Raw genomic sequence first — 56,094 nt, forward strand, 5'->3', positions numbered from 1 at the left:
AAAGGAACACAGGCAAAATTAATTACAAAAAAATTTAATATTTTTCATATCTCTCCAGGAGATATCCTAAGAAAAGAAATTTCAAAAAAAACAACATTAGGGAAAATAATTCAACACAATATGAATCATGGTAAATTAATTGATGACAATATAATATTAGATTTAGTACAAAAAAAAATAAATCAAAAAAAATTTACCAACGGATTTATTCTCGATGGCGTACCAAGAACAATAATTCAAGCAAAGGAAATAGAAAAAAAAAATATATATATTAACTATATTATAGAATTTATATTACCATTAGAAAAAATATACGAAAGAATTTTAGGAAGAAGAATACATAAAGAATCAGGAAGAACATATCATATTAAATATCATCCTCCAAAAATAAAAAACAGAGATGATATTACAAACGATGAATTGACAATTCGAAAAGATGATAATATTCATATAATCAATACAAGGTTATTTGAATACCAAAAAATGAAAACAGAAATAATAAAATTTTATGATAATAAAATAAAAAAAAAAAAAATACGGTACTATAAAATTAATGCAGCACAAAAAATAGAAAAAATATACAAAGAAATAAAAGAAAATCTTCAAAAAATATAATATTTTACATTAATATTGAATAATAAATTTATAAAATCATAACAATTTTATATGCGCTCTATAGGATTCGAACCTATGACCTACGGCTTAGAAGGCCGTTGCTCTATCCAACTGAGCTAAGAGCGCAAATAGATCTTCAAAAGAATAAATTTTAAAAGTAATAAAAATATTCTATATTATAGATACCACAATTACATTATAAACAATAATATCTATTAATTCAATAAAAATTAAAAAATATGAACATAAAAAATAAAATCATGTATAGTAAAAATTTAACAAACACAATCATCAAAAATATAAAAAAAACAGTACAAAATGAGACTCGATATGGAAAAAGACCGCCAGGATTAGCAGTAATCTGGATGAAAAATAATACATCTACTGAAGTATATATCAAAAATAAAAAATACGCTTGTAAAAAAGTAGGATTTTATTTAGAAGAATGGATATTAAAAAATTCTACTTCAGAAAAAGATATAATTAATTTAATAAAAAAATTAAATAAAAATGATAAAATTGACGGAATTTTAATACAATTACCATTACAAAATCAAATCAACACAAGAAGAATTATTGAACACATTCATCCAAAAAAAGACATTGATGGTTTCCATCCATATAATATTGGATGCTTATGCCAAAAAAATCCAAAATTAAGACCTTGTACTCCCAAAGGAATTATTTCTTTATTAAAAGAATATAAAATAGAAATTAAAGGATTAAATGCATTAGTTATTGGAGCATCGAATATTGTAGGAAGACCAATGAGTTTAGAATTATTACTAGCAGGATGCACCACAACTATTACACACAGATTCACTATTAACTTAAATAAATATATTAAAAATGCAGATTTAATTATTGTAGCAGTTGGAAAACCAAATTTTTTAGATCAACAAAAATTTAAAAAAAATGCAATTATTATTGATGTTGGAATAAACAAAATTTCTTCTAAAGATAAAATTGTGGGAGATGTTAATTTTGATTCTGTACTACCGAAAGTATCTTACATTACTCCGGTTCCTGGAGGGGTAGGACCAATGACTGTTGTTACATTATTACAAAACACGCTTGATGCTTATCAAAATAAGCATTACTATCATTCATTTCAATAATATTTTCCATTTTAACGTTTTAAAATTTCATTCAAAGAATTTAAAAACAATTGAGGATGTTGATTTAATAAACCAATAATATTTGCTAAAAATTTCAATTGATATATTAATTGGATATATAAATTTTTATTTTTTTTTCTAATATGTATATTAATTTGCTTTACTAAAGCAAACAAAACAGAAATTGCATGAGGAGTATTAAAATCATTATTCATAGCATCAAAAAATTTTGCACAAAAATGCTGATACTGTAAAGAAAAAGTCTTATTAAACACGGTATCTCGATCTTTAATGAAATTTAGTACAGTATATAATTTTTTTAAATCAAAAATTGCTTTATATAATTTTTTTTCATCAAATGATATTGGTTTTCGATAATGAGTAGATAAGAAAAAATAACGTATAATTTCTGAATTATAATTTTTTAATATATCATATAAAAAAACAGTATTATTTAAAGATTTTGACATTTTATTATTATTAACTAATATTGAACCAATATGAATCCAATATTTTCCATATGTATTTTTATTATATAATGCAGAAGATTGTGCTCTTTCATTTTCATGATGAGGAAATAATAAATCTGATCCTCCGCCATGAATATCAAGATTTTTTCCAAAAAATATATGATTAAAAGTAGAACATTCTATATGCCATCCAGGACGACCGAATCCCCATGGAGAATCCCAGTTTGGAGTATCTATTTTAGATACTCTTTTCCATAAAACAAAGTCTTGTGTACATTTTTTTTGAAATATATTAGAATCTTGACTAAATTTTAATTTATTAATATTTTGTTTAGAAAGTTCTCCATAATTCTGATAATGATTAACAGAAAAAATTACATCTCCATTATTTGCTATATACCCAAATTTTTTTCCTATTAAAATATTAATACAATGAATGATATCAGAAATATGATCTGTTACTCTTGGCTCAAAATTAGGATCTAATAAACCTAATTTTTTAAAATCTCTTTTCATAAAAAAGATCATTCGATTTGTTAAATTATAATAATCTTCTTTATTTTTCTTAGCAGTATAAATAATTTTATCATCAATATCAGTAATATTTCGAACATAGTTAGTATTATACTTTAGATATTGTAAATATCTAATGATCATATCAAATGCTGTAAATGTTCTTGCATGTCCAATATGACAATAATCATAAACTGTAATTCCACATACATAAATGTTAACTATTTTTATATCAATCGGATTAAAAAGTTCTTTTTGTTTTGTTAATGTATTAAAAATTCTTAACATTATCAACTCTTATATAGAAATAAAATAAAATATAATTATAATAATAGTATATCATAATATGATATAATGTTAGTATTATACTATATAAAATTTCACCACAGAAAAAATAAAAGTTTACACTGTGGTGATTATATTTCATGAGTAAAATCATTAAACTAATTTAATTAGTTTCTACCATGTATAGAATTATAAGCTAACCACATTAGCTGCTGAAGGACCTTTTGCTCCTTCAGTAATTTCAAATTCCACACTTTGACCTTCAGATAAAGTTTTAAAACCATTACTTTGAATGGCTGAAAAATGAACAAAAACATCCTTACTGCCATCTTCAGGGGTAATAAAACCAAAACCTTTTGATTCATTAAACCACTTTACGTTACCCTTAATCTTGGACATCTAACTTACCTTGTACTCAAACACAAAAAAAAAAAAAAAAAAAACTAAAGCAAATATATAATAATATTAAAAAAATAATAAAAATTAAAAATAATAATCTCAATCGATACAAGAAAATATAATATTATTAAAAAAGTAAAAAAACAATATTATCAAAAAAAAAAAAAAAAAAAAAAAGAAAAAACGATAAAAAACATTAATAATTTAAATCTATAAAATAATATTTTTGTTTTCAAATCAAAATATCAAATAAAAGAAAAAAATTACTTAAAAATAAATATAATAAAAAATAATATCCTGGCAGTGACCTACTCTTACACGAGGAGACCTCGTACTACCATCGGCGTTATAATGTTTCACTTCTGAGTTCGGAATGGAATCAGGTGGTACCATTACACTATTTTTACCAGGATATAATAATTTATATGTTATTTTAAAATATAAAATCAAAAAAACAACTATAATATTGTAAGATCAAGCCTCTTGGGTAATTAGTACTGGTTAGCTCAACATATCACTATGCTTACACACCCAGCCTATCTACGTTGTAGTCTCCAACAACCCTTCAGTAGACTTTCGTCTCAGGGAAGACTAATCTTGAGGCAAGTTTCGTGCTTAGATGCTTTCAGCGCTTATCTTTTCCGCATATAGCTACCGGGCAATGCCATTGGCATGACAACCCGAACACCAGTGATGCGTCCACTTCGGTCCTCTCGTACTAGAAGTAGACCCTCTCAATCTTCCTACGCCCACGGCAGATAGGGACCGAACTGTCTCACGACGTTCTAAACCCAGCTCGCGTACCACTTTAAATGGCGAACAGCCATACCCTTGGGACCTGCTTCAGCCCCAGGATGTGATGAGCCGACATCGAGGTGCCAAACACCGCCGTCGATATGAACTCTTGGGCGGTATTAGCCTGTTATCCCCGGAGTACCTTTTATTTGTTGAGCGATGGCCCTTCCATACAGAACCACCGGATCACTAAGACCTGCTTTCGCATCTGCTCGCGTTATCACGCTCGCAGTTAAATTGGCTTATGCCTTTACACTAACCTCACGATTTCCGACCGTGATTAGCCAATCTTTGTGCTCCTCCGTTACTCTTTAGGAGGAGACCGCCCCAGTCAAACTACCCACCAGACACTGTCTCTATATCGGATAACGATATTAGGTTAGAATACTAAATGTCAAAGGGTGGTATTTCAAGGTTAACTCCATTAAACCTGGCGATTTAACTTCTTAGTTTCCCACCTATCCTACACATTAAAATTCAATATTCAATGTCAAGCTATAGTAAAGGTTCACGGGGTCTTTCCGTCTTGCCGCGGGTACACTGCATCTTCACAGCAATTTCAATTTCACTGAGTCCCAGGTGGAGACAGCCTAGCCATCATTACGCCATTCGTGCAGGTCGGAACTTACCCGACAAGGAATTTCGCTACCTTAGGACCGTTATAGTTACGGCCGCCGTTTACCGGGGCTTCTATCAAAAGCTTCAAGTGTTACCTTTAACTTCATTAATTAACCTTCCGGCACCGGGCAGGCGTCACACCGTATACTTCCACTTACGTGTTTGCACAGTGCTGTGTTTTTAATAAACAGTTGCAGCCAGCTGGTATCTTCGACTGATTTCAGCTCAAAAAGTAAATTTCATCACTTACATATCAGCGTGCCTTCTCCCGAAGTTACGGCACCATTTTGCCTAGTTCCTTCACCTGGGTTCTCTCAAGCGCCTTGGTATACTCTACCTAACCACCTGTGTCGGTTTTGGGTACGATTTAATTTTACCTATAGCTTAGAGGATTTTCCTGGAAGTGTGGTATCAATTACTTCATTACCGTAGTAACTCGTCATCGCGCCTCAACTTAAAAATAACCGGATTTTCCTAGTTATTATATCTACACGCTTAAACTGGGATATCCGTTACCCAGATAATCTAACCTACTTCGTCCCCCCTTCGCAGTAAAATCAAGCACAGGAATATTAACCTGTTTCCCATCGATTACGCCCTTCGGCCTCACCTTAGGGGTCGGCTTACCCTGCCCCGATTAACGTTGGACAGGAAACCTTGGTTTTTCGGCGAGCAGGTTTTTCACCTGCTTTATCGTTACTCATGTCAGCATTCGCACTTCTGATACCTCCAAAATATTTTACAATATTCCTTCGCAGGCTTACAGAACGCTCCTCTACCCAATAAAAAAAAATATTTTATTGCCACAGCTTCGGTACATAATTTAGCCCCGTTAAATCTTCCGCGCAGGCTGACTTGACCAGTGAGCTATTACGCTTTCTTTAAATGATGGCTGCTTCTAAGCCAACATCCTGGTTGTCTATGACTTCCCACATCGTTTCCCACTTAATTATGATTTTGGGACCTTAGCTGGTGATCTGGGTTGTTTCCCTTTCCACAACGGACGTTAGCACCCGCTGTGTGTCTCCCGTAATAACATTCTTTGGTATTCGGAGTTTGCATCGGATTGGTAAGCCGGTATGGCCCCCTAACCGAAACAGTGCTCTACCCCCAAAGATGAATTTACGAGGCGCTACCTAAATAGCTTTCGAGGAGAACCAGCTATCTCCCGGTTTGATTGGTCTTTCACCCCTAGCCATAGGTCATCCGCTGATTTTTCAACATCAGTCGGTTCGGTCCTCCAGTTGGTTTTAACCAACCTTCAACCTGCCCGTGGCTAGATCACCGGGTTTCGGGTCTGTATCTTGCAACTTATCGCCCATTTAAGACTCGGTTTCCCTACGGCTCCCTTATATAGAAGTTAACCTTGCTACAAAATACAAGTCGCTGACCCATTATACAAAAGGTACGCAGTCACCTGATAAATTAGGCTTCTACTGCTTGTACGTATACGGTTTCAGGATCTATTTCACTCCCCTAACCGGGGTTCTTTTCACCTTTCCCTTACGGTACTAGTTCACTATCGGTCAATCAGGAGTATTTAGCCTTGGAGGATGGTCCCCCCATCTTCAAACAAGATTTCTCGTGTCCCGTTCTACTTTTTGAGTTTACTAAATATATTCTTTCATATACTGGGCTATCACCATGTTTCGCTATTTTTTCCAAAATATTCTATTAGAATTTATTTAGCGTATAACTCTAGGCTTCTCCCTTTTCGCTCGCCACTACTAAGGGAATCTCAATTGATTTCTTTTCCTCAAGATACTTAGATGTTTCAGTTCTCTTGGTTCGCTTTATCAACTTATGAATTCAGTTGATAATGACATTAAAATTCATGTCGGGTTTCCCCATTCGGATACTACCGGTTATAACGCTTCTTATCAGCTTACCGATAATTTTCGCAGATTAGCACGTCCTTCATCGCTTCTGATTGCCAAAGGCATCCACCATATACGCTTAATCGCTTGATCTAACAACTTATAGTTGTTTTTTTTATTAATTTTATATTTTAAAAGAACATATCGAATTTCATATTTTATTTTATAAAAATAAAATATAAAACTCAAATTATTTTTATATATTAACACAAAACAGATTTTTTAGATACATATTTTTTAATTTTTATGTCCCCTAGGGGATTTGAACCCCTGTTGCCGCCGTGAAAGGGCGATGTCCTAGACCTCTAGACGAAGGGGACAAAACAATATAACAATAAAGTTATTAATCATAATTTCATACAATTACAGAATCAGATTATTACAAAACATCAAAAAATAGTCAAGAATATTTTCTAAAAATATAATTTTAATAAAATATATATTTTTTATTTTTATTTAAAATAAAAATTACCGTTTCAACAGAAGGAAAGATACCACTCCATAAATAAAAAGAATATGCTGCTTGACTTACTAACATTCCAATACCATCAGAAAAATAAACAGCACCATGATTTTTACACCAAGATAAAAAAGGAGTTAATTCATCACTATAACATATATCATAAAATATATTACGTTCAGGATATAAAATCACATCAGAAGAAAAAAAATGAAATTTTTGATTATTACTTAAAGTTGTAGCATTAATAATCAAATCATAATCAAAAGATTTAATACAAGAAACATGAATAGCACGAATTAAACCATATTTTACAAAATATTTTTCTAAAGATTGCGCTCTAGAAAAAGTACGATTAACGATATCAACAGAACATTTTAAAAACAACAAATGTGGAATAATTCCACGAGCAGCACCGCCTGCACCTAATAATAATACTTTATATTTCTTATCAATAAAATTTAATCTTTTCAAATCATATATACAACCAATTCCATCAGTATTATCTCCTAAAATTCTATCATTTTCAATTTTTTTTAAAACATTAACAGAACCAGAAAGTCTTGCTATATCAGTTAAAACATGAGGAATATGTAATGCTTGTTCTTTATATGGAACAGTAATATTTGCACCTAATCCATGTGTAGAAAAAAAATTTAAAACAAACGAAAAAAAATTTTTTTTTTCTAAACACTTCACATCGTAATGAAAAAAAAATTTAGTATTTTTAGAAAATATTTTATAAATTTCTGGAGATTTAGAATTTTTAATAGGATTACCAAATAACATATAATTTACATTATTATCACTTAACATCACGAATACATTCTCCGGTCATAATATTAATAATTTTAGAAGGATAATTAAATTTTCCAATATCACCAAACAATACCGGAAAAGATAATCCAAAATATTTTAATACATCTTCCTTAGATCGAGCAGCACTCATTCCAGAAATATTTGCACTAGTTGAAATTATTGGTTTTTTAAAAAAATAACATAATTTTTTTAAGATAGAATAATGAACAATACGTATTGCAACTAAATCAGAATACCCAGTAATCAACTGAGAAATAGTATTTTTTGCTGGTACTAAAAAAGTCACAAAATCATGTTTACTAGAAATTAAATCACATTTCTTTGCATAAGATAATCGATCTTCATCAATATATGGAATGAATTTATTATAATTATCAGAAATTAGAATAAAACCTTTATTTTTTTTTCTTTTTTTTAATTTTATTAATTTCATCACCGTCTTTTCATTATCAGGATTACATCCTAGACCAAAAACAGACTCTGTCGGATAAGCAATAATTTTATTTTTCTTTAATAAATGTATATAATATAAAAAATTATTATCTTTTTTAAAATCAATTAACATAATATTATAATTATTTAAATAATATATCAATTATATATATATATATATATATAAAATAAAAAAAATTAAAAAAATATTAAAATTATACAGAAAATAAAAAATGACTTTATTAAAAATACTTAAATATCCAAATAAAAAATTAACAAGAAATACAAAAAAAGTAAAACAAATTAATAAAAAAATACATAAAATTATACATAATATGTTTGAAACAATGTATCATCACAACGGAATTGGCCTAGCGGCTCCGCAAGTAGATATTCATTTAAAAATTATTGTTATTGATATAATGCAACAACCATCTCAACCAATAGCATTATTAAATCCAAAAATTATATACCGATATGAAAATATTACTACCGAAGAAGAATGTCTTTCATTGCCAGGTATAAAAAAAAAAATTACTCGATTCAATAAAATAAAAATCAATGCTTTAAATTATTATGGAAAACCTATCGTTATCACAGCAGAAAATCTATTGTCAATTTGTATACAACATGAAATGGATCATTTAAATGGAAAACTACTAATTGATTATTAAAATCAATTATGAAAAATAAAAAATGAAATGAAAAAAAAAAAACCATTAAAAATAATTTTCGCAGGAACGCCATATTTCGCAGCATGTCACTTAGAAAAAATATTAAAATATCATCACGTAATAGCAGTACTAACACAACCTGATAGATGTAACAAAAGAGGAAAAAAAATTAAATTTTCTCCAGTCAAAGAAATTGCATATAAAAATAATATTCCAATTATACAATTAAAAAAGATAAAAAAAAAATCAGATTGTATAGAATTGTTAAAAATAAAAGCAGATATCATGATAGTTATTGCATATGGATTGATACTACCAAAATTTTTAATAAAACAATTCCCATTGGGATGTATTAATGTACATCCATCTTTATTGCCAAAATGGAGAGGTTGTTCACCAATTCAACATGCTATACTACATGGAGATAAACGAACTGGAGTCACCATCATTCAAATGAATGAAAAAATTGACTCAGGGAAAATTATCAATATACAATCTTGTATAATAAAAAAACAAGAAACAACAAATAGTTTAATAAAAAAATTATGTATTATTGGAAAAAAAATTACATTAAAAACATTAGATGAAATAACAAAAAAAAAATATCAACTGAAAACACAAAATGAAAAACAAGCAACATATTCTCAAAAATTAAACAAGTCAATGGGGAAAATAAGTTTTTTTCTACATGCAAAAAATATAGAACGAATGATTAGAGCATTCAATCCATGGCCTGGAACATATATTCAAATAAATGATATGCAAATTAAAATACATAAAGCAAATATAATAACCAATAATACAAAAAACAAAATTGGAAAAATTATAAAAATTAATAAAAATGGAATACAAATACAAACAAAAAAAAATATTTTAAATATCCAAAAAATACAAATACCAGGAAAAAAAATTATTACAGTTGAACAATTGATACAAACAAATCAAAAAATATTCCAAAAAAATCAAATAATAAAATAAAAAATATAAACGGCAATAAAATGCCGTTATATCAATTAAAAAAATAAAATTAAAAATTCTATGCTAAACGACCTACAAACTTAATATATGCAAGAGACGCTTTATCTCCAATTCTAAACCCATATTTTAAAATTTGCGTATATCCTCCAGAACGATTTAAAAAATATGGTCCAATTTCATTAAATAATTTTAATACACTATAATTATCTCTAATTTTCGAAAAAACTAATCTCCTATTCGCAATATTATCGATTTTTGCAACTGTAATAAGTGGTTCAATAATAGTACGTAATTCTTTTGCTTTTGGTAGTGTTGTTTTAATAATTTCATATTTTAATAATGAACAGACCATATTATTAAACATAGCTGTTAAATGGCTAGATTTACGATTTAAACAACGACCACTTTTTCTATGTCTCATATAAATTCCTTATACAAAAAAATATATAAATATATCTTATTTGATTAACCTAAAATATCTTTAGGAGGCCAATTTTTTAATTTCATACCCAAAGAAAATCCTTTTGCAGCTAATATATCTTTAATTTCCATTAAAGATTTTTTTCCAAGATTAGGAGTTTTTAATAATTCTACTTCTGTTTTTTGTACTAAATCTCCTATATAATGTATTTTTTCTACTTTTAAACAATTTGCAGAACGTACTGTTAATTCTAAATCATCTACAGAACACAACAAAATAGGATCAAAATCAGGTTTTTTTTCTTTTACTTTCATAGGTTTTTGCACAACATAATTTAAATCAATAAACGTCGTTAATTGATCGGACAAAATTGTTGCTGCTTTTCGAATAGCTACCTCAGGATCAATTGTTCCATTTGTTTCTAATTCTATAATTAATTTATCCAAATCTGTTCGTTGCTTAACTCTAGCGGATTCTACAGTATATGCAACACGTTCTATAGGACTATAACAGGCATCTAAAGATATACAGCCAATATTTTTATTAACATCATATTTTGCTATTCTAGAAGCAGCGGTAATATATCCAATACCTTGCTCAACTTTCATTTTCATTTCAATTGAAGCAGATTGATCAGTTAAATTGCAAATTATATGTTCTAAATTAATTAATTCAACACTACCATCATGAATGATATCACTAGCTTTCACAGTAGTAATACCAGATTTCTTTAATCTCAATATTACTGAATCTTTATTATATACTTTAATTGCTAATTCTTTTAAATTTAGTAGTATAGTAAGAATATCTTCTTGTATTCCCGATTTTGCACTATACTCATGCAGCATTCCCTTAATTTGCACTTCAGTAATAGCATATCCAGGAATAGAAGATAACAAAATTCTCCTTAAAGCATTTCCAATAGTATGACCAAAACCTCTTTCCAAAGGCTCTAAAATTACTTTAAAATGTGTACGACTAAAATGTTCAATATCTACTATACTAGGCTTTAAAAAACCTTTCGCAATACTTTGCATATAAAACTCCCAATCATGTATTTATAATTTATTTTGAGTAAAATTCAATAATTAGGTGTTCATTAATATCCGGAGGTAAATCTGCACGATCAGGAACGCGAATAAATTTTCCTTCTAATCTATTTACATTAATATCTAACCAATCAGGAATTTCTCTTTGTTTTAATAATTTTAATGAAACTTTAATTCTTAATTGATTACAAGATTTATGACACACTTTAATAATATCATTTGGAAATAATTGATATGATGCAATATTAACAATATTCCCATTTACCATAATTGATTTATGATTAATTAGTTGTCTTGCTTCTGCTCGAGTAGAACCAAAACCCATTTTATATACCACATTATCTAATCTACTTTCCAAAAATTGTAATAAATTTTCTCCAGTATTTCCCTTTAATTTCACAGATTTTTTATAATAATTTCGAAACTGACGTTCTAGTATACCATATAAACGACGTAATTTTTGTTTTTCTCGTAACTGTATCCCATATTCAGATAATCTAGATCTTCTTATCCCTTGTTGCCCCGGTAATTGATTAATTTTACATTTAGAATCAATTGTACGATTCCCTGATTTTAAAAATAAATCTATATTTTCTCTACGACTTAATTTTAATTTTGGTTTCAAATATTTTGCCATATTCATCTCTCTATATTTAAAATTATACACGACGTTTTTTAGGTGGACGACAACCATTATGAGGAATGGGAGTAATATCAATAATATTTGTAATTTTAAATCCAGCAACATTTAATGCACGAATTGTTGATTCTCTTCCAGGACCAGGACCTTTAACCATAACTTCTAAATTCTTAATACCATAATCTTTTACTAATTCAATACATCTTTCTGCAGCAACTTGTGCTGCAAATGGAGTAGATTTTCTTGATCCGCGAAATCCTGAACCACCAGCTGTAGCCCAACCTAATACATTACCTTGACGATCCGTAATAGTTACTATAGTATTATTAAAGGAAGCATGAATATAAGCAATACCATCTAAAATATGTTGCTTAATTTTTTTTTTTGTCCGAATAGTATTTTTATTCATAATATATTCTCTAAATTATTTTTTAATTGGTTTTCGTGGTCCTTTTCTGGTACGAGCATTTGTTTTTGTTCGTTGCCCGTGCACAGGTAAACTACGACGATGTCTAAATCCACGATAACATCCTAAATCAATTAATCTTTTAATATTTAATGTTCTTTCACGCCGTAAATCTCCCTCTATAATCAATTTTGAAAGCGCATGTCTTAAACTATCTAATTGCAAATTATTTAAATCTTTTATTTTTGTATTTTGAGAAATACCGCACTGTATACAGATCATTTTAGATCTTGCTTTTCCAACGCCATAAATCGCTTGTAAACCAATTGAAATATGTTTTTCATTTGAAATATTAATTCCTGCAAGACGAACCATGAAATTCCTCTACTTTATAATTAATTAAACAAACTTAATATTATGTAATATAAATTATAAAAAAATTATCCCTGTCGTTGTTTGTGTTTAGGATAATTTGTACAAATTACACGCAACACATTCTTTCTCTTCACGATTTTACAGTTACGGCATAATTTTTTAATTGATGTGCGCACCTTCATATTATTTATTCCATATTTTTTATTTTAAGATAATTAAATATTTTAATATAAATTATGTTTACTTAATGGAAATTTTTTTAAAATAGAATTATATTTATTAGAAATCATTAATGTTTGAAATTGTGTCATAAACTCTATAATTACTACTACTAAGATTAATAAAGAGGTGCCTCCAAAATAAAATGGAACATGTACGATTAACTTTAATATATCTGAGAAAAAATAAATAAAAATAATATAAATTGCATTAATTAAAATTAAACGTTTAATAATTCCTCCAATATATGAAGAAGTTTGTAAACCTGGTCTAATACCTGGGATAAGTACTCCAGATCTTTTTAAATTTTCTGCAATATCTCTTGAATTACATACTGAAAAAGAATATATATAACAAAAAAAAATAACTAAAAAACAATAGAAAAAAATATATAATATATGACCAGGATGCATATAATATATTATATTTAATAAGATATTTGAATGAACATAATTACTAAGATATGTACACAACATAAATAAAAAAATAACTACACTAGAAGCCAAAATAGAGGGTATAATACCAGACATATTTAATTTTAAAGGCAAATGCGTATTATGCGTCATATATACTGTATTTACATACCGTTGCTTAGAATAATATAAATTCACTTTTCTATAACTACTTTCAATAAAAACTATAAAAAAGGTAATAAAAAAAATCACAGATAAAATTAATATAATATATAAAAATGCAAAACTTTTTAACCAAAAAAAATTCATAGCATGTAGTATCGAGATAGGAAATTTAGAAATTATTCCTAAAAATACAATCATAGAAATTCCATTTCCAATTCCAAATGCAGTAACTAGCTCCCCCAACCACATAACAATCATTGTACCGGTAGATAAACTAATTATTGTAGTAAGCACAAAACGTACATTAAAATCTTTAATTAATCCTGAAATTCCATCAATATGAGGTAAAGCATAAGAAATTCCTATAGATTGTAAAACAGAAATTAATAAAGTTATATATCTAATATATTGACTGTGCTTTTTTTTTTTTTGTTCATCTATTTTAGTATGAAATAAATTTTTTTTTTTTAAAGTCAGTAATTGCATAATTATAGAAGCAGAAATATATGGCGTAATCCCCAAAGAAAAAATAGATGCATGACTTAAAGCTCCACCAGAAAACATATTAAATAAATCAAATATATTGCCTTTTTGTAGTTGCAAAAAATTTAATACAACAAAATAATTTATACCTGGAATAGGTACAAATAAACCTATTCTAAATATTATAATTACAAAAATTAACAAAATAATTCTTTGTTTTACTTCTAATAAAGTACTACTAATATTTTTAAATTTTCTTTGAATTTTATTAATCATGTTAAAAAACTATTTCCTCAATTGTCCACCTAATTTCTTTATAATTTCATCAACGCTTTTTGTAACTCTTATTCCTTGAACAATAATAGATTTATTTAATTTACCAGAATTAATAATTTTTACATACTTAATATTTTTCTTAATAATACTATTTTTTTTTAAAACACTTAAATTTACAAAATTTCCAGAAATCTTTTGTATATCAAAAAAATTAATTTCTGCTGTTATATTTTTCCTTTTAGAAAAAAAACCAAATTTTGGAATACGACGATATAAAGGTGTTTGTCCACCTTCAAAACCTCTCCTAATACTTACTCCTTTTCTAGATTTTTGTCCTTTATGACCTCTTCCACATGTTTTACCGAAACCGCTACCAATTCCTCTACCAACACGTTTAGATTTTTTTTTTGATCCATTGCTTGATTTTAAAGTATGTAAATACAAGTTATATTATCCTTTTGAAATTTTTACCATATAAAATATTTTACTAATCATACCTCGAATCGCCGGAGTATCATTTAAAATCACTTTATGACCAATATGTCGTAAACCTAATCCCTTTAACGCACCTCGATGATTTGGTATACGTCCAATACTACTTTTAATTTGAGTAATAGTAATTTTTTTTTTCATAATAATATTTTCATTACTTATATTTCAGAAGTTAATTTATTTCTTTTTCTTGCAATCATATCTATTGATTGCATATTTTTTAAACCATTTATTGTAGCACGTGCAACATTAATTGGATTTGTTGAACCATATGTTTTTGCTAATACATCATGAATACCCACCACTTCTAATACTGCTCTCATCGCACCTCCAGCAATAATCCCTGTTCCTTTAGAAGCTGGTTTCATAAAAACAAACGAACTTGTATGATAACCTTTCACAGTATGTTGCAATGTTCCATTTTTAATGGCAATAAAAATCATATTTTTACGAGCTTGTTCCATAGCTTTTTGAATAGCTGCAGGAACTTCCCTAGCTTTTCCATAACCTATTCCAACTTTTCCTTTATGGTTACCTACCACTGTTAATGCAGAAAATGAAAAAACTCTCCCTCCTTTCACTGTTTTAGATACTCTATTCACAGCAATCAACTTTTCTTTATAATCCATATTTTTTTTTTTTTCATAATACTTAACGTTCATTAATTTTCCTTAAAATTTTAATCCTGCTTTTCTAGCAGCATCTGCTAAACATTTAATTCTACCATGGTATTTAAATCCAGATCGATCAAAAGAAACTATTGTAATTCCAATCTTTAATGCTCTTTTCGCAATAATCAATCCAACTATACTAGCAGATTGTTTATTACCTGTATAACCAAAAATACTTTTTTTAACTTGATTATCTAATGTAGAAGCAGATGTTAACACAAAAGAAGTTTTTGCATCAATAACTTGAGTATATATATGTCGAGATGTTCGATGTATAACTAATCGAATTGCATTTAAATCACGTAATTTACAACGTGTTTTCCACCCTCTTTTCATTCGAGCATATTTTTTGCTCACTATAGTTTTCATTTATTTTTTCTTAGCCTCTTTAATACGAATAAATTCATTAAAATATCGTACTCCTTTCCCTTTATATACTTCAGGCTTACGCTGAGATCGTATATTAGCTGCAATTTGTCCTAACAGTTGTTTATTAATACTCTTTAAAGTGATCTCAGTAGCAGAAATATTTTCAACAACGATGTCATTTGGCAAAACATATTGAATTTTATGTGAATATCCTAATAACATAACTATAGTGTTATTTTTTTCCATATACATACGATAACCAACGCCAACTAATATCAATTTTTTAGTAAAACCAACTGTAATACCTAAAATGCTTGCATTAACTAAAGATCTCATTGTACCTGCTTGCATCCACCCATAACTTCTATTAACTTTAGAAAAAAAAAACAATTTATTATTACGATATTCCACCCGAACATGATCATGTAAAACATGTTTAGTTTGATATGTATTACAAACAATTGTAATTGTATTATTTTCTATTTTAAGATCAACATTTTGAGGAATAAAAATTGGTTTTTTTGCAATTCTAGACATATACAATAAATCTCCATATTAAGATACAGTACAAATTACTTCTCCTCCAACCCTCATACGAAAAGCTCTTTTGCTACTCATTACTCCTTTTGAAGTTGACAGTATTGCTATACCTAACCCATTCATTACTATTGGTAAATTATTTCTGTTATGATAAACTCGTAAACTTGGTTTGCTAATGCGTACAATTTCTGATATTACTGGCTTTCCATCAAAATATTTCAAAAAAATTTTTAACATTAATTGATTATTCTTATTTTTCAAAACAAAATAATCAATATACCCTTCATATCTTAAAACATTACTAATTGCTATCTTAAATTTAGAAGCAGGAATACTAACTGCATCTTTATTTGCTGATTGACTATTTCGAATCCTAGTCAACATGTCTGATATTGGATCTTGCATACTCATGATAATACTCCTCAAAATAATATATATTCAACTTTACCAACTTGATTTTCTTAATCCTGGTATTTCTCCTCGCATAGCTAATTCTCGTACTTTAATACGACTCAATCCAAATTTACTTAAAAAACCATGCGGCCTCCCCGTCTGAAAACATCGATTTCTTTGTCTCGATAAACTAGAATCACGAGGCAAAGTTTGTAACTTTAATACTGCTAACCATCTTTTTTTTTTTGAAGTCTTCATATTTAGAATTATTTTTTTTAATTTTTTTCTTTTTAAAAAAAATTTTTTCCCCAATTTAATACGCTTTAATTCTCTTGCTTTCATCGATTCTTTAGCCATACCATACTCCTAAAATATTATAATTGAAATGGAAAATTAAAAAATGATAATAATGATAAACATTCATGATCAGAATTAGCAGTAGTAATAATTGAAATATTTAAACCACGAATTTTATCAATATTATCATAATTAATTTCCGGGAAAATAATTTGTTCCCTAATACCTAAATTATAATTTCCTCTTCCATCAAAAGATTTTTTTGAAAATCCTCGAAAATCACGTATTCTAGGAATTACTACTTTTATTAAAGAATTTAAAAAATTCCATTTACGAAATTTTCTTAATGTTACCTTACATCCTAGAGGAACATTTTTTCTAATTTTAAAACCAGCTATCGATTTTCTCGATTTTGTAATACAAGGTTTTTGTCCAGATATTACCGATAAATCATTCATTGCTTGTTCTAAAAATTTTTTATTATCAGTTGCTTGTCCTACTCCCATATTTAAAACAATTTTATTTAATGTAGGTACTTGCATAACAGATTTATATCGAAATTTCGATATTAATTTTTTGACTACGACTGATTTATAATAATCATATAATTCAGACATAATAATCCTTATATTGAAGTAATAATTTTATTATTAGACTTGAAAAATCTAATTTTTTTCCCGTTAATATATTTAAAACCAACGCGATCAGGTTTTTTAATATCAGAATTAAAAATAGCTATATTAGAAATATGTATTAAAGACTCTTTTTTTATAATTCCAGCGCTTACTTTTTTCTCAGGTATTGCTTTTTGATGTTTTTTAACTAAATTGATTCCTTTAATAATAACTTTTTTTTTATCCGGAGAAACAAATTTTATCACTCCAACTTTTCCTTTATGTTTTCCAGAAATTATCATAACACGATCTAAAGAACGAATTTTTACTGCCATAATATATATACTCCGTATACTTATTAAAATTATAAAACCTCTGGAGCTAAAGAAACAATTTTCATAAATTTTTCTGTTCTTAACTCCCTCGTAACTGGTCCAAAAATTCGTGTTCCAATTGGTTGATCTAAATTATTCAGGATAACACAAGCATTATTATCAAAGCGAATTAAAGAACCATCAGCACGTCTAATTCCTTTTTTTGTTCGAACAACAATAGCTTTAAAAACTTCTCCTTTTTTCACTTTTCCTCTAGGAACAGCGTCTTTAATAGCAATTTTAATTAAATCACCAATCTTTGCATATCTCTTTCTAGAACCACCTAAAACCCTGATACACATAGCAGATTTTGCTCCTGAATTATCTGCAATTAATAAGATTGTTTGTTCTTGTATCATAAAAAATTCCCATTATAATATTAAACTATTTTAATATAAAAAATCAATCAAATAAAAAATATAAAACTTATGCTTTAAAAAATATTTTATACAACAAATTTTTTAATCACTTTAATTAATATCCAAGATTTTTTCCGAGAAATTGGTCGACATGAAGAAATTTCGACTATATCACCATTAGAACATTGATTTTTGCTATCATGAACATGTATTTTTTTTTTTTTCTTTACAATTTTTTGATAAATTGGATGTTGAACAAAACGTTCCGTAACAACAATAATAGATTTATCCATATGACTACGCAACACTTTTCCTTTTAAGATATGCTTTTTAATAATCATTCAATCTCCTTTTCTTGAATAGAAATTATTGTTCTAACACGTGCAATTTTTCTTCGAATAAATTTTAAAACATGCAACTTTTTTAGTTTTCCTGATAAAAACTGAACTCTTAAATTAAACTTTTCACGTAATAAATTTAATAACTCAGATTTTAATTCAGATAATGAATTTTTTCGCAATTTTATTTTTTTCATTAAAACACCGTTTTTTTTATAAAAATAGTTTTTACAGATAATTTCGATGTCGCTAACTTAAATGCTTGACGAGATTCTTCTTCAGATAATCCATCAATTTCATAAAGTATTTTACCAGGTTGAACTAAAGCAACCCAATATTCTACATTTCCTTTCCCTTTACCCATTCTCACTTCTAATGGTTTTTGAGTAATTGGTTTATCTGGGAAAACACGTATCCATAATTTACCTTGTCGTTTAATAAATTTTGCAATTACTCTTCTTGCAGATTCAATTTGACGTGCTGTTAATCTCCCTCTTGTAATTGCTTTTAAACCAAACATACCAAATTGAATATTTGAATTTACAATCAATCCTCTATTTTTACCTTTATGCATTTTTCGAAATTTAGTTTTTTTAGGCTGTAGCATAATACTTATAATCTCCTAAATTTTCTAGATTTTTTATATTGTTTTTTTTCCTTAAAAAACATTTTATTTTCATCATTAAAAAATTTCACACTATCTAATATTTCTCCTTTAAAAACCCACACTTTCACACCAATAATCCCATAAGTTGTATAAGCTTCTGCAAGACTATATTCAATATTAGCACGCAAGGTATGTAATGGTACCCTACCTTCTCGATACCATTCTCTTCTAGCAATTTCTGTTCCTCCTAAACGACCACTGACTTCCACTTTAATACCTTCTGCACCATATTTCATTGCATTTTGTACTGCCCGTTTCATAGCACGTCGGAACATAATTCTTCTTTCAAGTTGCATAGCAATATTATCAGCAATAAGTTTAGCATCCAATTCTGGTTTTTTTACTTCAGAAATATTAACTTGTGTTGGAAATCCTGTCATATTTGCGATAAAAAACCGTAACTTTTCAACATCTTCTCCTTTTTTACCAATTACAATACCTGGACGTGCTGTATAAATAGTAATACGTATACTTTTTGCTGGTCTTTCAATAACAATACGTGATATTGCCGCTTTAATTAACTTTTTTTGCAAAAAACTACGAATTTGAAAATCGCTATATAAATAACTAGCAAATTCCTTTTTATATGCAAACCAAGTAGAACTCCAATTTTTTATAATTCCTAATCTCATACCATGAGGATGAACTTTTTGACCCATTATAAATATTCCTTGAATTTATATACTAGATAAAATAATTGTAATATGACTAGTACGCTTTAAAATCCTATCAGATCTTCCCTTAGCTCTTGGCATCATGCGTTTTACCGTAGGTCCTTCATCAATTAAAATACATTTTATAAATAAATCTTTTCGATCATGATCATAATTATGTTCTGCATTTGCTATAGCAGAATGAAGCACCTTTTTTATAAGAATGGCAGCTTTTTTATTACTAAATTCTAAAATATGCAAAGAATGCAATACTTTTTTACCTCGAATTGCATCTGCAACTAATCTTAACTTTTGAGCAGAAGATTTCGCTTTTCTGTGTTTAGCTATAATATCCATAATTTATATACTACTTATCATTTTTTTATTTTCTTATCAGCAGTATGACCGCGATAAGTTCTTGTTAAAGCAAATTCCCCTAATTTATGACCTACCATATCTTCAGTAATAAATATCGGTATATGTTGCTTTCCATTATGTACAGAAATTGTTAATCCAACCATATTTGGAAAAATTGTAGAACGTCTAGACCAAGTTTTAATCGGTTTTTTACTACCACTACTTTCAGCTTTTTCTACTTTTCGCAATAAACTAAAATCAATAAACGGTCCTTTTCGAATCGATCTAGGCATAAAAATAAAATCCTTAATATTATTTGCTATTTTTACGACTTCGTAAAATAAATTTATCAGTTCTTTTATTTTTACGAGTTTTTTTTCCTTTAGTTTGTTTACCCCACGGAGTCACCGGATGTTTACCAAAATTTCTTCCCTCTCCACCACCATGAGGATGATCAATAGGATTCATAGCTGTTCCTCTGACTGTTGGTCGAATACCTCTCCAACGAGAAGCTCCAGCTTTTCCTAACATCTTTAACATATGTTCTGCATTACCAATTTCACCAATTGTAGCTCTACATGTTTCATAAATTTTTCTAATTTCTCCAGAACGTAATCTTACAGTAATGTATTTTTTTTCTTGAGAGATAATTTGTGCATAATTTCCAGCAGTACGAACAATTTGCCCTCCCTTCCCGGGTTTCATTTCAATATTGTGAATTAATGTACCATCTGGAATATTTTTAATAGGTAAATTATTTCCTATTTTAATCATCACTTTCTCTCCGGAAATAACTTTATGACCAACCTGTAAACCTTTAGGACATAAAATATAACTTCTAGTTCCATCATCATATAAAATTAATGCAATATGAGCAGATCGATTTGGATCATATTCTATTCTTTCAACACGAGCAAAAATATTATCTTTATATCGACGAAAATCGATGATACGTAACATTCGTTTACATCGACCACCAATATGTCTAACAGTAATACGACCATGATTATTTCTTCCTCCACTTTTACTATTGCTCCTCAAAAGCCCAGGCCATGGTCTTCCTTTATATAAATTCGGATTAATTACTTTCACTACATGTCGACGACCAGGAGAAGTCGGATTACATTTAATAATTGACATAAAAACTTAATAACCTCACAATATTTAAAGAACATGATTAATAAAATCTAATTTTTGACCTTTTTGTAATGTAACATAAGCTTTTTTCCAATTCTTTCGATATACGTTATATCTATTATGTTTTTTTACTTTGCCTTTTACTAATACTGTATTGATACATTTTATATTAACTGAAAATAACTTTTGAATTGCTAATTTAATTTCAGATTTTGTAGAAGAGATTAAAACCTTCAGCACTATAACATTACTTTTTTTTAAAAGTCTATTCGATTTCTCAGAAACATGAGGAGAAGATAATATTTCAAATAATTTATTTTTAGTAATCATATCAATATTTTCTCAATTTGTCTTATAGCATCGACAGTCACAATAACATTTTTAAAATTTAATAAACTAACAGGATCTAATTTCTTAACTTCTCTAACTAATACTTGATGTACGTTACTCGATGCTAAAAACAAATTTCGATCCATATGATCAATAATAATATATACTTCCGACAAAGATATATCATGTAATTTACTAATTAAAACTTTTGTTTTCGGTGATTCAATAGTAAAGCTTTTAAAAATTAATAAACGATTTTGTCGAATTAGAGTAGAAAAAATACTTCTCAAAGCACCACGATACATCTTTTTATTTACTTTTTGTTTATAAGATCTTGGTTTAGCTGCAAAAGTTACACCACCAGATCTCCAAATAGGACTTCTAATAGAACCTACTCTCGCTCTTCCAGTACCTTTTTGTCTCCATGGCTTTTTCCCCGAACCAGAAACATCAGATTTATTTTTTTGAGATTTACTCCCTTGTCTTGCACCAGCTAAATATGCAACAACAACTTGATGCACTAAATGATTATTATAATCTTGATTAAATACAACATCAGAAACGCAGATAGTAGAGGATGGATCATCCTTCATCATTAATTGCATTTTCCTTCCTTATAATTTTACTGATTTCTTGACAATTATATTCCCGCCAATAGATCCAGGAATTGAACCTTTTAAAAATAATAAATTGCAATCTACATCGATTTTAACAACTTTTAAATTTTGTATTGTAATACGCTTATTTCCTAACTGCCCAGCCATTTTTTTTCCTTTAAAAACTCTTCCAGGAGTCTGATTTTGACCAATAGAACCAGGTGCTCGATGTGATAATGAATTTCCATGCGTAGCATCTTGCATACTAAAATTCCACCTCTTGATAGTACCAGAAAAACCTTTACCTTTAGATATACCAACAACATCAACAAACTTAATAGAATTAAATATACTAATATCAATACCTTGGCCTAAAACAAAATTTTGATCATTTAATATCCGAAATTCCCATAAACCACGACCAATCATAACACCAGATTTCATATAATGCCCAATTTCTGGTTTAAGGTATTTATTTTTTTTTTTTAAACCTGTAGTAACCTGTATAGCATTATAACAATCACTTTTTTTATTTTTAATTTGAGTAACATAATTTTTTTTTATTTCTATTACCGTGATAGGAATTGCACAACCATCGTCAGTAAAAATTCTCGTCATTCCAATTTTCTTTCCTATTAATCCAATCATAAATTTCACCAATAATTATAAAAAATCGTTTAATCTAAGCTAATTTGAACATCAACTCCTGCAGCTAAATCTAATCTCATCAAAGCATCTACCGTTCTTTCAGTTGGTTTAACAATATCAATTAATCTTTTATGAGTACGAATTTCATATTGATCCCGAGCATCTTTATCAACATGAGGAGAAATTAAGACTGTAAATTTTTCTTTTCTAGTAGGCAACGGAATAGGGCCTTTTACCTCTGCCCCTGTCCGCTTTGCTGTTTCAACAATTTCCAAAGTAGATTGATCAATCAAACGATGATCAAAAGCTTTTAAACGAATCCTAATTCTTTGGTTCTGCATAATCTCAGCATTCCAATTATATAAAATGAATAAATTATATTGCATATACTATGCAATAATATAATAAAAAATATTTAAAAAAAAATAAAATTATCATTTAAAATGTAAATTTTATAACTTAAAAAATATTTTTTTATAAAAAACAGAATGGTAAATACTATGCATATAATATATCACATTATAATATGTGATATATTTTTTTACACAGTATTTTATAATTAAAAAAAATAATTTTGAAGTATATCAACTATGATTATACAAGTAAAATATATGCTTCTTATACGAAATGTATTATGATTTAAATTGCATTTTGCAATAAATATATAATTAATTAATTATTTTTATTACCACTCCTGCACCAACAGTTTTTCCTCCTTCCCGAATTGCAAACCGTAAACCATCTGCCATAGCAATAGGATGAATTAATGTTACTGTCATTTTAATATTATCTCCAGGCATAACCATTTCAGTACCTTCAGGTAATTCAATAAATCCAGTAACATCTGTAGTTCTAAAATAGAATTGAGGACGATAACCTTTAAAAAAAGGAGTATGCCTACCACCTTCTTCTTTTGATAAAATATATACTTCGGATTCAAATTTTGTATGTGGATGAATACTACCAGGTTTAGCAAGTACTTGTCCTCGCTCTATTTCATCACGTTTCGTACCTCGCAATAATATACCAACATTCTCTCCCGCTCTTCCTTCATCTAATAATTTTCTAAACATTTCCACACCGGTACAAATAGTTTTTGTAGTCGGTTTAATACCAACAATCTCTATTTCTTCTCCAACTTTAATAATTCCTTTTTCCACTCTTCCGGTAACTACTGTTCCTCTTCCAGAAATGGAAAAAACATCTTCAATAGGTAATAAAAAAGGTTTATCTATGTCACGTTTTGGATTAGGTATATGAGTATCTAACGCATTTGATAAATCAATGATTTTTGACTCCCATTGAGAATCTCCATCTAATGCTTTTAATGCTGACCCTCTAATAATCGGTGTATCATCTCCTGGAAACTCATATTGAGTTAACAAATCACGAACTTCCATTTCAACTAATTCTAATAATTCTTCATCGTCAACCATGTCACATTTATTTAAAAATACTACTATATGAGGAACACCAACTTGACGAGCTAATAAAATATGTTCACGAGTTTGTGGCATAGGTCCATCAGTTGCAGCAACAACTAAAATTGCACCATCCATTTGTGCTGCACCAGTAATCATATTTTTAATATAATCAGCATGACCTGGACAATCAACATGTGCATAATGTCTATTTTTGGTATCATACTCTACATGAGAAGTATTAATAGTAATTCCTCTAGCTTTTTCTTCTGGAGCATTATCAATTTGATCAAAAGCTCGCGCAGATCCACCATAATGTTTAGATAAAATAGTTGTAATAGCAGATGTTAACGTAGTTTTCCCATGATCAACATGACCAATCGTACCAACATTAATATGGGTTTTTAATCGTTGAAATTTCTCTTTAGACACAATCTTTTCCTTTATTTATCACGTTTCTCAATAATTGTTAGTGCAATATTTTTAGGTGTTTCTAAATAACTTAGAAACTCCATAGAATAAGAAGCTCTTCCTTGAGTCTGAGAACGTAAATCTGTAGCATATCCAAACATTTCCGAAAGAGGAACTTTTGCAATAATTAATTTTCCTAACGAAAAATCTTCCATACCTTCAATAATCCCTCTTCTACGATTTAAATCTCCTATCACATCGCCCATATAATATTCTGGAGTCTCAACCTCAACTTTCATAATAGGTTCTAATAAAACTGGATTAGCTTGTTTAAATGCATTTTTAAATGCTATAGAAGCTGCAAATTTAAAAGCAAGTTCAGAAGAATCAACATCATGGTATGAACCAAAATGCAATCTTACTCCAATATTCACTACCGGATAACCGGCCATTGGTCCAGATTTCAACTGTTCTTGAATTCCTTTATCTATAGCAGAAATATACTCACTTGGAATTACCCCTCCCTTAATATCATTAACGAATTCGTAACCTTTTGACAAATTATCTAACGGAAATAAATCTATAACTACATGACCATACTGGCCTCTTCCTCCAGTTTGTTTAATATATTTTCCTTCAATATTCTTTATTGTATTACAAATAGTTTCACGATATGCAACTTGCGGAGTTCCGATATTTGCACTTACATTAAATTCTCTTTTCATACGATCTACAATAATTTCCAAATGTAATTCTCCCATTCCAGATATAATCGTTTGATTTGATTCATGATCAATACGTACTCGAAATGAAGGATCTTCTTTTGCTAATCTATTTAATGCTAAACCCATACGTTCCTGATCTGTTTTAGTCTTTGGTTCGATTGCAATAGAAATAACAGGATCGGGAAATTCCATTTTTTCTAAAATAATAGGTTTGTTTATATCACATAATGTATCTCCAGTAATAACATTTTTTAAACCAATGGCTGCTGCAATATCTCCAGCTCGTACTTCTTTTACTTCTTCTCGTTTGTTAGCATGCATTTGAACAATTCTTCCAAAACGTTCTTTTTGTAATTTCCCTGCATTTAAAACAGTATCTCCAGATTTCACCACTCCTGAATATACTCTAAAAAAAGTCAAATTTCCTACAAATGGATCATTTGCAATTTTAAATGCTAATGCAGAAAAAAATTCCTTGTCATCCGCACTTCGTGTTAATTTATTTATAGTATTTACATTACTATTACTTATTCCTTGAATAGAATCAACATCAATAGGTGATGGTAAATAATCAATAATAGCATCTAGTAAAGATTGTATTCCTTTGTTTTTAAAAGCTGATCCACAAGTGACTAAAACAATTTCATTATTCAATAATCTTTTTCGTAATCCAGTTTTTATATCTATTTCAGATATATCTTCATTATTTAAATATTTCTCCATAATATTCTCATTAAACTCAACTGCAACTTCAATCAAAATTTTATTCCATTTCTGAGAAATAGAAAGCATTTCCTCTGGAATTTCTTTATAAGTGAAACTAATTCCTTTATCTTGATCATTCCAATAAATTGCCTGCATTTTAATTAAATCAATTATTCCAACAAAATTATCTTCAACACCTATTGGTAACTGCAACGGAACAGGAGTAATTTTAAAACGTTTTTTCATTTGCTTAATTACTTTAAAAAAATCCGCTCCAATACGATCCATTTTATTAATAAAAGCAATTCTAGGTACCTTATATTTATTTGCTTGACGCCACACTGTTTCTGACTGTGGCTGCACACCTCCAACAGCACAATATACCATTACCGCTCCATCTAAAATACGCATAGAACGCTCTACTTCAATCGTAAAATCAACGTGGCCCGGAGTATCAATAATATTAATTCTATGTGATGGAAATTGGTTGTTCATACCTGTCCAAAATGTCGTTGTTGCTGCTGAAGTAATTGTGATACCTCTTTCCTGTTCTTGTTCCATCCAATCCATTGTTGCTGTACCATCATGTACTTCGCCAATTTTATGATTAATTCCTGTGTAAAAAAGAATTCGTTCAGTAGTGGTAGTTTTTCCAGCATCAATATGTGCACTAATACCAATGTTGCGATAATATATAATCGGAGTTGTACGAGCCATTTATATCCCTCATGAAAAATAAATTAACTAATCAGAATGTTGTAACATATAAAATCATTATATTAATAAAAAATCTCGTAAATATTTTACCATCTATAATGTGCAAATGCTTTATTTGCTTCTGCAATACGATGTACCTCTTCTTTTTTTTTTACAGCCGCACCTTTCTTTTCTAAAGCATCAGATAACTCATGAAATAATTTCATTAACATAGAATGATCTTTTCTTTTTCGAGCAGCATCGATAATCCATCGCATGGCTAATGTATTTCTTCGCATTGGACGTACTTCAACAGGTACCTGATATGTTGATCCACCTACCCTTCGGGATTTAACTTCAACAATTGGTCGAACATTTTCTAAAATTGCATCAAATACATCTAATACATGTTTATTTAACTTTTGTGATAATTTTTCTAATGCAGAATATACAATACATGATGCAGTAGATTTTTTACCATGCATCATCAATATATTAATAAACTTAGAAATAATTTCAGAAGAAAATCTTGGATCCGGTAACATTTTTCTTGATTCAATACCACGACGACGTGACATAAAAATTACTCCTTAATAAATATTTAAAAAATAAAATTATATCATTAAATTATTTTTTATTTTTTTTAACACCATATTTCGATCTACTTTTTTGACGATTTTTGACACCAGCACAATCAAGCGCTCCTCTAACAACGTGATACCGAACTCCAGGTAAATCCTTAACACGACCACCACGAATTAAAATAACTGAATGTTCTTGTAGATTATGACCTTCTCCTCCAATATAAGCTGTTACTTCAAATCCATTAGTTAGTTTAACTCTACACACCTTTCTTAAGGCAGAATTGGGTTTTTTAGGAGTAGTAGTATATACTTTAGTACAAACTCCTCTTTTTTGAGGACATCCTTCTAATGCAGGCACATTATTTTTAATAACTTTTTTTGTACGCGGGATACGAACTAATTGATTAATTGTTGACATAAATATCCTTTATTAAAATGATACAACTGTATCAAATACACTATACATTATATAAGATTCTACCAATTAATATACTTTTTATTTTTTTCAGTTAAGTTTACAAAATTAGCATAATTAATTAATTTAAATTTACTACAACTATTATGAATCATTCCTCGAGCAACCATATCTTCTTGCAAGACATATAAATTCTTTGATTTATTAATAATTTGATTATAAAAAAAATTATTTTCCAGAGCAATATATACACCATCCTGTAACGCAATAAAATTATCATTAGGCATAAGCATATTCAACATTGTATCTATATCAACCCTAAAAGGAGAATTAAATAATATATGTAACATAATTATACAACCTTCAAAAATTTAAAATAAAATCAAAATTTTCCATTTTCTTACGAATATTTCTCAACTTACAAATATTTACTTTTAACAAAAACTGAGTATCCTGATTTAATCCTCGAGATAATAAAGAATCGTAACATACATACAATTTTTGTATGTTAAAAATAGAAAACATTTTAAAAGATAAAGAATAATTTTTATGTAAAATAACATCAGGTTGTTGATACCGCAAAATTTGAAATACACCATCTCCAATAAAAAAAACTCCTATTTTACTGTTGTAACACGCCATAGACAAACAAAAGTTTACACCATATTTACCTAATCCTATTCCATATGGAGCATGTGAAAATACAATACCAATTTTTTTCATATAATATTAAAATTGTAATACACGATCTGATTGTAATATTGCTTTCATAAGCTGCCCTAAACTAGACAAATTAAATCCATGATGCATATTCCCATTTAAAATACCAAACTGTTGAGATATTTCTCTAGAAATAATACCTCTTTCTTGAGCTGAACTAGAACAAACATTTAATTTAATTTTAAAATTAGTGCTCAGTTTATACCACTGATGAACTAAATTAATTTCGTCATGATTTGTATTAACTAAACTGTTTCCATTAAAAACGCCATCGCTATAAAAAAAAATATTTTTAATCATATGATTTTTTTTTAATAAATTTTTAGAAAATAAAAAAGCAGTTTTAGAATTTTGTATATTACAAATTGTACTCATAACGATAATGGTATATAATAACATATTTATTATGAATGAATCAATTAATTAGATTAATTATTATAACATATAATGCTATATCAGTAAAAAATATAAATAAAATTTTATAGCATAAAAATTTTATGATATTGTCGTACAAATTAACATATAATATAAAAATTATGTTAAATAATGTACATAAAATTAATAAATAGGAAAGTATATGAATAAAAGAAATATTTTCGGTTTGACAATTATTAGTTTTCTATCATATTATTTTACAGGAGCGATGATTGTTGTTACCGGTATTGCACTAAATAGTATTGCACAATATTTTTATTTATCTGTTTCAGAAGTTAGTAATGCATTTACTTTTTTAAATGCTGGAATATTAATTTCAATTTTTTTAAATTCCACTATTACCACAATATTCTCATTTAAAGAACAAATTATATTAGGTTTTTTTTTAATCATTCTTGCAATTATCGGATTTGTTAAATTTCATACTATATTAATTTTTTGTACTAGTATGTTTATATTCGGTTTTGTTGGTGGTTTAACTATGTCTATAGGAACATTTATTATTACAAATATTTACCAAAAAGCAGAAAGAACATCAAAACTATTGATCACAGATTCTTTTTTTAGCATGGCAGGAATTATTTTCCCCGTTGCGGCATCTTGTTTATTGAACCATCATATTTTTTGGTACTGGATTTATATATTTATTGGATTAATATATTTTATTATTTTTATTATTACTTTAAATATTGAATTTCCAATATATAATGTTATGCATGCTAATCATGTCATTAAAAATGAAAAATACAAAACTAGTGTATTTATATTATGCGTATCTGCTTTATTTTATATATTAGGGCAATTAGGATTCATTTCATGGATTCCTGCATACGCAATACAAAATATTGGAATGAATATTCAATCTGCAGGAAAATTAGTGAGTATTTTTTGGTTATCCTATATGATAGGAATGTGGTTTTTTAGTTATGTATTACGATTTTTTGATTTACAATATTCATTAACTATCTTAACTGGAATATCTACAATCTTTATGTATTATTTTATACATAATACAGATATTTTATTACTTAATATACTTATTGCAATGCTAGGTTTTTTTTCTAGTGCTATTTATACAGTAATTATTACGTTAACTGCATTACAAACTAAAATACCATCACAAAAACTTATTAATTTTACTTTAATTGCCGGAACAACTGGAACACTATTAACATTTATTATTACTGGACCGATAGTATATACAATAGGTATCCCTGGCGCCTTAAAAATTGCAAATATACTGTACGGATTAGTATTTACATTATGCATACTGCTAGGGTTTACAAGTAATCATAAGAAAAATTTTTAAATATATGAATTATAATAATCCTAGAATATCATAAATAATCTTTATATTACGACGAGCTCTTTTTTTCGCTTGAGTTGCACCGTCACATAAAATATCCTTTAAAAAAGATTCTTGGTTTCTAAAAAAATAAAATCTTTCTTGCAATTCAGATAATTTTTGTGATATCAATGTTGCTAATATATACTTAAAATCTTTATATGAAGTATTAAAAAATTTTTTTTCTAATTTAAAAACACTATCGCCTGTTAAACTAGAATAAATATTTAACAGGTTAGAAATACCTGGTTTTTTCTTAATATCATAAAATATTTTATTCTCCGAATCTGTTACAGATCGGTTAATTTTTTTAAAAATTAAATCTTTCGAATCCATTAAAAAGATAACATTATTTTTGTTAATATCAGATTTAGACATTTTTATCATAGGATTTAATAAAGACATAATTTTTGCACTATGTTGGTTAGGAATGCATATATCAGGTACTTTAAAATGATCATGACAATATAATTTATTAAAGCGATTTGCGATCGTTCTAGTTAATTCTAAATGTTGTATTTGATCCTTTCCAACTAAAACAACATCACTATGATATAATAAAATATCTGCTGCCATTAATATTGGGTAACTAAATAAACCACAATTAATATTTTTCTGAAATATTTTAGATTTATGTTTAAATTGTGTCATTCTCGTTAATTCTCCAAAATAAGAATAACAACTAAGAACCCAATACAATTGACAATGCTCGGCAATCGAAGATTGCATAAATACTACACTTTTTTTTGGATCAATTCCTGCAGATAGATAAATAGACAAAATATCTAACTTAATGTTTTGTAAGTCAACTTTATCTTGAAATATTGTCATGGCATGTAAATCAGCAATACTATACATACAATGATAAATATCTTGCATATGTACCCACTGAGATATTGATCCAATATAATTACCAAGAGTTAAATTACCTGATGGTTGCACAGCACTAAACATATTTTTTTTTAATAAGATCATCATTTAACCTAAACCATTCATACTGATATTAATGTAATTAGCACAATATACTTAATTTACTTTTCATAAATTGAATTGTTTTTCTATAATCTGCTGCGTAAAATATTGCAGAACCCATAACTAAAATATTTGCTCCTGCTTGTGCAATATCATAAAAATTATTTATATTAATTCCACCATCTACTTCTAATAAAATATTTGGAAAAACATTTCTAATATATTGATTTAATTGATATATCTTATTCAAGACAGAAGGAATAAATTTTTGTCCAGGAAAACCGGGATTGACACTCATTAATAAAATTAAATCCAATTTATTAAAAAATCTTTTTAAATGATCGATAGAGGTATCAGGATTTACTGCTAAGCCAGCTTTACAACCATATTTTTTAATTAAATTTAAAGTTTCATTAATGTTACTACTGGTTTCAGGATGAAATGTAATAAAATCTGCTCCTGACGCCGCAAAAACAGGTATTAAACTATCTACTGAATTTACCATTAAATGAACATCAATAGGAGATGAAATCTTATACTTTCGTAATGATTGTAAAACCATAGGACCAAAAGTTAAATTGGGAACATAATGATTATCCATAACATCAAAATGAATCATATCCGCTCCTGCATCTAACACTTCTTGAATATTTTCTCCTAATCGAGCAAAATCTGCAGATAAAATAGAAGGAGCAATAAAAAATTTTTTCATTTTCATCTCTAATAGTTTATATGTAATAAATAAATAAATTTCAAATCTATAAAACTATGATCGATAACATAATTTAATAGCAGAAATAATAATTTTTTGATCAATATTTTTAAAAATTTCTGTTTTACCAATATCACATGGTAAAATTAAATTAATTCCATTCGTAGTATTTTTTTTATCTCTTAACATATATTGAATATATTTTTCTGGTAACATATTTTTTGGAGCATAGACCGGTAAACCAAATTGATTTAATAAATTTATAACACGTGTTACTGTTGTAGTAGAAATTAATCCAAGCAATTCTGCAGTTCTACAAGCCATGACCATACCTATCGACACAGCTTCTCCATGTAACCAATATGAATATTTAAAGTATGCTTCTATTGCATGTCCATATGTATGCCCTAGATTTAATAATGCTCTCATTCCTTTTTCACGTTCGTCTAAATGTACAATATGTGATTTAATTTCACAGCATGTACGAATACAATATAATAAATCATTTAAATTCATAGATAATAAATTCACAAAATTTTTTTCTATCCAAAGAAAAAAATTAAAATTAAACGAAATAGCATATTTAATTACTTCCGCAAAACCAGAAATTAATTGTCTTTTAGGTAAAGTAAATAAAAAATTAATATCTGTAAAAACTGCACTGGGTTGATAAAAAGTACCGATCATATTTTTTCCTAAAATATGATTAACACCCGTTTTTCCTCCTATAGCAGCATCCACTTGAGATAATAATGTTGTTGGTACCTGAATAAATTTTATACCCCGTTGATAAATTGATGCAACAAATCCAGTTAAATCACCAATTACTCCTCCACCTAATGCTAATAAAATAGAATTTCTATTATGATTATTTTTTAACAAATATGACAATAATAAATTTACAGAATCTAAATTTTTATAACTTTCTCCATCAGGTAAAATAAATTCATCTAATAACACTGGATACATAAGTATATTGTTTATGATTTTTTTTTTCCAACATTTCTCAATAGTATTATTAGTCACTAATATCAAACGATTTCCTGATGAAAAAAAATCAAAATTACTTTTATTTTCAAAAATATTTTTTCCAATAAAAATAGGATATTCATGATCTTTTGTTTTAACATATATACATTTTTTTGTCATACTATACTCATATAAAATTCCAGTAAATTTATATTTTTTTTAACATTTTAATAATATTAAAAACAATAGATTTTGCGTTTTTATTATCAGTATTAATAGTAAAATCAGATATTTCCTCATATAACGGTGTTCTTTTAATAGACAAATTTTGTAAAACCGTTTGAATAGATTCTGAACTATTTAACAATGGTCTATGTTTATCTCGTTTAGTGCGATCTAACTGTTTTTCAATTGCAACTTGTAAATATATCACAATACCACGAGAAGATAAGTTATTTCTAATTTTTTTTGAAATAATTGATCCCCCTCCAGTAGCTAATACAATTTTATTCATTTTAGTCAACTCATCAATAATTTTTTCTTCTCTGACTCTAAAACCATCTTCTCCTTCTATATCAAATACCCAACTAATATCCGCTCCTGTTCTTTTTTCAATTTCTTGGTCTGAATCGTAAAATTCCATCCCTAATTCTTTAGATAATTGTCGACCAATTGTGCTTTTTCCGGCACCCATGGGTCCTATTAAAAAAATATTTCTTTTTTCTATCATATTTTAGTATTTTAGTTATGTAATAAAATTACAATAATTGATGATTTATTAATATATTTTAAAAATACTGCTTATATAGTTTTATATTACTATAAAACTTTAAAATAATAAAATAAAATTCTTTTTTTTTTTTTAAAATCAATAAATAAAATATTGATTATATTTATATTTTATACCATAATATACTATCATGGTGAGATGTCCGAGTGGCTTAAGGAGCACGCCTGGAAAGTGTGTATATGCTTTGTTGCGTATCAAGGGTTCGAATCCCTTTCTCACCAAAAAAAAAAAAAAAAAAATAAAAAAAATTATAAAATATTTTTATCAAACTATATAATTTAACTTATTAAAGTTAATAAAGCAATTTTAATAATATTATCAAATGCATATGATCGATCTTTAACAGAAATCTTCTGATTTAAAGTTAAATGATCAGAAACGCAACAAATTGCAACGGATTGTATATTATACTCAGCGGATAAACTATAAATTCCAGCTGTTTCCATATCTATTCCTAAAATATTATATTTTTTTAACAAATCAAATAAAATTTTATCTTTTACATAAAATGTATCTGATGTAAAAAAATTACCAACATGTATACAAATATTCATTTTTTTTGCATAATGCATTGTTTTCATTAACATATCGAAATTTGCTATTGCAGAAAAATCATATTGATTAAATCGTACACGATTAAAACTGGAATCAGTACATGCCCCCATAGCAACAACAATATCTTTTAAAAAAATATCTTTTCTTACCGCTCCGCATGTCCCCACTCGAACAATTTTTTTTACATTATAAAAGTTTATTAATTCTTCAACATAAATAGCAGCAGAAGGTATACCCATTCCATGACACATAACAGATACCAAAACGTCTTGATAATACCCAGTAAAACCTAACATAGAACGAACATTTGTAATTTGTATAGAATTTTTTAAAAAATTTTCCGCAATATAAGTTACTCGATTAGGGTCTCCAGACATAATAACTAGTTCAGAAAAATCATTTTTTTTTGCATTGATATGAGGTGTATTCATAATTTATATATTATTCCTATAATATTTTCAATAAATTAATATTTTTAAAACATCTATAACATAGATACTCCATAAGACATAGAAGATAAATCAAAATAATTCGCAATTGTTTGCGCAATATCAGAAAAAGTTTTACGATGACCTAAAAAAACATTTTTTGTATGTTGATGATATAGCAAAATAGGAGTATACTCACGAGTATGATCTGTTCCACTCCAGGTAGGATCACATCCATGATCTGCAGTAATAATCAAAATATCATTTTCATTTAATGCATGTAAAATATTAGGTAGTTTTTTATCAAAAAACTCTAAACCTTTTGCGTATCCAGCAACATCTCTTCTATGACCCCATATAGAATCAAAATCAACAAAATTTACAAAAACAATTGTATTATCAACTGCTTGTTTAATTTGAATTACTGTATCATTAATTAAATTCCTTAATCCAACAGAGTGTATGTTTTTCGTAATTCCTACATTCGCAAATATATCCGAAATTTTACCTAATGCAATTACCTTTCCATTTTTTTCATCAATTAATTTCTGCAAAACAGTTTTTTCATGCGGAGGTTTTGAAAAATCTTTTCGATGACCCGTTCGAATAAAACTAAATTTTTTTTCTCCAATAAAAGGTCTAGCAATAACTCTTGTAATATTAAAATTTAAATCATCAAGAATTTTTCTAATACCAAGACACAATTTATATAATTCATTTAAACCAAAAAATTTTTCATGACATGCAACTTGAAAAACAGAATCAGAAGATGTATAAAAAATTGGATTATTCGTACGAATATGCATCTCTCCAAAATTATCTAAAATGTCAGTACCAGAAGCATGACAATTACCTAAATAACCTGATAATTTTAATTCTTTCATAATTATTTTTAATAATTTATCAGGGAAACTATTACATTTTTTTTTAAAATAATCCCATTGAAATAATACAGGAACTCCAGCAATTTCCCAATGTCCTGAAGAAGTATCTTTAGCAGTAGATATTTCACTCGCAAATGCATAACTACTAATAACATAATGAATATAATTCATACCATCAGGCATAATATTATGTATTTTATAATATAAATTTCCTAATCCTAAAGAAAGCAAATTAGGAATTTTTAATACTCCTGAACGATTTTTATTAGCTTTAGATAAATAACAAAATTCAGCAATATGTCCAAATGTATTCGATCCTACATCATTAAATTTCATTGCATCTTGACTATAACCTATTCCAAAAGAATCTAAAACTAAAATAAATACTCTTTTCATATTTAAATACCAAAATTACTTTAACAAAAAAAAAAAATAATAGTTGACTATAAAATTTACATTATAATCATAATAAATAAATATACTACGAAATATTTTTGTTATATAAAAGAATGTATTCCACGTGCATGCTTAGTAAGATCTTTTACTCCTTTAATACTTGGGAATTCTGATAGAATTCTTTTTTCAATACCATTTTTTAAAGTATCTTTAGACATCGTACAACCATTACATCCTCCTAAAAACTCAATCATAATATAACCTTCTTTAATATCCAATAAAATAATTTTTCCTCCATGCATATTCAACATAGGATTAACATGAAAATCAATGAAATCTTGTACTCGATATAATAAATCATTTTTTTTTAAAAATATATCTTCATTTTTATGAATTCCAGATAATTGAGATTGTGCATATGGAGCCATTAACATTAATTGTTGATCTAAATTATCATGTAATATTTCAATCTTAGCATCTTTAAAATAGGGTAAAATCATGGTTTTCACATAAATATTAAAACCATCATATTTCATTACAGTATCTTCTGTTGTTAAATTTTCTTTAATGTCATAAGAAATTTTACATTCAGCATATTTTGTTCCTGGAAAACTAATTGACATTCTTAAAATATTAGATTTTTTCTTTTTTAAAATTAATTTTTTAATATATATTTGTGCTTCATGAGAAATATTAATCATAAAATGATATAAAATTTAAATAAACATAACAACATTATATAATATTCATTATTATATTATTAAAAACTAAAATTATGTATTTTATTTTAAAATATGAAAATTGAAATCATTGGTAATAAAAAAATTCATCTAATTTTATTTCACGGATGGGGAATTGGAAAAAAAATATGGCATTGGATTAAGTTAGAATTATCAAAATATTTTACATTACATTTATTTGATATGCCTGGATACGGAGATAATTGCAATCTGTATGTACATAAAATTCAAGATCTGATATATATGATCAATCAATATATACCACAAAAATGTATTTTAATAGGATGGTCCATGGGGGGAATAATCACAAATCATTTAGCATTACAGTATCCAAAAAAAATAATGGCAATAATCAATATTTGTTCATCTCCTTATTTTATAAAAAAAAATAATTGGCCCGGTATAGAAATAAATTTTTTAAAAAATATGTTAAACGAATTGAAAAAAAATTATCGAAAAACTATCATTAATTTTTTGCAATATAATGTTCCAAACATTATGAAAGATATAAATAATTATAATTATATTCATAATACTTTATTAAAAAAACCATATCCTAAACCATTTATATTAAAAAAAAATTTGAAAATAATTAAACAGTCTGACCTAAGAAATAAAATTAAAAAAATTAAATGTCCAAAATTGAATATATATGGAGTTTTAGATAAAATAGTACCAATAGAAATAATATATTATCTTGAAAGAAAAAATACAAAATCAAAAATTATAAATCATACAGCACATTTACCGTTTATCTCACAATCAAAAAATTTTTGCACAATCATTAAAAAATTTATCAGTACTCTTCAAAATTTATAAAAATCAATATTATCAATTACAATTGAGATACTACATAATTAAAATGGTAATTCTTCATCGAAATTTACATGCGATATATCTTCATCTAATAATTTACTTTTTAACTGACTATCGAGATTTTCTTTTTTCGAAACAGCATGTACAGTTGTATCTTTATTATGTATATCTTCTTTTTTTTGATTAACAGTTGTATTACGTTGACTTAACATATACATTTTACCATTCATATTAACAATAATTTCTGTAGTGTAACGATCCATTCCATTTTGATCTCTCCATTTCCTTGTTTGTAATGAACCTTCAATATATACTTGAGAACCTTTATTTAAATACTCATTCGCAATTTCAGCTAATTTACCAAATAAAACAACTCGATGCCATTCAGTTTTCTCCTTCATTTCATTAGTTTGTTTATCTTTCCAATAATCCGAAGTAGCTAAACTTAAATTAGTTACAGCATTACCATTAGACATATATCTTATTTCTGGTTTTTTTCCTAAATGACCAATCAAAATTACTTTATTTACTCCTCTACTCGCCATATTTTATCCCATTATTCAAAAATAAAAAAAATAAATTGTTATTTTCAATATATATATATATATATATAATTTACTATTATATTTTAAAAACATTACCATTTTAATTAATTCAAATTGAATATTTTACTAAAAAAAAAAAATGACAAAAAAAAAATCTGAACTAAATAATATTATATCAAAACATATCCCTTATTCTCTAGAAGCAGAACAATCAATATTAGGAGGATTAATGCTAGATAATTCTCAATGGGATATTATATCAAACAAAATTACTATAAAAGATTTTTTTAATCAATCACATCAATTAATCTTTCAAGAAATGCAACTCCTCATCGAAAATAACTTTCCAATTGATTTAATTACCGTATCTGAATCACTAGAAAAAAAAAATAAATTAAACAACATAGGAAAATTTTCTTATTTATCAGAAATAATTAAAAATACTCCTAGCACTGCAAATATTACAGCATATGCTAAAATTGTAAAAGAACATTCAATATTACGTCACATTATTTCCATTGGAAATAAAATAAAAAAACTTGGGTATTATCCAAATGGGAAAACAAGTGAAGAAATTTTAAACATTGCAGAGTATAATTTATTAAATCTTATTCAAAAAAGGTCAAAAAAAAATCATCCTAAAAATATTAAATATGTACTTGAAAAAACAATTACTGTTATTGAAAATCTTATTAAATCTCCAAATCATAATATTACAGGATTAGATACAGGTTATAGCGATTTGAATAAAAAAACACTAGGTTTACAAAACTCTGATTTAATTATTATCGCCGCAAGACCATCAATGGGTAAAACTACTCTGGCGATGAATATCTGCGAAAATATTGCTATGACATCCAATAAATCAATTTTAATTTTTAGCCTAGAGATGCCAGGAGAACAAATTATGTTACGAATGTTATCATCATTATCACGAGTTTATCAAAAAAATATTCGGACTGGGCAACTTCAAGATGATGATTGGTCTCAAATTTCTGGAACAATAAATATATTAATTAAAAAAAATAATATATACATTGATGATTCTGCACAGTTAACGTTAAATGAAATTAAATCAAAGTCTAAAAAATTACATAATACAAAAGGATTGAGTTTAATCATGATTGATTATTTACAACTGATTAGTGTACCGCATTTATCAACACAACGAAATCTTGAAATTGCAGAAATTTCACGATCTTTAAAATCATTAGCTAAAGAACTAAAAATACCTATTATTGCAATTTCACAACTTAATCGTATTTTAGAACAAAGAATTGATAAAAGACCAATTAATTCCGATTTACGTGAATCTGGATCATTAGAGCAAGATGCTGATCTAATACTATTTATTTATCGAGATGAATTATATAACGAGAATAGTGAATTAAAAGGAATAGCAGAAATAATTATCGGGAAACAAAGAAATGGTCCAAATGGAACAATAAAATTAATATTTAATGGAAATTTATGCCGATTTGATAATTATTATCAAAATTAAATATAAAAATAAAATTTTAATATAATAAATATCTACATTCATATAAAATAAAATATATTATCAATTTAATCATTTGAGCTGATAAAGTGGAAATAAATTTACAAAATAATATTTTAATTGCTATGCCTGGAATTAAAAATCCAATGTTCCAAAAAACAGTTATATATATTTGCGAACATAATCAGGAAGGAGCGATGGGAATTATTATTAATAAACCATTAAAAAACTTAAAAATTAAAAATATTTTAAAAAAACTTAATATCATCACATCTTCTTGTTTATTTGGTCCAAAAATTTTTGATTCTGTCATGATGGGCGGTCCTCAATCACAAGACAGAGGATTTATTTTACATACATCCAATAAACAATTTTACTCAAGTATCAGAATTTCTGAAGATACAGTAATTACTACTTCAAAAGACATTTTAGAATCAATTGGAATTCTTGAAGATCCAAATAAAATACTAGTTGCATTAGGATATTGTACATGGGATAAAAACCAATTAGAAACTGAAATACTAAAAAATTTTTGGTTAACATCTTCAGTCAATGATGATATTTTATTTAAAATACCAACTGCTAAAAAATGGATGCAAGCAGTAAAAAATATTGGTATTAATCTTTACCAATTATCTAGTAATTTTGGTCATACATAATATGATAGTTCTATCATTTGATTTTGGAACAAAAAATATTGGTGTAGCAATTGGACAAAACATCACATATACAGCAAATATGTTAAACAATATTAAGGTAAAAAATGGAATACCAGATTGGAAAAAAATATCTTATATCATTAAATTATGGTTACCACAGGCGATTATTGTTGGATATCCATTAAATATGGACGGAACAAGACAAAATATCACAAAAAAAACAATAATTTTTTCTAAAGAATTACATCAAAGATATTTAATGCCAGTCATATTACATGATGAAAGATTAACTACAACGGAATCAAAATCTATTTTATATAATTCTGGTGGATATAAAAAATTAAAAAAAAAATACATAGATTCTCTTTCAGCCGCATTAATTTTAGAAAGTTGGATGCAACAAAACCACTCAAATTAAAAAATATCGGAACAACCATGAAATTTATTTTTCCTTTAAGTTTATATGTTCATATACCATGGTGTGTAAAAAAATGCCCGTTCTGTGACTTAAATACATGTAAAATAGAAAATGAAATATCAAAAAAAAAATATGTTGAAATGTTAATTCAAGATTTAACAAATGATAAAATTTTTTTTAAAAATAGAATAATAAAAACTATATTTATAGGAGGAGGTACTCCCAATTTATTAAATGTTAAACTAATAAATTTTTTAATTACAAAAATAAAAAAAATAACGAAAATAGAAAAAAAAATAGAAATTTCAATAGAAATACATCCTCAATACACTACATTCGAACAAATTATACAATATCAAAAAATAGGAATTAATAGAATATCAATAGGACTACAAAGTTTTAATCCTAAATATTTAAAAAAAATAGGTAGAAAATATTCTATTCAAAATATAACAAAAATTTTGTATCAAATCAAAAAGTATACTAATATAAATACAAATATAGATTTAATGTATGGTCTACCAGATCAAAATATACAAGACTGTTTAGATGATTTATATAAAGCAATATCAATTCAACCTGATCATATTTCTTGGTATCAGATGAGTATAGAAAAAAATACTATATTTTATTATCAAAAACCAAAAATTCCAAATGAAAAAATAATTTCTACAATGTACAATTTAGGGAAAAATGTTTTAAAAAAAAATAAATATATAAAATACGAAATTTCTTCATATGCAAAAAAAAAACATTTATGTTATCATAATTTAAATTATTGGAATTTTGGAGATTACCTTGGTATTGGTTGTGGAGCACATAGCAAAATTACTAAAAAAAATGGAGATGTTATCAGATTTATAAAAAAAAAAAGAATATATGATTATTGTAATAAACAACAATTATATATTGACAAAATATATCATCTTTCTAAAAAAGATAAATTCATAGAATACTTCATGAATACTGCTAGATTATCTCAACCAATTAAAAAAAAAAATTTTTATAAACATACTCAAATAGATATTAAAGAAATTAAAAAATATATAAAAAAAGCTATTTTAGAAAATTATATATTGGAAAAAAATAATTGCTGGATTATATCAGAAAAAGGTAAAAATTTTTTAAATGATCTAATATTATTGTTTATATAAATTCAAAAATATATTATTCTTATATAATACATTGAAAAATTATATTAAAAATTTTTTTTTTATTATCATATGCTTTTTTCTCAAATTTTGTTATTAAATTTTTATTCATTATTAATTCAAAATTATAATAATGAGATATATTAACAAAACAGTCTATTTTTTTCATTGTTTTCATAATATAATTATAATATTCTACACAATCTGTTTTAATATGAAAAATACCATTATATATTAATTTATTAGATAATAAATTAATAAACGATGGTTGTATAATCCTTCTTTTTTTATGTTTATTTTTTGGCCATGGATCAGGAAAAAATAATTGTACTACACTAACTGTCTTATTAAATAACATATATTGAAATACTTCCACTGCATCATGTACAATAATTTTAATATTACTTAAATAATTATTTAATAAACATGTATGTTTAATAAAATTTTTTACCCCTGGAAGATATACCTCAATTCCAAAAAAATTATAATTTTTATTTTTTATCGCAGAATAAAGAATATTTTCTCCATCCCCGAATCCAATTTCTATAATTAGTGGTAATTTTTTTTTCAAAAAAAAATTATTTAATAATTCTCCCTTATGCTTAAAATATACTCCATACAATGGAAAAAATTTTTTCATTAAAATAATTGAATTATTTTTTAAACTTCTATATCGACGTTTAAAACTATAAATTTTCCGCATATTAATTTTCAAATTTGTAATTAAAAAAAATAATTATAAATTTTTTATAAATTTTTATTAAATAAAATATATTATAACATAAACTAATATATTAAATATCAATGATTTTTATATCAAAATTATGAAATCTTGGCAATTTGCACAACATATTATTAATTGGCAGCATCAAAATGGAAGAAAAAATCTGCCATGGCAAAATACTAATGATCCATATATAATATGGATTTCAGAAATCATGTTACAACAAACAAAAACAGAAACCGTAATACCATATTTCAATAAATTTATTCAGAAATTTAAAAATATTAAAACACTTACACGATCTAATTTAGATACAATATTATATTTATGGAGCGGTCTAGGATATTATAAAAGAGCATATAATATATACAAAACTGCTCAAATTGCAACGAAAAATTATCGATCTTGTTTACCAAATAATTTTCACCATCTTATAAAACTTCCAGGAATCGGAAAAACAACTGCAGGAGCAATTTTATCATTATCACAAAATTTTTATTTTTCCATATTAGATGGAAATGTTAAACGTGTTTTAGTAAGATTTTATAATATTGATCCAAAAGAAAAAAAGAGTATATTAACAAAAATATTATGGAAAAAAATTGATCAACTTACTCCAGTACATAACACTAGAACATTTAACCAAGGAATGATGGATTTAGGAGCATTAATATGTCGATATAAAAATCCAATATGTAATTTATGTCCAATAAAAAAAAATTGTAAATATCAAAAAAATAATCAATTTCATCGACAAGTAATTAAATTAAAAAAAATAAATAAAAAAATTTTCTTTTTGATTCTACAATATAAAGAATACATTTTGTTAGTAAAAAGAAAAAAAAATAGCATATGGAAAAATTTATTTTGCTTCCCAGAATTTCTCTCCCAAAAAAAAATAGATGAATGGATAAAAAAAAAAAAAAATATTTAATATTATTAACATAAAAAATTATACTTTAACTAAAAATTTAAGTAATTCTACTTATAACATGATCTTTCTTCATAAAAAAATAAAAAAAAAATATATAGAAATAAAAAATAAAAGGAATATTTGGTATAGTAAAAATAAAAAAATATATATCGGTATTCCTCAGCCGATTAAAAAAATGATATCAAAAATTTTTCCATAGGAAATAAATAAATGAAATTAATATTTTGCAAATATTTTAAAAAAAAACTTCAAGGCATGGAACATCAACTATATCCGGGGGAAATAGGAGAAAAAATATATAAAAACATATCCCAAAAAGCATGGAAAATTTGGATTTCTAAGCAAACAAAGATAATTAATGAAAATAATTTAGATATGACAAACGAGAAGCATTATAAAATGATTGAAAATTATATGAAAGAATTTCTGTTCAAAAAATAGAAAATTATATTTTATATTAACAAAGAAAAAACGTATCTTTTTAATAAAATTAATAATTTTAAGTATTTAAAATTATCATAATGTAATAAAATTAATTGATCAATTTTTTTAAAATATTCTAATAAACATTTTTTATTAAATATTCTACACCTATACTGCATCCAATAGTTAAATTCATCGTTATTTAATAAATAAGAAAAATTTCTTGCATATATTCTCAGTAACATTTCATTTAATTTTTTATCTTTGAAAGTGAATTTAATATTTTTTGTATCTTTTACATCCATAAAATGAATTTTTTTCATTTGATTTTTATCATGAGTAGAAAAAAAATTATCATATATTTTTAAATCAACATTATCTTTCTGATATTGATAAATATAATTACTAAAAATCATTTTTATTTTAGAAACAATTTTATTGTTTAAATGAATTTTTCTTGATTGTTTTAGATATACATTTATATCAATTCCACATTTCAAAAATTTCAAAGTACTAAAATAATCATAAGGAACAAGTATAGGACATTTATTCACATATAAAAAATTAACACCTAACTTAAATAAATGACTAACTTGAATATCTTGTACATGCTTTTTTTTTAAAAAATCTAATAAACGCTGATAATCCATATATAAATCAAAAAATATTAACATATTAGAATTTAAATCACTCCAAAAAATAGGAGTAATACAAGTAAAGTAATTCCTTGATATCCCAAAAATATTAGATATATATATTAAAGGAGTTCCATATTGACTTGTAATTAATTTTATAATATTTTTTTTTAAACGATATTTAAAAAAAAAATTAAATAACTCTATTTTTTTTATTTTAATTAATTTAATTAAATCAATTGTTGCATATACATCAGATAATGCATCATGTGCTTTATGAGAAATATTATTCACTTTTGTTAAATCTTGTAATTTAAAACTTATACCTCCATATTTATTTTTTGGCCAAGAGATATTTCTAGGAGATAAAACAAAACAAGCACGAACTAGGGATAAAACATCCCATCGAGAATTATTATTCTTCCATGACCATGAATAAGGATCTAAAAAATTACGATAAAAAATATTTCTAGTAATCTCATCATCAAAATTTAAATTATTATAACCAAGAATGCATGTATTTTTTTTATTCAAAATACTAAAAATTTTTCTTGAAAAAAAAAATTCATTAATACCATGTTTTCTAGTATATTGTGGAGTAATACCTGTAATTAATATAGAATCTGGTTCAGGTAAATAGTCATTTGGAGGATAACAAAAAAAATACCTGCTTTTTTCTACAATATTAAAATCTATATCTGTTCTAACACAAGCAAATTGTGCAGGTTTGTCTAATGCAGGATGAATACCAAATGACTCATAATCATAAAATAAAAAGTTAAACATACTATAATAGATAAATAAAATTTTAAAATCNTTTTTTTAATATTTGAGAAAATAATTAAAAATAAAAAATTAATAAATTCTCTCCTCCGACTGGACTCGAACCAGTGACATACGGATTAACAGTCCGTCGTTCTACCAACTGAACTACAGAGGATCTTTATAAATACATCATATCAGTTAAAAATAATTTTGTCAAAAAAAAATATTTATATTATAATATAAGGAATGTTTTTTACTACTAAATATAATATATTTAATCATGTAAAAAAAATTCCTATTGCATAGATATTTTAATAGGCCCTTTAGCTCAGTGGTAGAGCACGCGACTCATAATCGCTTGGTCGCTGGTTCAAATCCAGCAAGGGCCAAAATTAATAATAAAATTTTAAAAAATATAAAAAATATATTCTTTTAAATACCAGTATGTCCAAACCCCTTTGTATTTCTTTCCGTCTTTCGAAAATTATTAACTATCTGAAATTTCGGTTTAATAATTGGAACAAATAACAATTGTGCAATTCGATCTCCTGGAAAAATCGAAAATTTCTTTGAGTGTCTATTCCAAATTGAAACCATTAATTCACCTTGATAATCTGAGTCAATTAAACCAATGCTATTACCTAATATAATTCCATGATAATGACCTAATCCTGAACGGGGTAAAATAATAGCAGTAATAAAAGGGTTTTGAATAAAAATTGCAATACCTGTCTTTAATAGAACTACTTCTTTAGGATAAATATCTGTTTTTTTTTCAACCATAGCATATAAATCTATTGCAGAAGATCCTGCAGTTTGATATTTAATAAATGAAAAATCTTTTCCTATTCTGGGATCTAAAACTTTCAATTGTATTGTATTCATATATTTTATTATATATTAAATGCTGCAATTACCTTCTGATATATATATAATAAATAAAGATGTATATTGCAAAAAAATACATCTTTATTATAAAAAATATTAATATTATTTTCTTTAAAACGTAAAAAAAATAAATATTTAAAAAAAAATAAAATCAATATTCATGACTTTTCTGAAATAACATAAATCGTAATGTAACATGAAACTTCTTTATGTGGTTGAAAAATAATATTATATTTTCCAATATAACGAATAACACTATCTTGCATAATAATTTCATTCTTATTAACTTTAATACCTAAAGATAATATTACACTTAAAATATCTTTTAAACTAATTGAACCAAACAATTTTCCCGTTTCGCTAGATTTAGCATGTATTTTAATTGGACTAAAACTCTTAATTTCTTTTATTCTTTTGTATGAATTTTGAATTTTAATTTGTTCTTTCAGTAAAAAATCTTTTTTTTGAATCTCAAACTTTTCCATATTTTTTTGGCTTGCTAATAATGCTTTACCATAAGGAATTAAATAATTCCTAGCATATCCGGCTGCAACATAAGCAATATCACCAAACCTACCTATTCCATGTATATCTTTTAACAAAATAATTTTCATTGTATCCTATCTTTTTTTTTAAATAAAATTATTATATTAACGATGTTGATCTGTATACGGTAACAAAGAAAGATATCGAGCACATTTTATTGCTTTAGATAGTTGCTTTTGATATTTAGCAGATGTTCCTGTAATACGACTTGGTACAATTTTCCCATTTTCTGTAATATAATTTTTTAACATAGTAATATCTTTGTAATCAACATATGGAATTTTTTCGACTGTAAAACGACAAAATTTCCGTCTTCTAAAATAACGTGCCATATTTTCCTCATAAAAATATTAAATAAAAAATTAATATAATATTTAAAAAATTAATATCTTTTTTTTTCATCTTTTAGTTTTAACATGGGAGAAACAGTTTTTATTGAATTTTTCATATGTATAATTAAATTACGAATAATGACACTATCAAAATATAATTTCTCTTTTAATTGCACCATAGAATCTGTATTTAACTCAATATTTAATAATACATAATGTGCTTTATGCAGTTTTTTAATTGCATAAGATAGTTGCCGTCTACCCCAATCTTCTAAGCGATGTATAATTCCAGAATGTTTTTTAACGAATTTTTTATATTCATTAATAATATTTATTACCTGATCTATAGTCTGATCAGGATGTATCATAAGTATAATTTCATAATGACGCATTACAATAATAATCCTTTTTTTTACAATTTTAATAATTAATGTATCAGGTATTAAACATACAAAAATAAAAAATGAATTTATATTAATACAAAATATATATAATGAAAATTATATAAATAATTTTCAAAAAAAATATAGTAATACTGTTGTATATCAAATATTAAATACAATTGATAATTATATCACAATAAATTTCATTATGATGATAAGTTATATAAAATATCTATAATATCATTACATAAGTGGATGTATAATAATTGTATCAAAACGTCCTGGTCCAGTAGAAATAACATCTATAGAAGCACCGAACATCTTTAAATATTGATTAATATAACAAACATAATCTTGTGCTTCATTTGGTAAATTATCAAATTTATTTACTCCAACTGTATTTTTTCTCCATCCTGGGAATGATTTATACACTGGTAAAATATTTTTCAAGTTAAATAAAGAAAATGGATTTTTAATTTTACGTAACGTATAGCTATCTTGATACGAAATACATAATTTAATTTCTAATAAATCATCCAATACATCTAATTTAGTCAAACAAATTGAAGTTACAGAATTTATCATAATCATTCTTGATAATAACACTAAATCTAACCATCCAGTCCTTCTTTTTCTACCAGTAGTGGAACCAAATTCTTTACCTTTATGACATAAATATATACCAATATCATCTTTTAATTCTGTTAAAAATGGACCAGATCCAACACGAGTACAATATGCTTTTGTAACACCAATAATTTTATTTATGTATTTCAAATTCGCTCCAGAACCCGTAAAAACACCTCCAATTGTTGTATTCGAAGAAGTAACATATGGATATGTTCCATGATCAATGTCTAATAATGCACCTTGTGCTCCCTCAAAAACAATATTTTTTTTATTTTGATAAGCAGATTCCAATATAGAAGGAACATCTACTATCATATCTTTAAAATAATCTTGATATTTTATTAAACTATTAAAAATAATCTGATGATTAATTTGATCACATGTATTATTATTTATTAATTTTTTATTATAATCATTAATCATAAATTTCAATTTTTTTAATAGTATAGTTGTATCATACAAATCATACATTTTAATACTACAACGGGCTATTTTATCCTCATATGCTGGACCAATTCCTTTTTTTGTTGTTCCAATACAATCTACTCCTAAAACATGTTCTCGAAAAATATCCATATTGACATGATAGGGTAAAACTAAAGAACAGTTCTGTGATATCATTAATCGATTTTTAATCGAAATACCTAATTGAGATAACATGTTAATTTCATTAATTAAATCTTGTATCGAAATAACAACTCCATTACCTAAAATACAAGTTACATGATCATTCAAAATACCCGATGGAATTAAGTGTAAAATAATTTTTTTGTTTTCTACCACTATTGTATGACCAGCATTGTGCCCACCCTGATAACGAACAACGTAATGAGCAGTCTGGGTAATAAAATCCACTATCTTCCCTTTACCTTCATCACCCCATTGCAATCCTAAAACAACAATATTTTTCCTCATGTTATTCCTTAAAACCAAAATAATATATTATATAAAAATTATATTCTAAAAAATTTTATTAAAATATTACATCCTTGCCCAAAAAATAGTATTTTCTAATAACTTCGCTCCATATGTAGTTAAAATAGATTCTGGATGAAATTGAAAACCGCATACCTTTTGAGTATTATTTAATACTCCCATGACCGTATTATTTAAAAAAGCGTTAATTCTCAAACCAGGGGGAATGTTTGTACAAATTAAAGAATGATATCTCGAAACTAATAATGGATTTGGAAGACTTTTAAACATGTATCGTTGATCATGGTACATTAAAGATGACTTTCCATGCAAAATTTTTCCAGCACGTTCTAAAACACCGCCGTAAAACTCTACTATTGCTTGATGACCTAGACAAATTCCTATTACTGGTATTTTCCCAATAACATAAGATAATAATTCTAACATACAGCCAGCATATTTTGGTTCTCCAGGACCAGGAGACAATACAATAATTGGATTTTTTAATCGCGATAATGATAATAAAATTACTTTTAATGGAACTGTATTGCGATAAATTACCACATGATTCTTTTTACATCGCAATTGTTCTACAATATTATATGTAAAAGAATCAAAATTATCCAATAATAAAATATCCTGTTTACAATTCACAAAATATCCTTTTTATAATTAGATTGAATAATAGAGTTTAAAACTACTTGCGCTTTATTTTTACTTTCTATAGATTCTTCGTTAGGAATAGAATCCAAAACAATTCCAGCTCCTGCCTGAATTACAGCAATTTGATTTTCAACATATGCTGAACGAATAATAATACAGGTATCTAATGTGCCAAATCCTGTAAAATAACCAATAGCTCCTCCATAACTTCCTCGTTTAACTTTTTCCACTTCTGAAATAATTTGCATAGCTCTAATTTTTGGAGCACCAGTTAATGTTCCCATGTTCATACAAGCAGAATAAGCATGCAATGCATCTAAATCGTACTGTAACTTTCCAACAACTTTGGAAACTAAATGCATAACATGAGAATAACGATCTACTTTAGTTAATTGTGAAACAAATCTAGTTCCAGGAATACAAATTTTAGCTAAATCATTTCTAGCTAAATCTACCAACATAATATGTTCAGATAATTCTTTCTGATTTGTTCGCATTTCCAATTCAATTCTGCTATCAAGATCTAAATCTAATTGTCCATCTTGATCAAATCCACGAGGACGAGTTCCTGCTATAGGATAAATTTCAATCTTTCTATTTTCAGGATTATATTTCAATGCACTCTCTGGAGATGCACCAAAAATTGTAAAATCTATATCCTGCATAAAAAACATATACGGACTAGGATTATTTAATTTTAAAGTATAATATGCAGATAAAGGATATGGACATGGTAAAAAGAATTTCCTTGATGGTACAACCTGAAATATTTCACCTGATTGAATATACAATTGCATATCTCTTACAATTTTTTTATATTCTTCATCACTAAAATTCATTTTCACTGCAGAATATGGAATTTTGAAATTAGTAATACTTTTTGGTTTATTTTTTAATTCATTTTTAATATTTAACATTCTTTGAGTAATTCGTAATTTTTCATGTTTATCCTGAAAAAAAACACTTCCCTGTAAAACACTTGTTTGATTTAAATGATCCATAATCAATAAAACTTCTGATAAATAAAAACAAAAATCTGGACATTGATGTATACTTGGAATAATCGGCAAAGGCTCGAATGTACTAACTAAATCATATGAAAATAATCCTCCAAAAAAAATTGCATTTTCATATAACATATTAGGTTTTAATAATTTTAAAATAAATCTAAAACAATCAAAAATAGATAGTTCTCGTAATTTAACATCTTCATCTAATGTACTAACAGATGTTGGAAAAATTAATGTCAAAGATTCAGAATGATAATGTACCAACACTGTTTTTGGTATAACAGAACTCATTTTTTCTAATATATTTTGTCCATTTTTTGAAAAAGATTGTAATACTACTTTGCGATTATATGCCGTAATACGTATTGCAGTATCAATAATCATCATACTCTTCAATTGATTTTTTTTATTTATTTCTGCAGATTCTAATAGTAAACTCAATTTTTTATCACCGCAAATTTTGTGAAATACTGCAGCTGGATTTACTCTATATATTGTATTTATCTGTATGATTTCCACGACGCTACTTTCATTTAATTGATTCATATCATCTTCATATGTTAAAGTAAAAACGTTATATATATAAATATATAAAATTATATTAATAAAAACTAAATTTTTATCTCATACTATATAACAGAACCATAATATACAAGTTAAAAAAATTAAAAACAATATTTTTCATAAATTTTCTTTAAAACTAAAGAGATGATTTTTTTTATATCACTATCATGAATAAAAATAATATTTTTCCATTTCTTTAACCATGTAATTTGTTTCTTTGCTAAATGAAATGTAGAAATAATAGATTTTTTAATCATTTCATTATAACTAATCATTTTTAAAAAATACATCCACATTTCACGATATCCAATACATCTCATTCCAGGAGAAAAAAAACTTAAATCATTTCTATTAAATAATTTCCAAACTTCTCTTTCAAATCCTTGATGTAACATATGATAAAAACGATTTTTAATATTTTTATGAAGTATATCTTTTTGTGGAAAAATACCAAACTGTATAATATCATAAGGAATAGCAGTCGTCATTTCTTTGATTAAAAAACTCATTTTTTTTCCTGTTAATAAATATATTTCTATAGCACGTATAATTCTTTGAATATCATGAGGATGAATATCTTTTGCAGAATCAAAATCGATATGTAACAAATATTGGTATAAAAAATCACTATTTTTATCATGTACTTCGTACAACAACTTTTTCCGCAGTACTATATTTGATTTCGGTAATTGGTCTGAACCATATAATAAAAAATGAAAATATAACATTGTTCCTCCGACCAATAAAGGAATTTTATTATTTCTTAATATTTTTTGAATTTCATTTAAAGCATCTTTTCTAAAATCAAAAGCAGAATAAAAATTTTTAGGGTCTAATAGATTAATTAATCGATGAGGATGATGATATAATTCAAACTGGCTGGGTTTTGATGTTCCAATATCCATATCTTTATAAATTAATGCAGAATCTACACTAATTAATTCTACTGGCAAAAAGTTTCTTAATATCATAGCTATTTTTGATTTTCCAGAAGCTGTTGGACCCATTAAAAAAATTAAAAAATTTTTATTCTTAATATGATAACAATGATTTTTAATATACATTATTTATGAACTTTATAATCATGATAAAATTTTATTAAACTATTAGTAGAAGAATCATAATTTACACTTCTTGTGCGATATAATAAACTATTAAAAATATCATCAGAAATTTTTTTACCAAGCTCCACTCCCCATTGATCAAAACTACAAATATTCAAAATAATACCTTGAGTAAATATCTTATGTTCATATAATGCAATTAATGCACCTAAAGAATATGGATCTAATTTTTTTAATAAAAATGAATTACTTGGACGATTTCCTTCAAAATATTTAAATTTTTCAACATATATTTCATTTTCTATACAGTTATTCTTATAATTCATATTTTTTTGAAAAAAATTTCCAAAAGCTAAAGCATGGGTTTGAGCAAAAAAATTTGATAATAATATTTCTTGATTATTCTGAATAGGATGATGAGAAAAAATAGAGGCAATAAAATCACAAGGAATTAATCTTGTTCCTTGATGTAATAGCTGATAAAAAGAATGTTGCCCATTAATACCAACAGAACCCCAAATAACTGGACTAGTATTCCACAAAACATGATTTCCGTTTTTATCAATATTTTTTCCATTTGATTCCATAGAACTTTGTTGAATATAAGAGGGAAATTCAGACAAATACTGATCATAGGGAACAATCAGTTCTGTTTCAGAATGAAAAAAATTATTATACCAAATACCTATTAATCCTAATAAAACAGGAATATTATTAGACAATTTTTCATATTGAAAATGCATATCCATATCATATGCACCGCGTAATAATTTAATAAAATTATCAAAACCTATAGATAAAACAATAGATAATCCCATCGATGACCATAAGGAATATCTTCCACCAACCCAATCCCATAACTGAAAAATATTATTTTTCACAATACCAAAATCTAAAGCAGCTGTAATATTAGCAGTAATAGCAAAAAAATGTTTTTCCATACTTTTTATACAATTATTTCTTTTTAAAAAACAATCTTTAATAATTGTAGCATTCGTAATAGTTTCTTTTGTAGTAAAAGTTTTAGAAGATATTAAAAATATTGTAGTCTCAAAATCATTCACTTTTAAAAAATTAAATAATTCTGTACTATCAATATTTGACAAAAAAAATACATTTAAATGATTTCTATATGGATTTAAAGCCATAGTCACCATTTTCGGACCTAAATCAGATCCTCCAATACCTATATTTACTATATTCCTAATTTTTTTTCCAGAATAACCTTTCCATTTTCCATGAATAATTTTTTCTGAAAATGTTTTCATTTTATTTAAAACAAATGATATTTTTGGCATAACATCTACACCATCAACAAAAATAGAACTTTCCCCTAAATTTCTTAACGCAGTATGTAATACTGATCGGTTTTCAGTAAAATTAATTTTTTCCCCAGTAAACATCGAAGATATTTGATTAGACAAATTCATTTCTTCTGCTAATTCTAATAATAATGATATAGTTTCTGAATCAATTCTATTCTTTGACATATCGATTAAGATCTTATTTTGAAATAAAAAAGAATGTCGTTGATATCGTTTGTTATCATTTTTAAAAAAATCAATTAAATGTATATCTTTTATTTTTTCAAAATGAATGGTTAATTTTTTCCATGAATTGGTATGAATTGGAATCACGTTCTTCATAAATCATCACCTTTATAAATTAATTAAATAATTTTTTTATTGAAATAAATATATCAACTTGAAAAAAAATATAAAATCCTTATATTTAATAAAAAATTAAAATAAAAAATATGATTACCTATTAAATTTTAAAATTAAAAAAGGAATTTAATATGCCATATCATTCAATATCATTTCATCCAACACTAACTAATAGTTTATTTTCTAATCGATTTAATCAAATCGATAAAATATTTAGTACTTTGACAGGAGAAAAACCATTATCTGAATTACCTGACTACAATTTAATAAAGATTAATGAACAAACGTATCAATTAACACTTACTGTACCAGGGTATAAAGAAAATGAACTAGATATTTCTATTACAAAAAACCAATTAATTATCTCCGGTAAATGTAATTATGAAAATCAAAAAATAAAAAAAATAAAATATATCCACCAAGGAATTCAAAAGAGAGATTTCTCCATCACCTTTAATATAAATCAACCAATTAAAATTCATCAAGCAAAACTCAAGAATGGATTATTAAAAATAAATTTTGAATATGAACATCCAGAATCAAAAAAAATAAAAAAAATTCATATTCAAACAAAATAAATTTACAATAAAAATATAAAAACTTTAATATCATTGTTATTATACAATTATAAAAAAAATATAATAACAATGATCAATAAAAATAATTTAATATGGATAGATCTAGAAATGACTGGATTAAATCCAAATATTCATAAAATAATTGAAATTGCTACAGTTATTACCACTCAACAATTAAATATACTATCCGTTGGTCCATCAATCCCTATATATCAAAATAAAAAAATCATTGGACTAATGAACAACTGGAATAAAACAATACACAAAAAAAACAATTTATTAAACAAAATAAAAAATAGCCAATACCAAGAAATAGATGCTGAAAACGAAACTTTAAATTTTATTAAACAATGGGTACCATATCAATGCTCTCCAATGTGTGGAAATACAATTAGTCAAGACAGAAGATTTTTAGTAAAATATATGCCAAGACTTGCATCTTATTTTCATTATCGACATATCGATGTCAGTACTCTATCAGAATTAGCCAAACGATGGAATCCAAAAATATTAAAACTACTTAAAAAAAATAATAAACATACAGCATTATTTGATATTTATGATTCTATTAATGAACTTAAATTTTACAAAAAAAAATTTATAAAAAAATAAAAAAAAAAATAATTCATTAAATTGATTGATTTATATATTGCAGTTTATTGAAATTGTGATATATTATATTAATATGATTACAAATTGCGGGAATAGCTCAGTTGGTAGAGCGCAACCTTGCCAAGGTTGAGGTCACGGGTTCGAACCCCGTTTCCCGCTTAAAATCATGTAAAACAATAACAAAATTGATCATTAAAAATATACTACACTATAGAAAACTTTTTATTGAATTGTTCAATACGTCCTCCTTGACTTATGACCCTTTGTTTCCCAGTATAGAAAGGATGGCATTTAAAACATACATCAACATTTAAATTTTTTTTATTTAATGTAGAAAATATATTTATTATATTTCCACATGCGCAGTTTATTATCATTTTTTTATATTTTGGGTGAATTTCTTTTTTCATGTGAAAATCCTTTATAGTAAAATTTT

Annotated in this window: 72 protein-coding genes, 6 tRNA genes, 2 rRNA genes and 1 pseudogene (1 of these 81 only partly in view); 17 read left to right on the top strand and 64 right to left on the bottom strand. The window is 26.2% G+C overall.

All coding sequences use genetic code 11. The annotated features are described in order from the left end of the window. A protein-coding gene (locus RJT40_RS01615; protein WP_343182449.1) for an adenylate kinase family protein crosses the window boundary here: on the top strand, window positions 1-615 show its 3' portion. 36 nt of this gene lie to the left of the window's left edge; only the last 615 of its 651 coding nucleotides appear in the window; its start codon lies beyond the left edge, outside the window; its stop codon occupies window positions 613-615. Window positions 616-667: 52 nt separating this feature from the next. Here RJT40_RS01615 and RJT40_RS01620 read toward each other — a convergent pair. Next, window positions 668-741, bottom strand: a tRNA-Arg gene (locus RJT40_RS01620). Window positions 742-854: 113 nt separating this feature from the next. On the opposite strand from RJT40_RS01620, the gene folD reads away from it, so the two are divergent. Beyond that, the gene (folD, locus tag RJT40_RS01625) at window positions 855-1,733 is read left to right on the top strand and encodes a bifunctional methylenetetrahydrofolate dehydrogenase/methenyltetrahydrofolate cyclohydrolase FolD (protein ID WP_428994186.1); all 879 of its coding nucleotides are present in this window, start codon (window positions 855-857) and stop codon (window positions 1,731-1,733) included. An 11-nt stretch (window positions 1,734-1,744) separates the two neighbouring features. Here the strand turns inward: folD and cysS are convergent, their stop codons facing one another. The 7 genes from cysS to RJT40_RS01660 all read right to left on the bottom strand — a co-directional run bounded on the left by cysS (window position 1,745) and on the right by RJT40_RS01660 (window position 8,534). Then, on the bottom strand, window positions 1,745-3,004 hold the full coding sequence (gene cysS, locus RJT40_RS01630) for a cysteine--tRNA ligase (RefSeq protein ID WP_343182450.1): 1,260 nt from the start codon (window positions 3,002-3,004) through the stop codon (window positions 1,745-1,747). A gap of 186 nt (window positions 3,005-3,190) precedes the next feature. After that, complete coding sequence (cspE, locus tag RJT40_RS01635) at window positions 3,191-3,400, bottom strand: transcription antiterminator/RNA stability regulator CspE (RefSeq protein ID WP_158349571.1); 210 nt, start codon at window positions 3,398-3,400, stop codon at window positions 3,191-3,193. A gap of 295 nt (window positions 3,401-3,695) precedes the next feature. Continuing rightward, window positions 3,696-3,811, bottom strand: a 5S ribosomal RNA gene (rrf, locus tag RJT40_RS01640). Between the two features lie 59 nt (window positions 3,812-3,870). Further along, window positions 3,871-6,783, bottom strand: a 23S ribosomal RNA gene (locus RJT40_RS01645). Between the two features lie 154 nt (window positions 6,784-6,937). Then, window positions 6,938-7,010, bottom strand: a tRNA-Glu gene (locus RJT40_RS01650). 107 nt (window positions 7,011-7,117) lie between these two features. Continuing rightward, complete coding sequence (gene aroE, locus RJT40_RS01655) at window positions 7,118-7,966, bottom strand: shikimate dehydrogenase (protein WP_343182451.1); 849 nt, start codon at window positions 7,964-7,966, stop codon at window positions 7,118-7,120. Continuing rightward, complete coding sequence (locus tag RJT40_RS01660; RefSeq protein WP_343182452.1) at window positions 7,956-8,534, bottom strand: Sua5/YciO/YrdC/YwlC family protein; 579 nt, start codon at window positions 8,532-8,534, stop codon at window positions 7,956-7,958. The genes aroE and RJT40_RS01660 overlap by 11 nt, the downstream gene beginning before the upstream one ends. A gap of 100 nt (window positions 8,535-8,634) precedes the next feature. On the opposite strand from RJT40_RS01660, the gene def reads away from it, so the two are divergent. Together def and fmt are read left to right on the top strand one after the other, a co-directional pair. Then, window positions 8,635-9,075, top strand: a complete 441-nt coding sequence (gene def, locus RJT40_RS01665) for a peptide deformylase (RefSeq protein WP_343182453.1) — start codon at window positions 8,635-8,637, stop codon at window positions 9,073-9,075. Between the two features lie 27 nt (window positions 9,076-9,102). Beyond that, window positions 9,103-10,053: a methionyl-tRNA formyltransferase gene (gene fmt / locus RJT40_RS01670; protein WP_343182454.1), complete on the top strand. Its 951-nt coding sequence runs from the start codon at window positions 9,103-9,105 to the stop codon at window positions 10,051-10,053. 58 nt (window positions 10,054-10,111) lie between these two features. On the opposite strand, the gene rplQ is transcribed toward fmt, so the two are convergent. From rplQ to tusD, 35 genes are all read right to left on the bottom strand, one after another. Beyond that, window positions 10,112-10,474, bottom strand: a complete 363-nt coding sequence (rplQ, locus tag RJT40_RS01675; protein ID WP_343182455.1) for a 50S ribosomal protein L17 — start codon at window positions 10,472-10,474, stop codon at window positions 10,112-10,114. Window positions 10,475-10,518: 44 nt separating this feature from the next. Further along, on the bottom strand, window positions 10,519-11,511 hold the full coding sequence (locus RJT40_RS01680) for a DNA-directed RNA polymerase subunit alpha (protein WP_343182456.1): 993 nt from the start codon (window positions 11,509-11,511) through the stop codon (window positions 10,519-10,521). 28 nt (window positions 11,512-11,539) lie between these two features. After that, entirely contained in the window at window positions 11,540-12,160 is a 621-nt protein-coding gene (rpsD, locus tag RJT40_RS01685; RefSeq protein WP_343182457.1) for a 30S ribosomal protein S4, read from the bottom strand. Window positions 12,161-12,182: 22 nt separating this feature from the next. After that, window positions 12,183-12,572: a 30S ribosomal protein S11 gene (gene rpsK, locus RJT40_RS01690; protein WP_343182458.1), complete on the bottom strand. Its 390-nt coding sequence runs from the start codon at window positions 12,570-12,572 to the stop codon at window positions 12,183-12,185. 15 nt (window positions 12,573-12,587) lie between these two features. Continuing rightward, entirely contained in the window at window positions 12,588-12,944 is a 357-nt protein-coding gene (gene rpsM / locus RJT40_RS01695; RefSeq protein ID WP_343182459.1) for a 30S ribosomal protein S13, read from the bottom strand. Between the two features lie 65 nt (window positions 12,945-13,009). After that, entirely contained in the window at window positions 13,010-13,126 is a 117-nt protein-coding gene (gene rpmJ / locus RJT40_RS01700; RefSeq protein ID WP_343182460.1) for a 50S ribosomal protein L36, read from the bottom strand. Between the two features lie 42 nt (window positions 13,127-13,168). After that, the gene (gene secY, locus RJT40_RS01705; protein ID WP_343182461.1) at window positions 13,169-14,500 is read right to left on the bottom strand and encodes a preprotein translocase subunit SecY; all 1,332 of its coding nucleotides are present in this window, start codon (window positions 14,498-14,500) and stop codon (window positions 13,169-13,171) included. 9 nt (window positions 14,501-14,509) lie between these two features. Continuing rightward, window positions 14,510-14,944 (bottom strand): 50S ribosomal protein L15, encoded by a 435-nt coding sequence (gene rplO, locus RJT40_RS01710; RefSeq protein ID WP_343182462.1) that lies wholly within the window; start codon window positions 14,942-14,944, stop codon window positions 14,510-14,512. Window positions 14,945-14,950: 6 nt separating this feature from the next. Beyond that, window positions 14,951-15,133, bottom strand: a complete 183-nt coding sequence (gene rpmD, locus RJT40_RS01715) for a 50S ribosomal protein L30 (protein WP_343182463.1) — start codon at window positions 15,131-15,133, stop codon at window positions 14,951-14,953. A gap of 17 nt (window positions 15,134-15,150) precedes the next feature. Then, window positions 15,151-15,621, bottom strand: a complete 471-nt coding sequence (rpsE, locus tag RJT40_RS01720) for a 30S ribosomal protein S5 (RefSeq protein ID WP_428994198.1) — start codon at window positions 15,619-15,621, stop codon at window positions 15,151-15,153. Between the two features lie 42 nt (window positions 15,622-15,663). Beyond that, a complete protein-coding gene (rplR, locus tag RJT40_RS01725) occupies window positions 15,664-16,020 on the bottom strand; it encodes a 50S ribosomal protein L18 (protein ID WP_428994199.1) in 357 nt (118 codons plus the stop codon). Between the two features lie 12 nt (window positions 16,021-16,032). After that, window positions 16,033-16,569, bottom strand: coding sequence for a 50S ribosomal protein L6 (gene rplF / locus RJT40_RS01730; RefSeq protein WP_343182466.1), 537 nt, complete (start codon window positions 16,567-16,569; stop codon window positions 16,033-16,035). A gap of 18 nt (window positions 16,570-16,587) precedes the next feature. Beyond that, the gene (gene rpsH, locus RJT40_RS01735) at window positions 16,588-16,983 is read right to left on the bottom strand and encodes a 30S ribosomal protein S8 (RefSeq protein ID WP_343182467.1); all 396 of its coding nucleotides are present in this window, start codon (window positions 16,981-16,983) and stop codon (window positions 16,588-16,590) included. Window positions 16,984-17,016: 33 nt separating this feature from the next. Then, window positions 17,017-17,322, bottom strand: coding sequence for a 30S ribosomal protein S14 (rpsN, locus tag RJT40_RS01740; protein ID WP_343182468.1), 306 nt, complete (start codon window positions 17,320-17,322; stop codon window positions 17,017-17,019). 17 nt (window positions 17,323-17,339) lie between these two features. Continuing rightward, window positions 17,340-17,879, bottom strand: a complete 540-nt coding sequence (rplE, locus tag RJT40_RS01745; protein ID WP_343182469.1) for a 50S ribosomal protein L5 — start codon at window positions 17,877-17,879, stop codon at window positions 17,340-17,342. A gap of 8 nt (window positions 17,880-17,887) precedes the next feature. After that, window positions 17,888-18,211 carry a 50S ribosomal protein L24 gene (gene rplX / locus RJT40_RS01750; RefSeq protein WP_343182470.1) on the bottom strand — a complete coding sequence of 108 codons (324 nt, stop codon included), beginning with the start codon at window positions 18,209-18,211 and terminating at the stop codon, window positions 17,888-17,890. A 29-nt stretch (window positions 18,212-18,240) separates the two neighbouring features. Then, the gene (gene rplN / locus RJT40_RS01755) at window positions 18,241-18,609 is read right to left on the bottom strand and encodes a 50S ribosomal protein L14 (protein WP_343182471.1); all 369 of its coding nucleotides are present in this window, start codon (window positions 18,607-18,609) and stop codon (window positions 18,241-18,243) included. Between the two features lie 86 nt (window positions 18,610-18,695). Continuing rightward, complete coding sequence (rpsQ, locus tag RJT40_RS01760) at window positions 18,696-18,950, bottom strand: 30S ribosomal protein S17 (protein WP_343182472.1); 255 nt, start codon at window positions 18,948-18,950, stop codon at window positions 18,696-18,698. Beyond that, on the bottom strand, window positions 18,947-19,144 hold the full coding sequence (rpmC, locus tag RJT40_RS01765) for a 50S ribosomal protein L29 (RefSeq protein ID WP_343182473.1): 198 nt from the start codon (window positions 19,142-19,144) through the stop codon (window positions 18,947-18,949). Before rpmC ends, rpsQ begins: the two co-directional genes overlap by 4 nt. Next, window positions 19,144-19,554, bottom strand: coding sequence for a 50S ribosomal protein L16 (rplP, locus tag RJT40_RS01770; RefSeq protein WP_343182474.1), 411 nt, complete (start codon window positions 19,552-19,554; stop codon window positions 19,144-19,146). Before rplP ends, rpmC begins: the two co-directional genes overlap by 1 nt. A 5-nt stretch (window positions 19,555-19,559) precedes the next feature. Next, the gene (gene rpsC, locus RJT40_RS01775; RefSeq protein WP_343182475.1) at window positions 19,560-20,273 is read right to left on the bottom strand and encodes a 30S ribosomal protein S3; all 714 of its coding nucleotides are present in this window, start codon (window positions 20,271-20,273) and stop codon (window positions 19,560-19,562) included. Window positions 20,274-20,291: 18 nt separating this feature from the next. Then, window positions 20,292-20,624, bottom strand: a complete 333-nt coding sequence (gene rplV / locus RJT40_RS01780) for a 50S ribosomal protein L22 (protein WP_343182476.1) — start codon at window positions 20,622-20,624, stop codon at window positions 20,292-20,294. Between the two features lie 17 nt (window positions 20,625-20,641). Beyond that, entirely contained in the window at window positions 20,642-20,917 is a 276-nt protein-coding gene (gene rpsS, locus RJT40_RS01785; protein ID WP_343182477.1) for a 30S ribosomal protein S19, read from the bottom strand. 19 nt (window positions 20,918-20,936) lie between these two features. After that, window positions 20,937-21,764, bottom strand: a complete 828-nt coding sequence (gene rplB / locus RJT40_RS01790) for a 50S ribosomal protein L2 (RefSeq protein ID WP_343182478.1) — start codon at window positions 21,762-21,764, stop codon at window positions 20,937-20,939. Window positions 21,765-21,788: 24 nt separating this feature from the next. Continuing rightward, complete coding sequence (rplW, locus tag RJT40_RS01795; protein ID WP_343182479.1) at window positions 21,789-22,091, bottom strand: 50S ribosomal protein L23; 303 nt, start codon at window positions 22,089-22,091, stop codon at window positions 21,789-21,791. Continuing rightward, window positions 22,088-22,696, bottom strand: a complete 609-nt coding sequence (rplD, locus tag RJT40_RS01800) for a 50S ribosomal protein L4 (RefSeq protein ID WP_343182480.1) — start codon at window positions 22,694-22,696, stop codon at window positions 22,088-22,090. The genes rplW and rplD overlap by 4 nt, the downstream gene beginning before the upstream one ends. A 9-nt stretch (window positions 22,697-22,705) precedes the next feature. Continuing rightward, window positions 22,706-23,335 (bottom strand): 50S ribosomal protein L3, encoded by a 630-nt coding sequence (rplC, locus tag RJT40_RS01805; RefSeq protein ID WP_343182481.1) that lies wholly within the window; start codon window positions 23,333-23,335, stop codon window positions 22,706-22,708. A 29-nt stretch (window positions 23,336-23,364) separates the two neighbouring features. Next, window positions 23,365-23,676 (bottom strand): 30S ribosomal protein S10, encoded by a 312-nt coding sequence (gene rpsJ, locus RJT40_RS01810; RefSeq protein ID WP_343182715.1) that lies wholly within the window; start codon window positions 23,674-23,676, stop codon window positions 23,365-23,367. 327 nt (window positions 23,677-24,003) lie between these two features. Further along, window positions 24,004-25,188 carry an elongation factor Tu gene (gene tuf, locus RJT40_RS01815; RefSeq protein ID WP_343182482.1) on the bottom strand — a complete coding sequence of 395 codons (1,185 nt, stop codon included), beginning with the start codon at window positions 25,186-25,188 and terminating at the stop codon, window positions 24,004-24,006. 11 nt (window positions 25,189-25,199) lie between these two features. Then, a complete protein-coding gene (gene fusA, locus RJT40_RS01820) occupies window positions 25,200-27,314 on the bottom strand; it encodes an elongation factor G (RefSeq protein WP_343182483.1) in 2,115 nt (704 codons plus the stop codon). Window positions 27,315-27,400: 86 nt separating this feature from the next. Next, window positions 27,401-27,871: a 30S ribosomal protein S7 gene (rpsG, locus tag RJT40_RS01825; RefSeq protein ID WP_343182484.1), complete on the bottom strand. Its 471-nt coding sequence runs from the start codon at window positions 27,869-27,871 to the stop codon at window positions 27,401-27,403. Between the two features lie 49 nt (window positions 27,872-27,920). After that, entirely contained in the window at window positions 27,921-28,295 is a 375-nt protein-coding gene (gene rpsL / locus RJT40_RS01830; protein WP_343182485.1) for a 30S ribosomal protein S12, read from the bottom strand. A 59-nt stretch (window positions 28,296-28,354) separates the two neighbouring features. Then, window positions 28,355-28,642 carry a sulfurtransferase complex subunit TusB gene (tusB, locus tag RJT40_RS01835; protein WP_343182486.1) on the bottom strand — a complete coding sequence of 96 codons (288 nt, stop codon included), beginning with the start codon at window positions 28,640-28,642 and terminating at the stop codon, window positions 28,355-28,357. Between the two features lie 13 nt (window positions 28,643-28,655). Further along, entirely contained in the window at window positions 28,656-29,015 is a 360-nt protein-coding gene (tusC, locus tag RJT40_RS01840) for a sulfurtransferase complex subunit TusC (RefSeq protein WP_343182487.1), read from the bottom strand. A 6-nt stretch (window positions 29,016-29,021) separates the two neighbouring features. Then, window positions 29,022-29,411 (bottom strand): sulfurtransferase complex subunit TusD, encoded by a 390-nt coding sequence (gene tusD / locus RJT40_RS01845; RefSeq protein WP_428994187.1) that lies wholly within the window; start codon window positions 29,409-29,411, stop codon window positions 29,022-29,024. A gap of 178 nt (window positions 29,412-29,589) precedes the next feature. Between tusD and tsgA the strand changes: the two genes are divergently transcribed. Further along, window positions 29,590-30,756, top strand: a complete 1,167-nt coding sequence (gene tsgA, locus RJT40_RS01850) for an MFS transporter TsgA (RefSeq protein ID WP_343182489.1) — start codon at window positions 29,590-29,592, stop codon at window positions 30,754-30,756. Window positions 30,757-30,765: 9 nt separating this feature from the next. Here the strand turns inward: tsgA and trpS are convergent, their stop codons facing one another. The 4 genes from trpS to aroK are packed head-to-tail and all read right to left on the bottom strand — an operon-like array spanning window position 30,766 to window position 34,175. Next, window positions 30,766-31,767 (bottom strand): tryptophan--tRNA ligase, encoded by a 1,002-nt coding sequence (gene trpS / locus RJT40_RS01855; RefSeq protein WP_343182490.1) that lies wholly within the window; start codon window positions 31,765-31,767, stop codon window positions 30,766-30,768. 37 nt (window positions 31,768-31,804) lie between these two features. Beyond that, window positions 31,805-32,476, bottom strand: a complete 672-nt coding sequence (gene rpe, locus RJT40_RS01860) for a ribulose-phosphate 3-epimerase (protein ID WP_343182491.1) — start codon at window positions 32,474-32,476, stop codon at window positions 31,805-31,807. A gap of 54 nt (window positions 32,477-32,530) precedes the next feature. Then, complete coding sequence (aroB, locus tag RJT40_RS01865) at window positions 32,531-33,625, bottom strand: 3-dehydroquinate synthase (RefSeq protein ID WP_343182492.1); 1,095 nt, start codon at window positions 33,623-33,625, stop codon at window positions 32,531-32,533. 28 nt (window positions 33,626-33,653) lie between these two features. Beyond that, window positions 33,654-34,175: a shikimate kinase AroK gene (gene aroK, locus RJT40_RS01870; RefSeq protein WP_343182493.1), complete on the bottom strand. Its 522-nt coding sequence runs from the start codon at window positions 34,173-34,175 to the stop codon at window positions 33,654-33,656. A gap of 192 nt (window positions 34,176-34,367) precedes the next feature. On the opposite strand from aroK, the gene RJT40_RS01875 reads away from it, so the two are divergent. Then, window positions 34,368-34,456, top strand: a tRNA-Ser gene (locus RJT40_RS01875). A gap of 57 nt (window positions 34,457-34,513) precedes the next feature. On the opposite strand, the gene deoD is transcribed toward RJT40_RS01875, so the two are convergent. The 3 genes from deoD to RJT40_RS01890 all read right to left on the bottom strand — a co-directional run bounded on the left by deoD (window position 34,514) and on the right by RJT40_RS01890 (window position 37,199). Next, window positions 34,514-35,221 carry a purine-nucleoside phosphorylase gene (gene deoD / locus RJT40_RS01880; protein WP_343182494.1) on the bottom strand — a complete coding sequence of 236 codons (708 nt, stop codon included), beginning with the start codon at window positions 35,219-35,221 and terminating at the stop codon, window positions 34,514-34,516. A 53-nt stretch (window positions 35,222-35,274) separates the two neighbouring features. After that, window positions 35,275-36,498, bottom strand: coding sequence for a phosphopentomutase (locus tag RJT40_RS01885; RefSeq protein ID WP_343182495.1), 1,224 nt, complete (start codon window positions 36,496-36,498; stop codon window positions 35,275-35,277). A gap of 101 nt (window positions 36,499-36,599) precedes the next feature. Then, complete coding sequence (locus RJT40_RS01890; RefSeq protein WP_343182496.1) at window positions 36,600-37,199, bottom strand: NifU family protein; 600 nt, start codon at window positions 37,197-37,199, stop codon at window positions 36,600-36,602. A gap of 93 nt (window positions 37,200-37,292) precedes the next feature. Between RJT40_RS01890 and RJT40_RS01895 the strand changes: the two genes are divergently transcribed. After that, window positions 37,293-38,057 (top strand): alpha/beta fold hydrolase, encoded by a 765-nt coding sequence (locus RJT40_RS01895; RefSeq protein ID WP_343182497.1) that lies wholly within the window; start codon window positions 37,293-37,295, stop codon window positions 38,055-38,057. 38 nt (window positions 38,058-38,095) lie between these two features. Here the strand turns inward: RJT40_RS01895 and ssb are convergent, their stop codons facing one another. Beyond that, a complete protein-coding gene (ssb, locus tag RJT40_RS01900) occupies window positions 38,096-38,599 on the bottom strand; it encodes a single-stranded DNA-binding protein (protein WP_343182498.1) in 504 nt (167 codons plus the stop codon). 139 nt (window positions 38,600-38,738) lie between these two features. Between ssb and dnaB the strand changes: the two genes are divergently transcribed. The 4 genes from dnaB to hemW all read left to right on the top strand — a co-directional run bounded on the left by dnaB (window position 38,739) and on the right by hemW (window position 42,328). Further along, on the top strand, window positions 38,739-40,100 hold the full coding sequence (dnaB, locus tag RJT40_RS01905; protein WP_343182499.1) for a replicative DNA helicase: 1,362 nt from the start codon (window positions 38,739-38,741) through the stop codon (window positions 40,098-40,100). 92 nt (window positions 40,101-40,192) lie between these two features. Beyond that, entirely contained in the window at window positions 40,193-40,756 is a 564-nt protein-coding gene (locus tag RJT40_RS01910) for a YqgE/AlgH family protein (RefSeq protein WP_343182716.1), read from the top strand. Between the two features lies 1 nt (window position 40,757). Next, window positions 40,758-41,174, top strand: coding sequence for a Holliday junction resolvase RuvX (gene ruvX, locus RJT40_RS01915; RefSeq protein ID WP_343182500.1), 417 nt, complete (start codon window positions 40,758-40,760; stop codon window positions 41,172-41,174). Window positions 41,175-41,191: 17 nt separating this feature from the next. Next, on the top strand, window positions 41,192-42,328 hold the full coding sequence (gene hemW, locus RJT40_RS01920) for a radical SAM family heme chaperone HemW (RefSeq protein ID WP_343182501.1): 1,137 nt from the start codon (window positions 41,192-41,194) through the stop codon (window positions 42,326-42,328). 19 nt (window positions 42,329-42,347) lie between these two features. Here the strand turns inward: hemW and trmB are convergent, their stop codons facing one another. After that, the gene (gene trmB, locus RJT40_RS01925) at window positions 42,348-43,028 is read right to left on the bottom strand and encodes a tRNA (guanosine(46)-N7)-methyltransferase TrmB (RefSeq protein WP_343182502.1); all 681 of its coding nucleotides are present in this window, start codon (window positions 43,026-43,028) and stop codon (window positions 42,348-42,350) included. Window positions 43,029-43,149: 121 nt separating this feature from the next. Here trmB and mutY point away from each other — a divergent pair, with 121 nt between their 5' ends. Beyond that, window positions 43,150-43,983, top strand: a complete 834-nt coding sequence (gene mutY / locus RJT40_RS01930; protein ID WP_343182503.1) for an A/G-specific adenine glycosylase — start codon at window positions 43,150-43,152, stop codon at window positions 43,981-43,983. A 210-nt stretch (window positions 43,984-44,193) separates the two neighbouring features. Beyond that, entirely contained in the window at window positions 44,194-44,424 is a 231-nt protein-coding gene (locus tag RJT40_RS01935) for an oxidative damage protection protein (RefSeq protein ID WP_343182504.1), read from the top strand. Window positions 44,425-44,435: 11 nt separating this feature from the next. Here the strand turns inward: RJT40_RS01935 and sbcB are convergent, their stop codons facing one another. Together sbcB and RJT40_RS01945 are read right to left on the bottom strand one after the other, a co-directional pair. Next, the gene (gene sbcB, locus RJT40_RS01940; RefSeq protein ID WP_343182505.1) at window positions 44,436-45,827 is read right to left on the bottom strand and encodes an exodeoxyribonuclease I; all 1,392 of its coding nucleotides are present in this window, start codon (window positions 45,825-45,827) and stop codon (window positions 44,436-44,438) included. Window positions 45,828-45,908: 81 nt separating this feature from the next. After that, a tRNA-Asn gene (locus RJT40_RS01945) sits at window positions 45,909-45,981 on the bottom strand. 142 nt (window positions 45,982-46,123) lie between these two features. Between RJT40_RS01945 and RJT40_RS01950 the strand changes: the two genes are divergently transcribed. Further along, a tRNA-Ile gene (locus tag RJT40_RS01950) sits at window positions 46,124-46,195 on the top strand. A gap of 43 nt (window positions 46,196-46,238) precedes the next feature. Here the strand turns inward: RJT40_RS01950 and dut are convergent. The 9 genes and pseudogenes from dut to pgi form a co-directional block, all read right to left on the bottom strand. Beyond that, a complete protein-coding gene (gene dut / locus RJT40_RS01955; RefSeq protein WP_343182506.1) occupies window positions 46,239-46,691 on the bottom strand; it encodes a dUTP diphosphatase in 453 nt (150 codons plus the stop codon). Window positions 46,692-46,852: 161 nt separating this feature from the next. Beyond that, a complete protein-coding gene (rplI, locus tag RJT40_RS01960; protein WP_343182507.1) occupies window positions 46,853-47,308 on the bottom strand; it encodes a 50S ribosomal protein L9 in 456 nt (151 codons plus the stop codon). Between the two features lie 36 nt (window positions 47,309-47,344). After that, a complete protein-coding gene (gene rpsR, locus RJT40_RS01965) occupies window positions 47,345-47,572 on the bottom strand; it encodes a 30S ribosomal protein S18 (RefSeq protein WP_343182508.1) in 228 nt (75 codons plus the stop codon). A gap of 50 nt (window positions 47,573-47,622) precedes the next feature. Further along, the gene (rpsF, locus tag RJT40_RS01970; protein WP_343182509.1) at window positions 47,623-47,964 is read right to left on the bottom strand and encodes a 30S ribosomal protein S6; all 342 of its coding nucleotides are present in this window, start codon (window positions 47,962-47,964) and stop codon (window positions 47,623-47,625) included. A gap of 234 nt (window positions 47,965-48,198) precedes the next feature. Further along, window positions 48,199-49,500 (bottom strand): adenylosuccinate synthase, encoded by a 1,302-nt coding sequence (locus RJT40_RS01975; protein WP_343182510.1) that lies wholly within the window; start codon window positions 49,498-49,500, stop codon window positions 48,199-48,201. A gap of 72 nt (window positions 49,501-49,572) precedes the next feature. Beyond that, window positions 49,573-50,154, bottom strand: a pseudogene (locus tag RJT40_RS01980) (aminodeoxychorismate/anthranilate synthase component II); the annotation flags it as partial. Continuing rightward, window positions 50,151-51,719, bottom strand: coding sequence for an anthranilate synthase component 1 (locus RJT40_RS01985; RefSeq protein WP_343182511.1), 1,569 nt, complete (start codon window positions 51,717-51,719; stop codon window positions 50,151-50,153). The gene RJT40_RS01985 and the pseudogene RJT40_RS01980, both read right to left, overlap by 4 nt. A 119-nt stretch (window positions 51,720-51,838) precedes the next feature. Then, window positions 51,839-52,801, bottom strand: a complete 963-nt coding sequence (gene miaA, locus RJT40_RS01990) for a tRNA (adenosine(37)-N6)-dimethylallyltransferase MiaA (RefSeq protein ID WP_343182512.1) — start codon at window positions 52,799-52,801, stop codon at window positions 51,839-51,841. Then, window positions 52,801-54,447 carry a glucose-6-phosphate isomerase gene (gene pgi, locus RJT40_RS01995; RefSeq protein WP_343182513.1) on the bottom strand — a complete coding sequence of 549 codons (1,647 nt, stop codon included), beginning with the start codon at window positions 54,445-54,447 and terminating at the stop codon, window positions 52,801-52,803. Before pgi ends, miaA begins: the two co-directional genes overlap by 1 nt. A 152-nt stretch (window positions 54,448-54,599) precedes the next feature. On the opposite strand from pgi, the gene RJT40_RS02000 reads away from it, so the two are divergent. The 3 genes from RJT40_RS02000 to RJT40_RS02010 all read left to right on the top strand — a co-directional run bounded on the left by RJT40_RS02000 (window position 54,600) and on the right by RJT40_RS02010 (window position 55,817). Continuing rightward, on the top strand, window positions 54,600-55,046 hold the full coding sequence (locus tag RJT40_RS02000) for an Hsp20 family protein (RefSeq protein ID WP_343182514.1): 447 nt from the start codon (window positions 54,600-54,602) through the stop codon (window positions 55,044-55,046). 69 nt (window positions 55,047-55,115) lie between these two features. Next, window positions 55,116-55,658, top strand: coding sequence for an oligoribonuclease (gene orn / locus RJT40_RS02005; RefSeq protein WP_343182515.1), 543 nt, complete (start codon window positions 55,116-55,118; stop codon window positions 55,656-55,658). An 86-nt stretch (window positions 55,659-55,744) separates the two neighbouring features. Continuing rightward, window positions 55,745-55,817: transfer RNA gene (locus RJT40_RS02010), tRNA-Gly, on the top strand. A gap of 44 nt (window positions 55,818-55,861) precedes the next feature. Here the strand turns inward: RJT40_RS02010 and rpmE are convergent. Next, window positions 55,862-56,068, bottom strand: coding sequence for a 50S ribosomal protein L31 (gene rpmE / locus RJT40_RS02015; RefSeq protein ID WP_343182516.1), 207 nt, complete (start codon window positions 56,066-56,068; stop codon window positions 55,862-55,864). Between the last annotated feature and the right edge of the window lie 26 nt (window positions 56,069-56,094).

The sequence above is a fragment of the Buchnera aphidicola (Shivaphis celti) genome, assembly GCF_039349365.1.
Classification (GTDB): domain Bacteria; phylum Pseudomonadota; class Gammaproteobacteria; order Enterobacterales; family Enterobacteriaceae; genus Buchnera_L; species Buchnera_L aphidicola_AL.

What these genes read in the sequence shown, in the direction of transcription:
- folD (WP_428994186.1), top strand. Translation starts at nt 855, where the DNA reads ATGAACATAAAAAATAAAATCATGTATAGTAAAAATTTAACAAACACA.
- cysS (WP_343182450.1), bottom strand. Translation starts at nt 3,004, where the DNA reads ATGTTAAGAATTTTTAATACATTAACAAAACAAAAAGAACTTTTTAAT.
- cspE (WP_158349571.1), bottom strand. Translation starts at nt 3,400, where the DNA reads ATGTCCAAGATTAAGGGTAACGTAAAGTGGTTTAATGAATCAAAAGGT.
- aroE (WP_343182451.1), bottom strand. Translation starts at nt 7,966, where the DNA reads ATGTTAAGTGATAATAATGTAAATTATATGTTATTTGGTAATCCTATT.
- RJT40_RS01660 (WP_343182452.1), bottom strand. Translation starts at nt 8,534, where the DNA reads ATGTTAATTGATTTTAAAAAAGATAATAATTTTTTATATTATATACAT.
- def (WP_343182453.1), top strand. Translation starts at nt 8,635, where the DNA reads ATGACTTTATTAAAAATACTTAAATATCCAAATAAAAAATTAACAAGA.
- fmt (WP_343182454.1), top strand. Translation starts at nt 9,103, where the DNA reads ATGAAAAAAAAAAAACCATTAAAAATAATTTTCGCAGGAACGCCATAT.
- rplQ (WP_343182455.1), bottom strand. Translation starts at nt 10,474, where the DNA reads ATGAGACATAGAAAAAGTGGTCGTTGTTTAAATCGTAAATCTAGCCAT.
- RJT40_RS01680 (WP_343182456.1), bottom strand. Translation starts at nt 11,511, where the DNA reads ATGCAAAGTATTGCGAAAGGTTTTTTAAAGCCTAGTATAGTAGATATT.
- rpsD (WP_343182457.1), bottom strand. Translation starts at nt 12,160, where the DNA reads ATGGCAAAATATTTGAAACCAAAATTAAAATTAAGTCGTAGAGAAAAT.
- rpsK (WP_343182458.1), bottom strand. Translation starts at nt 12,572, where the DNA reads ATGAATAAAAATACTATTCGGACAAAAAAAAAAATTAAGCAACATATT.
- rpsM (WP_343182459.1), bottom strand. Translation starts at nt 12,944, where the DNA reads ATGGTTCGTCTTGCAGGAATTAATATTTCAAATGAAAAACATATTTCA.
- rpmJ (WP_343182460.1), bottom strand. Translation starts at nt 13,126, where the DNA reads ATGAAGGTGCGCACATCAATTAAAAAATTATGCCGTAACTGTAAAATC.
- secY (WP_343182461.1), bottom strand. Translation starts at nt 14,500, where the DNA reads ATGATTAATAAAATTCAAAGAAAATTTAAAAATATTAGTAGTACTTTA.
- rpmD (WP_343182463.1), bottom strand. Translation starts at nt 15,133, where the DNA reads ATGAAAAAAAAAATTACTATTACTCAAATTAAAAGTAGTATTGGACGT.
- rpsE (WP_428994198.1), bottom strand. Translation starts at nt 15,621, where the DNA reads ATGGATTATAAAGAAAAGTTGATTGCTGTGAATAGAGTATCTAAAACA.
- rplF (WP_343182466.1), bottom strand. Translation starts at nt 16,569, where the DNA reads ATGTCTAGAATTGCAAAAAAACCAATTTTTATTCCTCAAAATGTTGAT.
- rpsH (WP_343182467.1), bottom strand. Translation starts at nt 16,983, where the DNA reads ATGAGTATGCAAGATCCAATATCAGACATGTTGACTAGGATTCGAAAT.
- rpsN (WP_343182468.1), bottom strand. Translation starts at nt 17,322, where the DNA reads ATGGCTAAAGAATCGATGAAAGCAAGAGAATTAAAGCGTATTAAATTG.
- rplE (WP_343182469.1), bottom strand. Translation starts at nt 17,879, where the DNA reads ATGTCTGAATTATATGATTATTATAAATCAGTCGTAGTCAAAAAATTA.
- rplX (WP_343182470.1), bottom strand. Translation starts at nt 18,211, where the DNA reads ATGGCAGTAAAAATTCGTTCTTTAGATCGTGTTATGATAATTTCTGGA.
- rplN (WP_343182471.1), bottom strand. Translation starts at nt 18,609, where the DNA reads ATGATACAAGAACAAACAATCTTATTAATTGCAGATAATTCAGGAGCA.
- rpsQ (WP_343182472.1), bottom strand. Translation starts at nt 18,950, where the DNA reads ATGATTATTAAAAAGCATATCTTAAAAGGAAAAGTGTTGCGTAGTCAT.
- rpmC (WP_343182473.1), bottom strand. Translation starts at nt 19,144, where the DNA reads ATGAAAAAAATAAAATTGCGAAAAAATTCATTATCTGAATTAAAATCT.
- rplP (WP_343182474.1), bottom strand. Translation starts at nt 19,554, where the DNA reads ATGCTACAGCCTAAAAAAACTAAATTTCGAAAAATGCATAAAGGTAAA.
- rpsC (WP_343182475.1), bottom strand. Translation starts at nt 20,273, where the DNA reads ATGGGTCAAAAAGTTCATCCTCATGGTATGAGATTAGGAATTATAAAA.
- rplV (WP_343182476.1), bottom strand. Translation starts at nt 20,624, where the DNA reads ATGGATATTATAGCTAAACACAGAAAAGCGAAATCTTCTGCTCAAAAG.
- rpsS (WP_343182477.1), bottom strand. Translation starts at nt 20,917, where the DNA reads ATGCCTAGATCGATTCGAAAAGGACCGTTTATTGATTTTAGTTTATTG.
- rplB (WP_343182478.1), bottom strand. Translation starts at nt 21,764, where the DNA reads ATGTCAATTATTAAATGTAATCCGACTTCTCCTGGTCGTCGACATGTA.
- rplW (WP_343182479.1), bottom strand. Translation starts at nt 22,091, where the DNA reads ATGATTACTAAAAATAAATTATTTGAAATATTATCTTCTCCTCATGTT.
- rplD (WP_343182480.1), bottom strand. Translation starts at nt 22,696, where the DNA reads ATGCAATTAATGATGAAGGATGATCCATCCTCTACTATCTGCGTTTCT.
- rplC (WP_343182481.1), bottom strand. Translation starts at nt 23,335, where the DNA reads ATGATTGGATTAATAGGAAAGAAAATTGGAATGACGAGAATTTTTACT.
- rpsJ (WP_343182715.1), bottom strand. Translation starts at nt 23,676, where the DNA reads ATGCAGAACCAAAGAATTAGGATTCGTTTAAAAGCTTTTGATCATCGT.
- fusA (WP_343182483.1), bottom strand. Translation starts at nt 27,314, where the DNA reads ATGGCTCGTACAACTCCGATTATATATTATCGCAACATTGGTATTAGT.
- rpsG (WP_343182484.1), bottom strand. Translation starts at nt 27,871, where the DNA reads ATGTCACGTCGTCGTGGTATTGAATCAAGAAAAATGTTACCGGATCCA.
- rpsL (WP_343182485.1), bottom strand. Translation starts at nt 28,295, where the DNA reads ATGTCAACAATTAATCAATTAGTTCGTATCCCGCGTACAAAAAAAGTT.
- tusB (WP_343182486.1), bottom strand. Translation starts at nt 28,642, where the DNA reads ATGTTACATATATTATTTAATTCTCCTTTTAGGGTTGATATAGATACA.
- tusC (WP_343182487.1), bottom strand. Translation starts at nt 29,015, where the DNA reads ATGAAAAAAATTGGTATTGTATTTTCACATGCTCCATATGGAATAGGA.
- tusD (WP_428994187.1), bottom strand. Translation starts at nt 29,411, where the DNA reads ATGTTATTATATACCATTATCGTTATGAGTACAATTTGTAATATACAA.
- tsgA (WP_343182489.1), top strand. Translation starts at nt 29,590, where the DNA reads ATGAATAAAAGAAATATTTTCGGTTTGACAATTATTAGTTTTCTATCA.
- trpS (WP_343182490.1), bottom strand. Translation starts at nt 31,767, where the DNA reads ATGATCTTATTAAAAAAAAATATGTTTAGTGCTGTGCAACCATCAGGT.
- rpe (WP_343182491.1), bottom strand. Translation starts at nt 32,476, where the DNA reads ATGAAAAAATTTTTTATTGCTCCTTCTATTTTATCTGCAGATTTTGCT.
- aroB (WP_343182492.1), bottom strand. Translation starts at nt 33,625, where the DNA reads ATGACAAAAAAATGTATATATGTTAAAACAAAAGATCATGAATATCCT.
- aroK (WP_343182493.1), bottom strand. Translation starts at nt 34,175, where the DNA reads ATGATAGAAAAAAGAAATATTTTTTTAATAGGACCCATGGGTGCCGGA.
- deoD (WP_343182494.1), bottom strand. Translation starts at nt 35,221, where the DNA reads ATGAATACACCTCATATCAATGCAAAAAAAAATGATTTTTCTGAACTA.
- RJT40_RS01885 (WP_343182495.1), bottom strand. Translation starts at nt 36,498, where the DNA reads ATGAAAAGAGTATTTATTTTAGTTTTAGATTCTTTTGGAATAGGTTAT.
- RJT40_RS01890 (WP_343182496.1), bottom strand. Translation starts at nt 37,199, where the DNA reads ATGATTAATATTTCTCATGAAGCACAAATATATATTAAAAAATTAATT.
- RJT40_RS01895 (WP_343182497.1), top strand. Translation starts at nt 37,293, where the DNA reads ATGAAAATTGAAATCATTGGTAATAAAAAAATTCATCTAATTTTATTT.
- ssb (WP_343182498.1), bottom strand. Translation starts at nt 38,599, where the DNA reads ATGGCGAGTAGAGGAGTAAATAAAGTAATTTTGATTGGTCATTTAGGA.
- dnaB (WP_343182499.1), top strand. Translation starts at nt 38,739, where the DNA reads ATGACAAAAAAAAAATCTGAACTAAATAATATTATATCAAAACATATC.
- ruvX (WP_343182500.1), top strand. Translation starts at nt 40,758, where the DNA reads ATGATAGTTCTATCATTTGATTTTGGAACAAAAAATATTGGTGTAGCA.
- hemW (WP_343182501.1), top strand. Translation starts at nt 41,192, where the DNA reads ATGAAATTTATTTTTCCTTTAAGTTTATATGTTCATATACCATGGTGT.
- trmB (WP_343182502.1), bottom strand. Translation starts at nt 43,028, where the DNA reads ATGCGGAAAATTTATAGTTTTAAACGTCGATATAGAAGTTTAAAAAAT.
- mutY (WP_343182503.1), top strand. Translation starts at nt 43,150, where the DNA reads ATGAAATCTTGGCAATTTGCACAACATATTATTAATTGGCAGCATCAA.
- RJT40_RS01935 (WP_343182504.1), top strand. Translation starts at nt 44,194, where the DNA reads ATGAAATTAATATTTTGCAAATATTTTAAAAAAAAACTTCAAGGCATG.
- sbcB (WP_343182505.1), bottom strand. Translation starts at nt 45,827, where the DNA reads ATGTTTAACTTTTTATTTTATGATTATGAGTCATTTGGTATTCATCCT.
- dut (WP_343182506.1), bottom strand. Translation starts at nt 46,691, where the DNA reads ATGAATACAATACAATTGAAAGTTTTAGATCCCAGAATAGGAAAAGAT.
- rplI (WP_343182507.1), bottom strand. Translation starts at nt 47,308, where the DNA reads ATGAAAATTATTTTGTTAAAAGATATACATGGAATAGGTAGGTTTGGT.
- rpsR (WP_343182508.1), bottom strand. Translation starts at nt 47,572, where the DNA reads ATGGCACGTTATTTTAGAAGACGGAAATTTTGTCGTTTTACAGTCGAA.
- rpsF (WP_343182509.1), bottom strand. Translation starts at nt 47,964, where the DNA reads ATGCGTCATTATGAAATTATACTTATGATACATCCTGATCAGACTATA.
- RJT40_RS01975 (WP_343182510.1), bottom strand. Translation starts at nt 49,500, where the DNA reads ATGAGGAAAAATATTGTTGTTTTAGGATTGCAATGGGGTGATGAAGGT.
- RJT40_RS01985 (WP_343182511.1), bottom strand. Translation starts at nt 51,719, where the DNA reads ATGAATCAATTAAATGAAAGTAGCGTCGTGGAAATCATACAGATAAAT.
- miaA (WP_343182512.1), bottom strand. Translation starts at nt 52,801, where the DNA reads ATGTATATTAAAAATCATTGTTATCATATTAAGAATAAAAATTTTTTA.
- pgi (WP_343182513.1), bottom strand. Translation starts at nt 54,447, where the DNA reads ATGAAGAACGTGATTCCAATTCATACCAATTCATGGAAAAAATTAACC.
- RJT40_RS02000 (WP_343182514.1), top strand. Translation starts at nt 54,600, where the DNA reads ATGCCATATCATTCAATATCATTTCATCCAACACTAACTAATAGTTTA.
- orn (WP_343182515.1), top strand. Translation starts at nt 55,116, where the DNA reads ATGATCAATAAAAATAATTTAATATGGATAGATCTAGAAATGACTGGA.
- rpmE (WP_343182516.1), bottom strand. Translation starts at nt 56,068, where the DNA reads ATGAAAAAAGAAATTCACCCAAAATATAAAAAAATGATAATAAACTGC.